Origin of the sequence: Exiguobacterium sp. UBA5002 (assembly GCF_002396765.1) — a bacterium.
Lineage (GTDB): Bacteria > Bacillota > Bacilli > Exiguobacteriales > Exiguobacteriaceae > Exiguobacterium_A.
Genome location: NZ_DGYQ01000026.1, coordinates 119,769 through 177,072, shown reverse-complemented (window position 1 = coordinate 177,072; position 57,304 = coordinate 119,769). Strand labels below are relative to the sequence as shown.

Sequence of the window (57,304 nt, the reverse complement as noted above, 5' to 3'; positions counted from 1 at the left end):
TGTTCCGTTCGTCGTAACGCGTTCGATTTCAGATAGCGCCAATGAAGAAGCGTCACTCTCGTTTGATGAATTCCTCGAGATTGCGTCAATCAATTCCGCTAAAATGGTCATGGAAGTCGTACGGACGTTAGCAGAATGAGGTATGGGGGAAGGGCAAGGGAGACCATGCTCTTCCTTTTTTCTTTGACAAAAGCATATTAACGCTTTATATTAGTACCAGATACTAATAACAAAAGGGGATGCCTTATGAAGATCGGGATTGTAGGATTAGGAACGTCTTTGCCGTCACGCCGCGTGACGAACGATGAATTAGCAACGACGCTCGATACGAGCGATGAATGGATTCGGACACGGACAGGAATCGGGGCACGACGAATTGCAGCCGATGATGTGGATGTAACAGACTTAGCGACAGAAGCGGCTCAGAAGGCACTCGATGATGCTGGATTGACAGTAGAGGACATCGGCTTGATCGTTGTCGGAACGGCAACAGGACGTGCGTTCCCTTCTACAGCCTGTATCGTTCAAGAGCGTCTTGGAGCACGAGGGGCGACCGCTTTTGATATCAGTGCGGCCTGTAGTGGATTCATCTTCGCATTACAAACAGCTGCAAGCATGTTATCAACAGTCGAAGGGAAACATGCACTTGTCATCGGTGCTGAAAAAATGTCGAGTATCGTTGACTGGTCAGACCGGTCGACAGCGATTTTATTCGGGGATGGTGCAGGGGCAGTCGTCATCGGACAAACTGAGCAAGAGGGATTAAATGCTTTTGAACTCGGAACAGACGGACGTGGAGCCCATCTGTTGTTTAAGGATATCGATGGACCAATCGAGATGAACGGTCGCGAAGTCTTTAAGTTCGCCGTTCGTAAATTACCGGAAATCGTTGAGAAGGTCATTCAAAAAGCAGACAGCACGCTTGAAGATGTCGATATCTTGATTCCGCATCAGGCGAACCTACGCATCATCGATGCAGCGTGCGAACGACTGCATATTCCGCAAGAAAAAGTCATCGTTACGATCGATGAGCATGCGAATACATCTGCTGCTTCGATCCCACTCGCACTCGAAGAAGCACGTAAGCAAGGTCGTCTGACACCAGGTACGAAACTTGTACTTGCTGGCTTCGGTGCCGGATTGACTTGGGGAGCAGCATACATTACTTGGACTAAAGGAGAGAACACATAAGATGATAAGAAAACGCGTTGTAGTCACAGGAATCGGAGCACTGACACCAATCGGGAACGATGCCAATACATTCTGGGAATCATTAAAAGAAGGAACGAACGGGATTCGACCGATGGAGCGTCTCGATATCGATGAATATCCAACAAAGGTCACTGGCGAATTGCAAAACTTCGACGTGACAGAATTCATCGAGGCGAAAGAAGCACGCAAGATGGACCGCTTCGTTCATTACTCACTTGTCGCAAGCATGGAAGCTGTAAAAGATGCTGGAATTGATATCAAGTCGATTGCTGAACGTGCAGGTGTCTGGATTGGATCAGGAATCGGTGGCGTGGAGACAATCGAGAAACAAGCGAAAATCTACTTTGAACGTGGACACCGTCGTGTCAGCCCGTTCTTCATTCCGATGATGATTCCGAACATGGCAAGCGGTCAGGTATCAATCTATACCGGAGCCAAGGGACCGAATAACTGTTCTGTCACAGCATGTGCTTCAGGAACGAATGCCATCGGGGAAGCACTTCGTGTCATCGAACGGGGCGATGCAGATGTCATGATCGCTGGTGGTGCGGAAGCGCCGATCACGAACTTAGCATTTGCTGGTTTTTGTGCCAACAAAGCGATGTCAACGAACCACGATCCTGAGACGGCAAGCCGTCCATTTGACGAAGGACGTGACGGATTCGTCATGGGAGAAGGAGCAGGAATCTTAATTCTTGAAGAATATGAGCATGCAGTAGCTCGTGGTGCGAAAATCTATGCAGAGGTCAGTGGGTATGGATTAACAGCTGATGCGTACCACATCACAGCTCCGGATCCAGACGGAGACGGTGGAGCACGCGCGATGGCGATGGCGATTCAAGATGCGGGCATCACTCCGGAGGCAGTCGGATACATCAATGCTCATGGAACGAGTACACCAATGAACGACATCCTTGAAACAAAAGCGATCCACAGTGTCTTCGGTGAACAAGCGAAACAACTCGTCGTCAACTCGACGAAATCGATGATCGGTCACTTACTTGGTGGAGCAGGTGGCGTCGAGGCAATTGCGACGATTAAATCATTACAAGAACAAACAGTTCACCCGACGATTCATCTCAAACAGCCGAGCGAAGGCTGTGATCTCGATTATGTGACAGAAGGTTCACGTCACGTCGAAATGACTTATGCGCTCAGCAACTCGCTTGGGTTCGGTGGACACAACGCATCACTCGTCTTCAAACGGTATGAAGCTTAAGCTCAAGCGACTCCCTTGAAACATCAAGGGGGTCGCTTTTTTGATGAAATTCTGATTCAATAGAGAAATGCGTGTTTGACGCAGAAAGGAGTCGTTTATGACTAACATCACAAGAAAAACATCAATCCTGATATTGATCTTATTTTTATTGATTGGTCTCAGTGGTACGCTCATATATCGTCTATCATCATCTCAAAAGACCAAAACAGATCAGGAGACCCAAGCAGTGAAGGTTGAATTAATTGAATCATCACTCCCGAAGACATCCGATATTGCGTTAGCGACAGATAGTCGTTCTCAGACACTGTTAGCACAACTGTATGAAGGATTATATGTCTTTACTTCTGGGACATCCGTCCGTCGAGGATTAGCACAGGATATGTCAGTCTCAAAGGATCGTCTGACGTATACGATTCAACTCAAACAAACGAAAAATGCGCAGGGTCAGCCGATCACGGCACAAGACTTTGTCGATAGTTTCCGACGTGTCGCAGCTAATAAAACGAATTCTCCTTATGGTTTTTTATTTGAAGTGTTTGAAAATGGACGTGCCGTCAATGACGGAAAAATGAAGCCAGAGTGTTTAGGTGTAAAGGCGAAAGGACGCAATCAACTTATCATCACGTTGAATCAGCCGGTTTCGAATCTAAAGGAATTACTTGCGATGTCCGTCTTCTATCCACAACCGGAATCAAAGAAGTGGGAAGAACTTGTTGGAAATGGTGCATTTACACTAGAAAAAATGTCGAAAAGCGGATATACGCTTAAGAAAAATGATCAGTATCATCAGCAAAACGTTGTTACAGTAGCGAAAATAGAAAGCCGTATCATTCCCGATCATCAGACGCAATGGAGTTCGTATAAGAAAAACAAGGCGGCTATCCTTCCATTACAAGAAAGTGTCGAAACACAAGGTGATCAGGTTTCACGACCGACCTATCAAAAAAAGCGGAGTGGTGTCTTTTATATCGCCTTTAATCAAAAAAATGACACGTTCCGCGATACGACACTCCGAAAACGAATTGCTTACGCCTTGATGGAAAAAGAATCGGTTCAACTTCCTTTAGGGTATGCAGGTATTCCGACGAATCGATTCGTCGTCACTGATACGAACGTATTGATGTCAAAATCCGTTCAAGAGAAACCTGAAAAATCACAAGAACACAGTAAACAACAAATTGAGATGCTTAATTTTGATGATCCACAAGCAAAACGGATTGGGGAACAACTCGAAACCTATCTTGAGAAACAAATACCTGAGATTGATATCGTTCTTAAACCAGTTGCGATTGAAGAGAAGATTGATAAAGAACAGTTAGCTCAGTATGCGATGACTTTGACTGGATGGATGCCAGATTATCCAGGACCGCTAGCCTATTTAAATCAATTCGTCTCAGACAATCCTTTAAATTCGGTGAATTATCAATCCAAGGTATACGACCAGACAGTTGAAAAAGCACGAAAAGAAAAAGAGATAAAACGAAAACAAGCACTCTATCATCAAGCCGAAAAACGGTTAATCCATCAGGATGCTGTCGTCGTTCCTTTGTATCAGACGACTGAGAAATTATATGTTTCTGATACGATTCAAGGAATTGAAGTACCGATTTATGGACCGGAATACCTACTCCGCTCGATGAAAATTTTAAAATAATCACTTAACTGGGACCATTATTTCTTAAGGTCCCAGTCTTTTTTTTGAAAAAATATTTAGAAAAATCGGATAAAAGGTTTGCAAAATTATCAGAACATTGTAAACTATTTGTAACGAAGGGTTTGATTCGAATATAGTAATTCTTTTTTTTTCGGTCAAAAACCTGACAGTATCATTTTTTTAGAAACCTAGGGGGGTCATCGTAACATGAAGAAGAAAAGCTTTGCTTTAGCTACATCGGTAGCACTCGTATCAAGTGCGTTCCTCGCAGCTTGTTCGACAACGGATTCAGGCGACAAATCGGGCGACACTGGTTCAGACAAAAAATCTAGTGATCAAACACTTAACTTGATCGAAGGTTCGGATATCCCGACACTTAACCCGACGACTTCTACAGATGCAGTTTCATTCAACGTGTTGAACAACACGATGGAAGGTCTTTACCGTCTTGATGACAAGCAGCAGCCAACACCAGGTATCGCTGAGAGTCATACAGTCTCAGATGACAAATTAACATACACGTTCAAATTACGTGATGCAAAATGGTCTGATGGTACACCACTTACGGCAAAAGATTTCGAATATGCATGGAAAGAAGTTCTAAATCCTGAAAACGCTTCACAGTATGCATACGTCTTCTACAATATCGAAGGTGCAGAAGAGTACAATACGAAAAAAGGCGATCGTGATGCTGTCGGTGTTAAAGCAGTCGATGACAAAACGCTCGAAGTTAAGTTAAAAGCACCTGCAGATTACTTCCTCGGACTCACTGGATTCGGACCATTCATGCCGAAATCAGAAGAACTCTCGAAGAAAATCGGGAAAGACTTCGGTTCGACTGCAGACAAGGCGCTCTACAACGGACCATTCAAGTTAACAGAATGGACACGTGAACAAGGCTGGAAAATGGTTAAAAACGATAACTACTGGGATAAAGATGCCGTCAAACTTAAAACGATCAACGTTAAGGTCGTTAAAGAGACAGCGACAGGTGTTAACCTTTACGAAAAAGGTGACATCGACCGTACAGGTCTAACTTCTGAGTTCGTTGCTCAGTACAAAGACAATAAAGAATTTAAAACAAAAGGTGAATCAACGATCTTCTACCTTAACCTCAACACAAAGGTAAAAGCGCTTGATAATGAAAAAATCCGTCGCGCCATCGATATGGGTTACAACAAAAAAGGAATCACGGATGTCATCCTTGCAAACGGATCACTTCCAGCAAACTACCTCGTACCAAAAGATTTCGCAAAAGATGCTGACGGAAAAGATTTCCGCGACAAGTATCCGGCATTCAACGAATACAATGCCGATGAAGCGAAAAAACTCTGGGAAGAGGGTCTCAAAGAAATCGGTCAAAAATCGGTTGATCTTGAGCTCTTGAACTACGATAGCGACGATGCTAAGAAAATCGGTGAGTTCTTGAAAGGGGAACTTGAGAAAAACCTTCCAGGTATGAAGGTTACGATCAAACAACAACCATTCAAAAACAAACTTGATCTTGAAAACAAAGGTGATTTCGAGTTCTCATTCGCTGGCTGGGGTCCTGACTACCAAGATCCAATGACGTTCCTCGATCTCTTCGTCACGGGCGGACCATACAACCGTGGTAAATGGTCGGACAAAGAGTACGATAAACTCATCAAAGATGCACAAACTCAAACAGATGCAACAAAACGTTGGTCTGAACTACAAGAAGCTGAGAAAATCCTTCTTGATTCAGCAGCAATCTCACCTGTTTATCAGCGTGGACGTGCATTCCTCGTTAAACCATACGTCAAAGGAGTCGTCGAGCATAACTTCGGCGCAGACTTCTCTTACAAATGGGCTTCAATCGAAGGAAAATAAGCAAAATAAAAACTACTTCCGATTTGATTCGGAAGTAGTTTTTTGTTTGGAAATATCAAAAAAGACCGGAGCATTCCGATCTCTTTTGGAGAAAATCTTATTTTTTTACTTTGGCACGCTTCCGCTGTAAGCCCATTGCCTTTTCGATTTTCGCGAGTTTTTTGGCAGCGACTGCTTCTGCGCGATCACGTCCAGCGTCAAGAATTTGATCGAGTTCTTCAGAATCAATCAATTCATAATAGCGCTGTTGAATCGGTTCGAGTTCCGCAATGATCGCTTCTGCGACATCTGCTTTGAATGTTCCATAATTCGAGCCCTCGTATTTTGCTTCAAGAGCTGGAATCGAGATACCAGCGAGTAGGGAATAGATCTCAAGTAAATTCGACACACCTGGTTTGTTTTCACGATCGAATTTTACGATGCCTTCTGAGTCTGTGACAGCTGATTTCACTTTTTTACGAATGACATCTGGTGCGTCAAGCATCGAGATGAAGCCTTTCGGATTTTGATCAGATTTTGACATCTTTTTATCTGGCGTCGTCAAACTCATGATCCGTGCACCTGATTCAGCAATGATCGGTTCTGGTAATGTGAACGTCTCATAATAGCGGCTATTAAATCGTTGGGCTAAATCGCGCGTTAACTCAATGTGTTGTTTTTGATCGTCACCGACCGGAACGAGTTCCGCGTCGTAGAGAAGGATATCAGCTGCCATGAGTGTTGGGTAGACGAACAACCCTGCTCCAATCCGCTCTTTTCCTTGTGATTTATCTTTATACTGTGTCATACGCTCGAGCTCACCCATCCCGGAGAGACACGTCAACATCCAGCCGAGTTGCGCATGGGCTTTGACTTCTGATTGAATGAAGATCGTTGATTTTTCTGGGTTCAGACCACTTGCGATATAAAGTGCAGCAAGGGCGCGTGTATTGTTCATCAGTTCGACACGATCGATATCGACCGTGATCGAGTGCAAGTCGACGACACAATAATACGCATCATGACCGTCCTGTAAGTTCACGAAGTGTTTCATCGCACCTAAGTAATTTCCGAGCGTCACTGTTCCTGTTGGTTTGATACCTGAGAAAATCGTTTTCATAATGAAATCCCTCCAAATAATAAAATCAAAATAAAAAACGCCCCTTGAAAATCAAGGGACGATTCATCGCGTTGCCACCCAAGTTGCTATTTACATAGCCGCTTCATTTGCTGTAATGGGCAAACCCATCTGACTCTACTTGATTCGAATCAGCCACTCGAAAGTCCATTCACGTAGGCATCACCTGTCCATTTCCAGCACCATGGACTCTCTGAAAGGGATGTACCTAAGTTACTACTCTTTGTCGTCGTGTTTTCTTGTTTGATTAGTTTGAGTTTACCATACCTGAGATAGAGCGTCACGTTGATTTCGTTTAAAAATAGGAGATGATCAGCGAGACGACGATGAAGATGACACCGCTTGAGACGTAGGGTTTCGTCCGTGCTGAAGCACGGCGTTGCTTTTTGCGAAGCACTTCTTCCTCCTCGTCTTCATCTTCGTAATAATCTCCATCAATCTCTCGCAACTTTGCTTCCCGCTGCTTTTTGAATCCAGCTGTCATGCCGCGGAAGAAGCCGTTAGCAGACATATTCGAGAAGAATCCTACTGCAACTAACAAGAATCCTGCTATGAATAAACCACCAGACAGATGATACAAGATGCTGTGAGTCGAATCCGTCATAGTTGCCCAAATCGTGTAAAGCAGAACAAGAATGACCGCAACGATGACCGGTCGGAAATACGTCGATCGCATGAAAATCCCCCTTTACGTACATAGATATTCTTAGTATACGAAACTTTTAACGCTGTTACGAATCGGTAACAAACGAATGATGCAAAATAGCAAATAGTGTGACTATTCACTTGACGTTAATGCTATTCTCACATAAAATCAATTTATCACTTCGTTTAAGTTTTTGAAACTAGGTCAATGCATTTTGGGGAATACATTGCAGTTTCGACGGGACGTTATTGATGTCATAGGCATTATGGCAACTTGGAAATTGAAAAGGAGATGACTTACCGATGAAGAAAAAAACAGTCGGTCTCGCTTTATCAGTCATGCTTGCAGGAAGCGCTGTGCTTGCTGGATGTTCGACAGGTGGCGGAGACAAAGATTCAGGTTCGACAGACGGCAAGAAAAATCTACGTTTAACGGACACTTCGGATATTACGACAGTGGACCCAGCGAAAGCTACGGATTCCGTCGCTTTCAACATGATCGGAAACACGATGGAAGGTCTTTATCGTTTAGACAAGGACGGAAAAGCGATTCCAGCACTTGCAGAAAAAACGGATATCTCAAGCGACAATTTGACGTATACGTTCACGCTTCGTGATTCGAAATGGTCAGACGGTTCACCCGTCAAAGCACAAGATTTTGAATTCGCGTGGAAACGTGCTGCTGATCCAAAAACAGGTTCTAGTTACTCATACATCTTTGACACGTTAAAAAACGGCGCTGATGTTACACAAGGTAAAAAGCCTGTTGATGAACTCGGTGTTAAAGCAATCGATGATAAAACGTTAGAAGTAAAACTCGAGCGTCCAGCTCCGTATTTCCTCTCACTGACATCGTTCGGTACGTATACACCGATCAGTGAAGACTTCTACAAGAAAAACGAAAAAGACTTCTCGCTCAAACCAGATAAATTGCTTTATAACGGGCCTTTCGTTTGGGAATCTTGGAAAACGGATTCAAAACGTGTCCTGAAGAAAAACGACAACTACTGGGATAAAGATGCTGTCAAACTCGACGAAGTCACGATCAGTGTCGTTAAAGATACGTCAACAGTCGCAAACTTGTATGATTCAAATGAAATTGATTACGCAGGTCTGACTTCAGAGCAAGTTGAAGCTTACAAATCGAAGCCTGAATTCAAGACAGCGCTTCGTTCTTCAATCGCTTATCTGAAGTTCAATAACGAAGATGCAACGATGAAAGATGTCAATGCACGTAAAGCAATCGCTCGTGCGATCGATCCAAAAGGTATCACGGATACGCTTCTTGCGAATGGTTCAATTCCAACAACAAGCTTCATTCCAAAAGACTTTGTCAAGGATGCATCAGGTAAAGACTACACGAGCGACATCAACTGGTTCGATCGTGACGCGAAAGAAGCAGCAGATCTTTGGAAAAAAGCAAATGGCGATAAGAAAACGACGATTGAATTGCTTTCGTTCGATAGTGAAGATGCGAAGAAAATCGGTGAGTACATGAAAGGTCAAATCGAGAAGAATCTTCCGAACGTCACTGTCTCAATTAAGCAACAGCCGTTCAAGAACAAACTCGATCTTGAAGCAAAAGGAGATTACCAAATCTCTTACTCACTTTGGGGTCCGGATTACCAAGATCCAATGTCTAACCTGTCCATCTTCGAATCAACGAACAGTCAAAATGACGTGAAGTACAAATCAGCTGCGTATGATAAATTATTAAACGCGGCAAACGACGAGTCAGATTTGACGAAGCGTTTAGATTTGTTCAAACAAGCTGAGGCACAATTGATTGAAAAAGATCAAGCCATCGCACCAATCTATCAAGCTGGTTCTGCATACTTGAGCCGTCCATCGGTTAAAGATTTTAACCGTCAATTGTTCGGAGCAGATTTCCAATACAAATATGTTGATGTGAAGTAATCGAGAACGGGAGCGTCCCTAAGTCAGTTCGGGTGCGCTCCTGTTTTATACTACTTTGAATGAACGGAAACTCATTTTTAGCGGAAATGTGAAATTTTCGTAAAAAAGTGGTTCTAATTACTTTGTTAGCAAAGTATAATGAAACCAAACGAAAAATTCTGACTATTGGACGACATTAAAAAAGCGTCTGATCGAACATCGAATCAAAGCACAATTAAAAAGAATTTTAAATTTTTATAACAAAATTCTTGAATGTTCCGACAATTGTGGGTCATACTGATTTTATTGATGTTTCGAAAAAACAGAAAATCTTTATAGGGGGTGCCATCTTATGGGCCGTTATTTAGCTCAACGCCTGGTTTACGGCGTATTGACGTTTTTACTCATCGCTTCGTTCACTTTCTTCCTGATGGATCTGCTACCAGGTTCACCATTCCAGAACCAGGAGAAACTTTCTCCTGAACAGTTGAATATCCTTCGGGATAAGTACAATTTGAATGATCCACTACCACAACGCTATGCAGCGTACATGGTTAACTTATTCCAAGGAGACCTTGGTGTATCGTTCAAATATGACAGCCGTCCAGTTACGGATTTAATTTCTGAACGAATTGGACCATCGGCTCAACTTGGAGTTCAAGCACTCGTACTTGGTGTACTCTTAGGTCTCGTACTTGGTGTAGTTGCTGCACTTCGTCACAACACAGTTGTCGACTACGGAGCAATGTTCATCTCGGTTCTCGGGATTTCAGTACCATCTTTCGTATTTGCCTCACTCCTTCAGTATTATGTCGGCGTGAAATGGGGCGCTTTGCCAGTAGCGTTCTGGGAAAGTCCGGCGCATACGATTCTACCAACGATTTCGTTGTCTCTTGGGGTCACCGCCTCGATTGCCCGATTCGTAAGGACGGAAATGCTTGAGGTTACAGGTCAGGATTACGTCACGTTAGCTAAAGCAAAAGGCCTAGATGGTCAATCAATCACTTGGAAACACATGGTTCGGAATGCATTGATTCCTGCTATTACGATTCTTGGACCTATGACTGCTGCATTGATCACAGGTACATTTGTCATCGAAAAAATCTTTGCTGTACCTGGACTTGGTGAGTTGTTCGTATCGTCAATCACACAAAATGACTATACAGTTATCATGGGTACGACGCTGTTCTTCTCGGCAATCTTCATTCTCATGATTTTAATCGTCGACTTGCTATACGGTGTCGTTGATCCACGGATTCGTTTGGGGGGTAGTAAATAATGGCTGAACAAAATTCAAATGCAAAAGCGGAACAGTTCGATTCATCGTTATTTCAACAAGTCGAGTTCAATGAACAAGCCGGTGAACGAATTGCCGGTAAAAGCTTAAACTTTTGGCAGGATGCTTGGATGCGCTTGCGTAAAAACAAAGCAGCGATCATTTCTCTTGTCTTGATCATCGTGATTGCCATCATGTCATTAGCGGGTCCTGCAATCTCTGGTAAAGATGCTTATACCCAAACAATCACTCAAGCTAAACTTCCACCTAAAGTAACAGGATTAGAGTGGGCTGGCTTTGATGGTATGGCAACACTTGGTGAGACACCAATCGATTTTTATAAACAAAAACAAGTAAAAGAAAATTATTGGTTTGGTACGGACCACCTTGGTCGTGATCTTTGGTCACGTGTCTGGGAAGGGACGAAAATTTCACTCTTCATCGGTTTGATGGCAGCGCTCATTGACGTTCTCGTCGGTGTCACATACGGTGGTATTTCAGCTTATTACGGCGGTCGTGTCGATAATATCATGCAACGGATCGCGGAAATCCTGACAGGGGTACCGAACTTAATCTTGATCATCCTCTTCATCTTGATTCTTGAACCAGGAATCACGACGATCATCCTCGCGATGACGATTACTGGTTGGATCGGGATGAGTCGACTTGTTCGTGGTCAAATCCTGAAACTAAAGAACCAAGAATTCGTTCTCGCAGCACGTACACTTGGTGCTTCTAGCGCACGTTTAGTCTTCAAGCATTTGATTCCAAATACCTTGGGTACAATCATCATCTCGCTCATGTTCACGATTCCTGGGGCAATCTTCTTCGAAGCTTTCCTAAGCTTCATCGGTCTTGGGCTTGCACCACCGCAACCGTCGCTTGGTACACTGATCAATGAAGGGTACAAAGAACTTAAGACGTTTCCTTTCTTGCTCGTCGTTCCATCGACAGTGCTCGTACTCCTCATGATCAGCTTCAACATGTTGGCAGATGGATTACGTGATGCGTTCGATCCACGTCTACGTCGCTAACAAATATTAGATTAGAGAGGAGCTCATCCAAAATGGAAACAATCTTGTCAGTCCGCGACCTGAACGTCGCTTTCCATACGTACGCCGGGACGGTACAAGCCGTCCGCGGAGTATCGTTCGATTTAAAAAAAGGTGAAACACTCGCAATCGTTGGTGAGTCCGGTTCTGGTAAATCGGTTACTTCAAAAGCCATCATGCGTCTGATTCCAAATCCGCCAGGTGAAATCACAAAAGGTGAGATCTTATTCGAAGGTCGCGATTTGGTTAAGCTTTCTGATAAAGAAATGCAAAAAGTACGCGGTCGTGATATCGCAATGATCTTCCAAGATCCAATGACATCACTTAATCCGACAATGACGATCTACAAACAGATTGCCGAAGGTTTAAAACGTCACCAAGGATTGACAGGTGATGCTGCTAAAAAACGTACGCTTGAATTACTGACGCTTGTAGGGATTCCAAACCCAGAAGCACGTCTGAAACAATATCCACACCAATTGTCTGGTGGGATGCGTCAACGGATCGTCATCGCAATCGCACTTGCTTGTAATCCGAAAGTCTTGATTGCCGATGAGCCGACGACAGCACTCGATGTTACGATTCAAGCGCAAATCCTTGAGTTATTGAAAGACATTCAACAAAAAACGGGTACAGCGATCATCTTCATTACGCACGATTTAGGCGTTGTAGCGAACATGGCCGATCGTGTAGCGGTCATGTATGCAGGTAAATTAATTGAGAAGGGTACAGTCGATGAGATTTTCTACGAGCCACGTCATCCATATACTTGGGGACTCCTTGGTTCAATGCCACGTCCATCGGATGACCGTTCACAAGATTTACCGGCGATTCCAGGAACACCACCTAACTTACTTCATCCACCAGTCGGTGACGCGTTTGCACCACGAAATAAATATGCAATGAAGATTGATTTTGAAAAAGAACCTCCTTTCTTCAAAATTACAGATACTCACGAAGCGGCGACATGGTTGCTCCACCCACAAGCACCGTATGTTGAGCCACCACTTGCAATTCGGGATCTGGCGTTGAAATACCGCCCAGATAGCGTATTCGCGAAATCGCTTCTGAAAGGCGGTCTGAAATAATGGAAAACCGTAATAAATTACTTGAAGTAAAAAACTTGAAGCAACACTTCAACATTGGACGCGGACGTGTCGTTAAAGCGGTTGATGGTTTATCATTCGATATCTATGAAGGCGAAGTACTTGGTCTTGTAGGTGAATCGGGTTGTGGTAAATCAACGACTGGTCGCTCAATCATCGGATTGTATGAGGCGACAGACGGCGAAGTCATGTTCAAAGGTGAAAACGTTCATGGTAAAAAGTCGCGTAAAGATAAACTGAAGTTCAACCGTGCTATGCAAATGATTTTCCAAGACCCTTATGCGTCACTTAACCCACGGATGACAGTCGGTGATATCATCGCTGAGGGAATTGATATTCATGGTCTAGCAAAGTCGAAAGACGAGCGGAATAACCGTGTGTACGATTTACTCGAAACAGTTGGTTTGACGAAAGAACATGCGAGCCGTTACCCACACGAGTTCTCAGGTGGTCAGCGTCAACGGATTGGAATCGCGCGTGCGCTTGCTGTAGAACCGGACTTCATCATCGCGGATGAGCCAATCTCGGCACTTGACGTATCGATTCAAGCGCAGGTCGTCAACTTGATGAAAAAACTGCAACGTGACCGTAGTTTGACTTACTTGTTCATCGCCCACGACTTATCGATGGTAAAATATATCTCGGATCGTATCGGCGTTATGTACCAAGGTCACCTCGTTGAACTATGTAGTGCGGATCGCTTATATGAGAATCCGGTCCATGCTTATACGAAATCGCTCTTGTCTGCGATTCCGCTTCCGGATCCAGAGCACGAGCGTACGCGTAAGCGGATCGTTTATGATCGTCCGACGAGTGGACCTGTTGGTAAATCAGATGAAGATTCAAGCATTCCACCACTTCGTGAAATCGAACCAGGTCATTTTGTTTCGATGACGGATGCAGAACTGGAAGCATATCAAGCGCAACTCGTATAATTGTTTAAAACAAAAGGCATTTCCACGTTGATCGTGGAAACGCCTTTTAATTTTCTGATGCAATTCGTGGAAGATGCGCGAAGCGATGAACGACAGAATCAATCGCATCAAGACGGCGCATGGCTTCATCAAAATCGATTTTTTCATAGTGATGTAGTCCGCCTGGTTGTTCTTCTAGCGTATCCGCATCGTGCACAAGTTGTTGAAGTGGTGTCCGATTGATTGCACCAGGTGGAAGATACGAATCCGTATGCAAGAGAACGGCAAGTGCGATTTCTTTGGCGCGTGCTGGTTCTTCACCAAGGCGAATCAAAAGTTTATGGGCGCGTTCAGCCCCTTTAATGGCATGAATATCATTTTGACGATAGAGATCATAGTTCCAAGTGCCATCGGTATACCATTCGTAATGCCCGATGTCATGGAGGAGTGCAGCTTTCGTAGCTGTATCCGCATCTAAACCTCGCTTCGTAGCGAGCGTCAGAGCGCGTTCAGCTACTGAAATCGCATGATTCAAGCCAGAACGGGATAAATATTTTTGAGCGATCGGATGATCGAGAATAGTGACGAGTGTTAATGACATGAATGAAAAACTCCTTCCTCAGCGTTGATATTTCTATACACTCTACAGAAAATTGAAAGAAATTGCAACTGTTTTTCATTACTCAATCGACAATCTCACATATTTAATTGCTTAAAGTAGGAATAGATTATTGATATACGTGGTATACTTACTAATGTAGAAGATGATTATTTTGCTTTCGTAGGTTGTTAGTTCTGTTTCGGACCGATTGGGGTGTCGGAATATGAAAGAACGTGACAAAAAGAAAAAGCTGAAGAAGCGCCTTTTGCGGGATATTTTAGAGAAAAAACTAAAAGAAATAAAACTTCCTAAAGCAAAAGAGACGATTTCTCAGCCATTTGATCACACGCCAGCTTGTTAAAGCCACGTGGTGGCTTTAACAAGCTTTTTTACGAAAAGTTCTTTCATCTTTATAAAAAAGCTAGGTTTTCTGCTTTATTAGATGTAAACTGTCAAGTAATAGAACCATCATCGATATCTATGTATTCACTTAGGTGTTGAATGATGTTAAATCAGGGGGAGGATGTTTTTCAATGGTAACACTCTATACTTCACCAAGTTGTACTTCTTGTCGGAAAGCACGCGCGTGGCTTGAAGAACATGAAATCCCGTTCGTAGAACGTAATATTTTTTCAGAACCATTATCGCTCGATGAAATCAAACAGATTCTTCGAATGACGGAAGATGGAACGGACGAGATTATCTCAACGCGTTCAAAAGTCTTCTCGAAACTCGATGTTTCCGTTGAAAACTTATCGTTGCAGCACCTATACGATTTAATTCAAGAATATCCTGGATTATTGCGTCGTCCGATTTTGATTGACGAAAAACGTCTTCAAGTAGGATATAACGAGGATGAAATCCGTCGATTCTTACCACGCAAGGTGCGTACATTCCAACTTTTGGAAGCACAGCGCCTTGTAAACGAGTAATTTTAAAAAGCACGCTGCCTCGTGAGCAGTGTGCTTTTTGTTACCGATAAAAAAGGTTAAAATAAAGATAACAAAGGAATAGAAATATATCCTTCGGATTCGAAAGTGTGAATCCAAGTCATGTCCTCGTTCGTATTCTAAATAAGGAACGAGAAGAAAGGAGTGGACAGATTGAAAATCGAACGCGTCAATGACAATACGGTCAAGTTCTTCATCACTTATACTGACATCGAACGCCGTGGTTTTGCCCGAGATGAGATTTGGTATAATCGGGAACGGGGAGAACAGTTATTCTGGCAGATGATGGACGAAGCGAATGAAAAAGAGTCCATCTCCTTCGAAGGTCCACTATGGATACAAGTGCAAGCTTTTGAAAAAGGTCTTGAAGTCACTGTAACGATCGCAAAAAATGCAGTCGATGGTGAACAAGTCGATGAAGACGAACTCGATTCACTTTTACGATCAGCGATGTCTGAGACAGAAGATAAAGATACAGAATTAAGCCAGGATGTCTTATTCGAAACGCATGATTTCGAGCATATCATTGCGCTTAGTCAATATGCGAATGCTCCTGTCTTCGCAGAACTTGAAACAGCGCTTTACCAAAAGGATGGACTTTATCTACTACATGTTCATTTCGAAGATGATGTGGATGTAGAAGCACAAGAAAATGTCATGAGTTTAATTGCTGAATATCTTCACTTTAGCGAACAAACGATTCATCCTGTCGCTGAATATGGAAAACAAATCATTGCTTCAGATGTCTTTGCCTTTATTCGGAAACACTTTCCGAACTAAAGGAACTAAAAGCGCGAGTAAAAGGAGGATCACGAATCGTGATACCTCCTTTTATTCTGACATTAAGTGAGGGTATAGCCACCGTCTACGATAAGGGCTTGCCCATTGATGTAACTCGCTTTATTCGAGAGTAAGAAACAAACGACTTCTGCGATTTCAGAAGGTTGTGCAGGTTCGCCACGAAGATGATGCTTCATCGCAAGATCAAACTTATCTTTCCCGCCATATAATGCGTGGCTCAGTGATGTGTCGACCGGTCCCGGACAAATGGCATTAAAACGATACTTGCCATGGAAGCGGGCAGCGTATGTCTTTGTCAGTGTCAATAAAGCGCTCTTAGACGATGCATAGGGTAAGAGCATGGCGGGAAACTTGACGTGACCGACAATGGCGCTATTATTGACGATAGAGGCACCTTTTGAGAAACGTTTCGTCGCGAGCTGGATAATTCGTTCGGGCGCATGATAGTTCACTTGGAATACTTCTTTTTGTTGATCGGAGACACGTTCAGGTGCAACGGGTTTCCCGAAAGTACCTGCATTGTTGAAAATCCCGTCGATTTCTGGGAAATCTTCTTGTGTTTCTTCAAAGAACGCATCGATTGCAGAGGAATCAGCTAAGTCGACAGGGAAGAAATATAAACGTCCTTCTCCGTTTGATTCAAGAGAGGATCCCTTTTCTTCATTGCGACCAATCGCAAGGACGGTATGTCCCTCCCGAATGAGTTGAAGGGAAGTTGCCTCACCAATTCCACTTGTTGCACCAGTGATGATATACGTACCCATTTAAACGCTTCCTTTCTGTCATCAGTTTAAATACGATTTGTACTACCTACATAAAAGGAGGGGGATTCATGCTACGACGTGTACAACTTCTCATGACCCTCATCTTGACCATCGGCTTGATTGCCTTTTTATCCTACTATTGGAGTGTCTATATGGTAGGTTGGCTGTCCATCGTCATCATCTTGGTCGTCATGAGCGTGTTCGTCATCATTCTACTCGAAAATCGAAACCCAGAACGAACGCTCGTCTGGGCACTCGTCATGATGGCATTGCCTGTCGTTGGCGTATTCGTGTATTTCACATTTGGTCAGAACTACCGTCGAAAACGAATGTTTCGACTGAAGGCAATGCTTGATGAAGAGTCTTACATTAAGTATCGTAACCAGTTTAAGGCAGGGGTACACCAATCAGTGTTCCAAGAAGGACATTATGGAAAAGTTGTGACACTTATCGATTCAATCAGTCGCCTTCCGATTTCGTATAATACACATACAAGAATCTTGACGAATGGTCAGGAAAAGTTTCCGATTCTTTTAGAAGAGATTCGTCAAGCACAGCATCATATTCATTTGGAGTACTATATCGTACGGGATGATCAACTTGCGCTTCAATTACAGGAAGCGTTGATTGAAAAGGCCGAGCAAGGAATCGAGGTCCGTTTTCTTTATGATGCCGTCGGATGTTTTTCGACGGGTAAGCATTATTTCAAGAAGATGCAGGCGGCTGGCGTTGAGGTTCGCGCGTTTTTCCCTGTCGTCTTACCGTTTATTTCGAGTAAATCGAACTACCGGAATCATCGGAAAATCGTCGTCATCGATGGAACGGTTGCATTTACAGGCGGAATCAACATTGGGGATGAGTATATCGGTCGCGATCAACATTTTGGTTTTTGGCGTGATACCCATCTTCTCGTAAGGGGAGAGGCTGTCTCTGAACTCCAACTGATTTTTCTCCAAGACTGGTATTACATGACAGGTGAACGGCTGTTTACACCGTTTTACATGGAGCCACTTGAGTACGTTGAAGAAGCAACAGGGGGTGTTCAAATCATTGCGAGCGGTCCTGATGAGCCACATGAGGCAATGAAATCACTTTACTTCGGGCTCATAACGGAAGCGCGTGAATCAGTCTATATTGCTTCTCCGTATTTGATACCGGATGAAGACCTGATGACAGCACTGAAGACAGCTGCTATGGCAGGGATTGATGTCCGTATTTTGCTACCGAGCTTTCCAGACCATAAAATCGTATTTTACGCGAGCCGTTCTTATTTTGATGACTTGCTACGAGCTGGTGTGAAAATTTACGAGTACAATAAGGGATTCATGCACTCGAAAGTCATCGTTGTGGACGACGCCATCGCAACGATTGGGACAGCGAACATGGATTTACGTAGTTTTCATTTGAATTTCGAAGTGAATGCTTTCTTATATGGAACGAACTCTGTCCATGAACTAACACGTGATTTTTATGAAGATTTTAGCCATTCGACACAAGTTGATGCTGATATGTTCCATCGGCGTCCATTACGACGTCGATTGATTGAATCGATTTCACGTTTATTCTCACCGTTACTCTAGAAAAAGGGGACGATTCAGATGTTTGAAGCCATTGATGCTTCTGGTAAACGCATCATGATTCACAGATTTCCCATCCATGAATTAAAAGCGATGTCCTTACGTTGTCCGTATTGCCTGAAGCCCTTGCGCGTCAGGCAAGGACGACGACCACATTTTGCACATATCTCAGCTTGTTCAGGAGAAAGTAGTGTGCATATGTCCTGGAAAAAGCGCATTGCCGATTCTTTAATAAACGCAGGTATCCAAGTCGAAATTGAATGGGTGACTGGAGAGAGACGTTTTGACCTGTGGATACCAGAACAGAAACTTGGAATTGAGATTCAACGTTCTCCGATGTCGGCAGAGGAATGGATTAGACGAGCCAGACTTGATGCGAAACAAGAACAAACGGTTCGGTGGATCGGATTTCATCCTTCACATGGTGTCACGTTGCGATTGCAGGGTTGGATGCGACAAGCATTTTTACAAAATGATTATTTGGATCTGATCGTCGAGAATCAAATCCGGAGATTTCGACATCCAGTTCCTTTTGCAAAACACCATGTCTATTGCACGGTTCAATCGCTCTCGTTATCTGATTTTCTCTCGACAGAGCCTTCATCATTTCCTCGGAAATTTTCAATCGCTCGATGGCAAGGGATCGTTCATCGCTATCAGCGACGTCCTTTTTATCCTTCATTACCTCCACGCATTCTCAAGACCCCACTGTATCAAGCAGGTCTCCATCTACAAAACCTTCCCTCTTTTGCCTTTCTTCCGATCACACGTCTATTATTTCTCCCCGTCCATCCCTTTGAATTTCAAATCGCAGTCTTTTTAAAGCTAAAAGGGAGATATACTTCAATCCATCTAGAACATGCCATAAATCAACTGCTTTACCAATTGAATCTATCGATTGAAAGAGATTTGATTGATGCTCTCGTCAGAGAATGGATGGAACGGATCGAGGAGTCGAATAAGCTGTTTTAGCAGGAGCACTTCGATTGTTTGTCGAAAAGAAAACAGGTATAACTGAATTAAAGGAGTGAGGGAAATGGCAGAAGTATTAACACGTCAAGATGTTGACGTTACAGAAACATGGAATCTAGAGTCAATTTACACAACGAACGAAGCGTGGGAAGAAGAATTCGAATCGGTGAAAGCAATGCTTCCATTACTCGTCGAGTATAAGGGTCGTCTTGGACAGAGTGCAGAAACGCTCTATGAAGGGTTACAGTTACGAGATGAAGTCTCAAGACGTCTTTATAAGCTTTATACATACGCGCATATGCGTTATGACGAAAATACAGCAGATAGTTTCTACCAAGCTATGAACGACCGTGCTCGAACACTCGCGTCGCAAATCGGAGCAACACTTGCTTTCATGACACCAGAACTATTAGCTGTACCTGAGTCAACGATTGAGACGTATCTTAATGAGAATCCAGATCTTGCGATGTATCGTCATGCATTTGATGAATTGAATCAAGAGCGTGAACACGTCCTGACGGAAGCGGAAGAAGCGATTCTTGCAAAGGCAGGAGAAGTACTCGGTCAATCCGGTACGACGTTCGGTATGTTGAACAATGCAGATCTGACATTCCCAAAAATCAAAGGGGAAGACGGAGAAGAGACAGAGTTGACACATGGTCGCTTCATCACATTCCTGGAATCATCTGATCGTTCGGTCCGTGAAGCCGCATTTAAAGCGATGTATGGAACATATGCGAAATACACGAATACGCTCGCTTCGACACTTGCTGGGTCAGTTAAGAAAGACAACTTCTATGCGGATGTCCGGAAGTTCCCATCGGCACGCGCAGCAGCGTTACACGGTAATGCGATTCCTGAGTCCGTCTATGATGGATTAGTTGAAGCGGTACATGAGCATTTACCATTACTCCATCGTTACGTCGCCCTACGTAAGCGAGTACTCGGACTCGATGAACTACACGTGTATGATATGTACACACCGCTCGTTTCTGAGGTGGAGATGAAAGTCTCTTACAAGGAAGCGAAACAATTGATGGTTGAAGGGCTCGCACCGCTCGGAGCAGAGTACAAGCATATCCTCGAAGAAGGGTTGTCTGAACGTTGGGTTGATGTCCGGGAGACGCGTGGTAAACGGAGTGGAGCTTACTCTTCTGGAGCTTATGATACACAGCCGTTCATTTTGATGAACTGGCAAGACAATATCAACAACCTCTTTACACTCGCACATGAATTCGGACATTCCGTCCATAGTTATTACACGCGGAAGTCTCAACCATATCCATACGGTGACTATTCAATCTTCGTCGCAGAAGTCGCTTCAACGACGAATGAAGCATTGTTGAACGACTATCTATTGAAGAAAGTGACGGATCGTAAAGAAAAACTCTATCTATTAAACAATCAACTCGAAACATTCCGCGGAACATTGTTCCGACAAACGATGTTCGCCGAGTTCGAACATGCAATTCATGATGCGGCTCGTCTTGGACAATCGCTGACACCGGAATTCTTAACGTCAACGTATTATGCGTTGAATCAAAAATACTTCGGAGACGAAATTGTATTAGATGAAGAAATCGGTCTAGAATGGGCTCGGATTCCACACTTCTATTACAATTATTATGTCTATCAGTATGCAACGGGCATTTCTGCTGCCGCTGCTTTGACGGATCAGATTCTAGAAGAAGGACAACCTGCTGTAGAGCGATACATTAACAATTTCTTAAAAGCGGGATCAAGTGATTATCCAATCGAAGTTTTAAAAGCTGCGGGTGTCGATATGACAACAAAAGCGCCAGTTGAAGCAGCATTGCGTCAATTTGAACGTGTCCTAGATGAATTTGAAGCTTTGTTAGCAGAGTGACATCTTTGTGACAAAGTGAACAAAGAGTGGAAAAGAGGCGTAGTCCACGATATACTTATATTGTGAAGAGGGTCACATTCCCCAGTCGATTCTCTTTTTCCCCCATCCAGTGGTCAAAAGAAAAAGTCCTTCTCGTCAGGAGGGACTTTTTCTTTTGTCTATGATTGAACACAAAAAGGACAGTTCAGCACGCTGAACTGTCCTTTTTATTGTTTTTATCATGCGTGTGCCGAATCTTTTAAGTGACGCCATACTTTTCCATCACAGTACGATAGAGAAGCACATTTTTGTTGCAAGACCAGTTTTTTTAATTCGTGTTCAATCTGGGATTCAGGAGCGTCATAAATAAAGGCGATTTCAGCCGTTGTTGCTGTTTCATACCGTCTCAAGAATTGTTCGAGTGGTGGCTTCGGTTGTTTTTCGATCGTATGATCTAGCAATTCACTTAAGATCGAGACATACACCAAATACTCATAAGGTCCTTCTGCTTTGATCGCTTCTTCGTCTCCGACGAAAGCGAGTGTTGGAAGAATCCGAACATCCCATTCGGTGACTAGTTCAGTTTCTTTCTCGAGCATTTGCTGAATCGTATCCGACGAGACATCACGATGGAACTCATCTAAATCCAAACCATACTCCGTTAATGCTTCTGCTAGCCGCATCAATGATGGCCGACTATAAGCACTTTCTCCTTCGACGTTATGAAGCATTCGAAGGCGTCGCATGAATCGCATACCAAACGTTTTTCCTTGAAGCTCAATTGCTTTTAGAATGACGAGTGGTGACATGTCGCATGCGGATCGTGATGGAGCACATGGAATCGTTGCAATCGTCCGAAGACGGAACAGATGACCATATTCTAGTTCTAACTTCTTGAGAACGGGTATCAACCGTAAACCATCCGTTTGTGTCACATCTAGAAAATGATAGATTTCCAGAGGTTTCGTCGGTTGTTGAATCGATGGTTCGTCCAATGAACAATAAGATCCGTTACATTGTGCGTGTTCCATCCGTTCACCCCTTCCTGTTGTTATCGTTACCCTATTTTAGCAACGAAAAAAAAGAAAGAGCAAAGGTTTTGCTTGTTCATTCTTACACGAAAAATCAAGAAAGCGCTTTACGTTCCATGAAGCGGACGATTTTATTTTTTGTTTTGCGCTGTGGAATGTCGTGTTCTGAAAGAATTCGCTCGAAATCCTTTTGCCCTTGTTCGAAGTTACTGACCTCAAACTCTAACTCATAATCGGTGTGTCCGAGATAGCGACTTTTATCAAGGACAAGCAATCCTTCCGGGAGCGCGGTTTCGATTCGTTCTGTCTCTAATCGACCTAAATGCTCTAAAGATCCCTGTAAATCAAATGACTTTAGCTGTTCGTTCATCTCTTCGGAATGAATTAGACCGTATTTGAATAGATCTTCTGCTTCAGTTGATGATAACGTGACATGCGTTTCAAGCAATCCCTCCTCATGGGGTTGCTTTAAAGTCAGTACGAGTCCTTGTTTTTTCTCACGAATCCGTAAAGCAGCACCTTTTTTTCGAAGTTCAAAATCAGGCGTATCAAAATAATCGTTTGCTTGCCAAATGGGTTGTTTAGCTGACGCATAATGGGTAAATAACGATAGATATTCTTGTTCAGACAATAAGTTCTTAAATTCGATTTCCAATTCTTGTCTAATCGGAATCACGCCTTTCTAGTTGAATGTCTGAAAATATGATAACATGAATGAGGTAGGAACTGGCAGTGAACCAATACTATTCGATTAAAAGTGGTGACAAATCAGATGACAAAAGAAAATTGGGATTTATTTCTTGCACCGTATCAAATCGCGGTCGATGAGTTGAAAGTTAAGCTAAAAGCGATTCGTAAACAATTTCAGCAACGGGGAGAACATTCACCGATTGAATTTGTCACAGGACGGGTCAAACCTGTAAAGAGCATTCTTCAAAAAGCGGAACGAAAAGCAATTGCGCGTGAGTCATTAGAACAAGACATGCAGGATATCGCCGGATTACGCATCATGTGTCAATTCGTCGATGATATCATTCATGTCCTTGAGCTGTTACGCTCGCGCGGAGATTTTAAAATCGTCGAAGAACGGAACTACATTACGCAAAAAAAGGATAGTGGCTATCGATCGTATCACGTCATCATTGCCTATCCGGTACAGACGATCGAAGGTGAAGTTCCGACGTTAGTCGAGATTCAAATTCGAACGCTTGCGATGAATTTCTGGGCAACGATTGAACACTCGTTGAATTATAAGTACCAAGGAAATATTCCGGAAGAGACGCGTGAGCGTCTGCGTCGTGCAGCAGAGGCAGCATTTTTGCTTGATGCGGAGATGAGCCAGCTGAAAGTAGAAATCCAAGACGCACAACTCGTCTTTCAACGCGACGCTAAGGCGTCTGAACGATTAAAAGAGTAGGGGGATGACCATGCGTTTTGCAATCACGGCTCGTGATGATGAGCGATCTCATGCGCTTAAACAGCAACTCGAGCAGGCATTGACGGATCGGGGATGTATTCTTGATGTCAGCCAACCGGAAATCGTCGTCTCGATCGGTGGAGACGGAACGATGTTACAGGCGTTTCATTCGTATCTCGATCAAGTAGAGACAATTACGCTTGTTGGGATTCATACGGGGCATCTTGGTTTTTATGCGGATTGGCGCCCTGAAGAAATGGATGAACTGATTGATCATATCGCGAAGCAGGATTTAGCGACGGTTCAATACCCGTTGCTTGAACTCTCGATTGATTATGCGGACGGTTCACACAACCAACTGCTTGCCTTGAATGAATGTACGATTAAAAGTTTTAATCAGACGCTCGTTTGTGATTTATCGATTCGAGGCGACTACTTCGAGACATTCCGAGGTGATGGACTGTGTGTATCGACACCGTCTGGTTCGACAGCGTACAATAAGGCACTCGGCGGAGCGATCGTTCACCCGGCGCTCGAAGCAATTCAAATTACAGAGATGGCTTCCATCAACAATCGTGTCTACCGGACGATCGGCTCACCGATGTTGCTACCGAAACATCATGATGTCGAAATTCGTCCCGTCAATCCGATTGATTTTCAGATGACCTATGACCACTATGCTTCGATCATTCATCAAAACGTGACATCGATTCGGTGCCGGGTCTCTGATAAAAAAGTGAAATTTGCTCGTTTTCGTTCTTTCCCGTTCTGGCAACGGGTGCGGGAATCTTTCCTGGCAGACGAAAGACGTTAAAGTAAAGGAAATGGAAACATGAATGGATTTCAGCTACAACAGATGGTGACTGACATCGAGGATGGCTGGCGTGTCAGTCATTTTTGTACGACCCGCTTAGGGATTTCGCGGAAAATGTTAGTATCGATTAAAAATCATGGGGATATTACGCGTAATGGTCAGCATGTTAACGTCCACGACGTCTTACACGCGGGTGATCATGTCCATGTCTTCTTCCCGGAAGAGACACCAGCACCGGATATGGTGGCGACAGAAGGGGAACTTGATATTTTGTTTGAAGATGATTGGTTGCTCGTCGTCAATAAACCGCCGGGCATGGCATCGATTCCGTCTCGACTGCATCCGGAACGCTCATTATCGAACTATGTCCTTGGTTATTACCGAAAACAAGGAATTCCGTATGCGATCCATATCGTTAATCGGCTCGATCGTGATACGAGTGGTCTTGTCTTGTTCGCGAAACACGGGCTTGCCCATCACCGGATGAGTCTCATGCAACGATCCAATGAATTAGAACGACATTATTTAGCGTATGCACCCGGAAACGTACCGGTACAAACAATTGATCAACCGATTGGTCAAACCGATCATTCCTTCATGGAACGGATGGTACGACCAGATGGTCAACGAGCCATCACACATATCTTAAATAGCCGTCTAGTTCGAGCCTTTGACCAAGAAATCTCATTACTCGATATCCGACTAGAGACAGGTCGGACACACCAAATTCGTGTCCACCTTGCTTTTCTTGGGCATCCTTTGATTGGCGATACGATGTATCAAGGGAACCCGTTACTCCCGCGTCAGGCGCTTCATAGTGCGTCAGCAACGTTCCTTCATCCTGCGACGGGAGAACAGGTTCGTTTTGAAGCACCACTTCCTGAGGATCTCCGACTGGAATGATAAAGTGCACAAATAAAAGGCAATGGACTTGGTCCACTGCCTTTTATTTGTGTTTAGTCTTCATCGAACATGGAAATCCGAGATTGAGAGGCGATTGCCATGATCAATCCTAGACCGACGAGGTTTACGATCATCGTTGATCCACCATAACTGATGAACGGTAGGGGAAGGCCTGTGATCGGTAAGACACCAATCGTCATCCCGATGTTTTGGAAAATTTGGAACGTAAACATCGCGACGTATCCTGTCACGATATAGGTACCAAATGGATCCGCTGTCTCGAGAGCAATCTGAATCAACCGATAGACGAACAGGAACAATACGATCAAGACGATGGCAGCCCCGATGAAACCGTAGTGAGAGGCAATCGTCGTAAAGATGAAGTCTGTATGCAATTCCGGAACGAACACTTGCAGTTTCCCGTATCCAACGCCGAACATTTGCCCTGAACCTGTAGCGTTGATTGCTTGGACGAGCTGGTACGACAGATCATCCGCATATTCGAACGGTTGCAACCAAGCCATGATCCGGTTCATCGCGTGACCTGGGAAAAAGGTTGCGAGTAAATCATTTTGGAAAAAGAACAGGTAAAAGAAGATGATGACGGCTCCTGCGAACAGACCGAACATCGTCAAAAGCCATTTCCAGTTTAGTCCGGATAACAACATCGCACATGCTAAGATGACGCATAGAATCAAACCGATCCCTAAATCGGGCTGAATGATGATAAGACCGAGCGGCAAGGCTGTAACCGCGACTAACTTGATAAGTAACAAGAGATCTCTTTCATGTTGAACATAACGCGCATTGTGCTCGGTAATGACGGCAGCGAGCGTCACGATCAAAAAGAACTTCATGAACTCAGCCGGCTGAACCGTACCGATAACCGGGAATTGATACCAACCGTATGCCCCTTTGATTTCAGTGACGATTGGTGTACCACGGAAAATGACAAGACCGATTAACGATACGATACCTGCTCCATATAAAAACCAGTGGAATCGCTTCAACTGTTCATAATCGATGAAAATGACGACGGATAACGCCATGAAGCCGATGACATACCATTGAATTTGTTTGGCAGAGAAGTTGATGGCACTGATCGCACCTTTAAGCGAAGGTTGTGCTGTATAGATGGCGATGATACTGATGACCATCAGACAGGCGAGTAAAAAAAGCAACGTATGATCATAACGTTGTGTAAATGATTTGAATCGATTCATTTCATCCCTACTTTCTATCACTTTCTATATTACCGTAATTTATCAAATCCGCAATATCAAGAGCGATGGTTGACAGAAGCGTTACGTTTTTGTAACCTGAAGATAGGTTTTATTACCAGGTACTAATTCAAGGGGGACTTTATCATGAATATTTATCCTTCACTCGAAGGCAAGACGTACGTCGTCATGGGCGTCATCAACCAACGTTCGATTGCATGGGGCATCGCACGTGCGCTCGACGCTGCTGGAGCAAGCCTGGCATTTACATATGTCGGAGAACGTTTCAAGGCACCACTTGAAAAATTAGGACAAGAATTATCACGACCGGCTTCTTATTATACGTGTGATGTCACGAGTGATGAAGAGATCGAACAGGTCTTCCAAACAATCCATGCAGATCACGGTAAAATTTCAGGAATCGCTCACTCGATCGCATTCGCGGATAAAGAAGCGCTTCGTGGTGAGTTTTCAGGTGTAACGCGTGAACAGTTCGCGCAAGCACTTGATATCTCTGCCTACAGCTTAACAGCAGTCGTCAAAGCGGCGAAAGATTTCTTTACGGAAGATGCATCCGTCATCACGTTGACGTACCTCGGTGGTGAGAAGATGGTTCCGAACTACAACGTCATGGGTGTTGCGAAAGCCGCATTAGATGCAAGCGTTCGTTATCTCGCTGCTGAATACGGTCAGCAAGGCGTTCGTGTCAATGCGATCTCAGCTGGTCCAATTCGGACAGTATCCGCAAAAGGTGTCGGCGATTTCAATTCGATTCTTGATAGCATCGAAGAACGTGCGCCACTTCATCGTAACGTGACGACAGAACAAATTGGTCAAAGTGGACTGTTCTTGCTTTCACAAATGTCGAGTGGGGTGACAGGAGAAATCCTTCACGTCGATAGTGGATTCCACATTCTTTAATAGATAACAGATTGAACCAAGCTTTCCTGAGAAGGGGGCTTGGTTTTTTTTGTGCTGGATCGGGGAAGTGTCAAATATGAACATGTTGAAGGAGAGAGGAAGTGCAGAGGATGAACGCAATCGATTTTACAGTCGTACAATATGTCAATCGTCAAGTACGTGTCGATCCACAGCTAAAGACTGAACCAGTCGCTCGAGTTCAACCGATACGCCCAACTGACCCTTACCGCGAACACGAAGCGGACGACTTTTTAGAAGAACAGGCAAATGCATACGGTGTATTACCAGAACTAAAACTTCCCGGTCGAAGCTTCGACCGGGAAGTTTAATCATTCATTGACCTGTGAAGCGGAATGTCTCATAGACACTCCAAGCACCGTTCTCCAGTTCATACAATAAAGCCATTTTCGTGACGTCCTCTTGGAAACGGATATCTTCCATCTTGAGACGTTCTAGTACATCGAACAGTTCGACATCCGACAGTTCTTGACCGATTGTGATGTGTGGCAAGAAATCGTATTTCGGCTTATGTTCGAGTGGTCCCGTATGCAAAGCGCGATGTAATTGTTCTAACTCATCCGTAGGCATTACTTTAAGGAACAAGACATTGTTCGTCGGATGGAACGAACGAGCTCCTTGGATGTGCAAATTGACAGGCTTCGTTTCGGACGCGATTCGATTCAACTCCGTCACGATGTGGTCTAATTCTGTCTCATCGACTTCCATCCGCTCCCGTAGCGTGATATGAGGTGTGATCAGTGCATACTTCGAGTCATATCTCTTTCGGTATGAATTTGCAAAATCTTGAACGCGTTTCGATGGAAACAATACAACCCCGATGTTCATCGAAAATCCCCTACTTTCCCCTGAAATGATAACGCTTTACAAAATAATCATGACGGATTCTGGCGTCGATGTCAAAGAAGTTTGAGAGGAGCTTCAGAATCCGTGTATACTAATGAAGTACTTTGTTGGAGAGGTGGATATAGTCATGAAGAAAACACATTCAAAAGAGGTCAAACAGGCAGCTATCGATAAGTTACACGAACGAGGGGTGACGATTCATGCAATCGCTGAGATCGTGTACCAAATGCAGGCCCCATACACAGTGGATCTGACAATTGAAACATGTGTCAGTTCAGTGGAACGTGTTCTTGAAAAACGTGAATTACAACATGCGATTCTCGTCGGAGCAGAACTAGATATCTTGGCGGAAAAAGGGTTATTATCAGAACCCCTCCTGTCCATCATCCAAAGCGATGAAGGGCTATTTGGCGTAGATGAGACGATTGCGATTGGTGCCGTCAACACGTATGGTTCGATTGCGGTTACGACGTTCGGCTATTTGGATAAAGCAAAGGTCGGTATTATCAAAGAACTCGATACGAAGCTTGGGGACGGAAAAGTCAACACGTTCATGGATGATATCGTCGCGGCCATCGCAGCAAACGCATCCGGACGACTAGCGCATCGCTTGCGAGATAAGGAAGACTATTCCGCAGAAGAATTAGAAGAACGTAAGGGGACATACTGATGCGGGGTGCGAGAGCGGCGTGGATAGGTGCATCCATTGCTGTCGTCTTGTTCGTGATCATCGCTGTCTCCATTCGGATGACAGGCTATTTTTTATTTGATGCCCAATTATCGTCATACATGTCGCAACACGTCCCAGGGGATTACGTTTCTTGGTTTACTCAACTCGGATCAGGTCCAGGGGCGATGACGATGACGGTGTTACTTGGTATACTGAGTTATGTATTGTGGCGAGATCGTATCGCAAGCATCTGGTATGTGATCATGGCAATATCAGTAGGTGTATTGAATCAAGTCGTTAAATTCGCTTTCGTCCGAGAGCGCCCCTCGTTAAATGAATTGGTTGGTGGCGTAGGATACAGTTTTCCGAGTGGTCACTCAGCGATGGCTTTTGCCGTATATGCTGGATTTCTCGTCGTTGCGTTTCGTCATCTTAAAACAGGTGGGAAGGTACTTGTATCGATCGTGACGATTGGTTTATTTCTCGCCATGGGAGCTTCTCGAATCATTTTAAACGTTCACTATTTCTCAGATGTAATCGGTGGATATTGTTTTGCTGCGATTCTTTTATGTAGCTCCTATGCATTCATCGTCTCCCGTAGAAAAAAAGGAGTGGCTTGATGTTACTGTTAGATGTTGATCATAGTTTATTATTTGATGAAGAGACGATGCGCTCCATCGACAAGCCGACGTTGCTTGTCGAGCGAGTCGCTGGGCGACCTCGTTTCATGACGATGCGAGCGCATCTCAGATTAAAACGGTTAGTATCGATTAACGGTGTTGTTCCGGTGACGAAACGAACGATGGAAGAGTACCAGCAGTTGGAACTCTTTCAAATCGATGCGCCACCTAAGTGGGCAATCATTGACGATGGAAAGATTTTGCTTAAAGAAGGAAAAGTTGATCGTCGATATGAAAATTGGCTTCGTCAATTCAATAAGGAGACATCACTTGATTCCATCCTTGAGTATCTCATCGAAATGGAACAAGTTTCGATTGATGTATATCCTTCTGAGACGTTATCCAGTGTAATCACGCTTCCGCATGAACCGATTCAACGGACGACGGACGAAGCCGTATTATTAGAAGAACTATTTCGTAAGTATGAAACGACATGAAAAAACCGGACGGTCTCAAGCAGACCGTTCGGTTTTCATCGTTTCGTGCAAGATATCAAGTTGTTGGTAAAGGAATCTCATCGAACCAGTACACACCGACCGTCTCAGCGCCAGCATGCGCCAAGATGGAAGGACCAAATTGGGTAATGCGTACTTGAAGCTCCGGATGTTCTGTAGAAATCAAGCGCCATAATTCTTCAGCAGCGGCATGAGCGAGCGTATGACTGACATAAAGCGTCCGATCATATACACCATGAGCACTGACTTTTGATGAAATTTCACTGACCATTTCTTTAAAAGCTTTTTTGATGGAACGGACTTTTTTAAATGGGACAAGTCGTCCTTCCTCATTAAATTGAGCGATTGGTTTAATATTGAGCATGTTTGCTAGTAAAAATTGACTTCCTGAGACACGTCCGCTCCGTCGCATCGTCTCCATATTTCCGATGATCAGATAAAAATGCGATTTGTGTTTGAATGTCTCAAGCGTAGACATGACTTCATCTGGACCTTTACCAGCAGCAACGAGTCGTTGTGCGATCCGGACAAGTTCTTGCTGATTCGCAGCACCTGTATACGAATCAATCGCGTATAAGGGGAAACCGACGGCTTCAGCTGCAGCGACAGAACTCGAATATGTGCCGCTCAGTCCACTCGTGATATGAATCGCATACCCATAATCATAACCATCTTCAAGCAATTGTTCATACAAGGTTACGAAATCACCGAACGATGGTTGAGAAGTCGTCGGTGAAGCGTGGGAATCTTCTCGCATTTTTTGATCAAGCTGTTCAATCGAGATATCGACATACTCCCGGTAAGACTCTCCGTTTAAGATGAGTAAAGTCGGTATCACATGGACTCCGATTTTTTCAGCCTCTCCTGGCTCAAAAAAAGCCATGCTGTCGGTAATCCAAGCAATCTTATCCATGTATATGACGCCTCCATTAATAGAACCATTTTGTTCATCATACCATAGCGATGAAAGTGGAATCACTAGCTAGCGCGTTTTTGTGTGATAGAAGCACTGGAAACGTGTCCAAACCATGAACTGATACCGAAGGCGATGAGTGTTGGGAATAACCATTCTAAACTTTGATCCACTAAAGGCAAGGATTGATAGAACGTTTTAAGATTTCCCGGGAAAAGCGAAAGTTGATTTAACGCACTACAGAATGAGAAGAAAATCGTTACACCAAGAGTTGATTGATAAACAACCGACTTACGACGGAACAGATGACGCATGAATGTCAAAGCGATCAAGACGATGACGATTGGATAAAGGAACATCAATACCGGAACAGCGATAGATAACAATGTCTGCAATCCGACGATGGATACCGTAAGACCAAGAGCAGTCGTGAAGATACTTGCCGCTTTTAAAGATACACGGTTGGAAATCGTCATCATATATTCTGCAAATGCGGTGACGAGACCAACTGATGTCGTCAAACATGCAAGCAAGATCGCAAGACCAAGTACAGCTAAACCGATTGAGCCGAAGGCAGTATTTGCATAATGCTGAAGAAGTGCTGGACCATCAACTTTTCCGATGGCGGCAAATGTGTTACGTCCGATCATTCCAAGTCCGACATAGACGAGAGTCAAAGCAGTGGCAGCGATGATTCCGGCACGAGTGACGACTTTAAATAGTGCTTTTCGTTCATGAACGCCTCGGCTTTTCAATGTATGCAGTACGACGACACCAAATACCAAGGCACCGAGTGCATCAAGTGTTAAGTATCCTTGAAGGAAACCTTGAATGAATGCCTGTCCAGTCGTCTCATACGCTTCGTTTGGTGAAGAGACACTCGAAAGTGGCGAAATGATGCTACTGATGCTTAATGCTGCAAGAGCAATCAGTAATAATGGTGTGATGAAACGCCCGATGATCTCAAGTAATCTTCCTGGTCGTAGTACAAGATAAAGTGTGGCAAGGAAAAAGAGACTCGATGAGATGATCAACGTCATTTGTGAGGGAGCACCAAGGAATGGTACGACTCCGAGCTCATATGTGACAACCGATGTTCGCGGAATCCCGAAAAAGGGACCGATCGCAACATAGAGCGCAAACGTCAAGGCAGCACCTACAAAACGAGGGAGTGGTGCAGCAAGTGTTTTGATGCCACCTCCGATAGAGGCAACTGCAAGTAAGCCGAGCAAAGGAAGACCGACACCCGTTACGATAAAACCAAGGATGGCAGGAAGGAACTGTGAACCCGCAAGCGCACCGAGTTCCGGTGGGAAGATCAGGTTACCCGCACCGAAAAATAAAGCAAAAATCATAAATCCTAGAGCAAATGTATCTTTTGTCTTAAACATGTGTTGTCCTCCATTCATCCTAATTTCATAAAAAAAAGCCTCATCCACTAAATTTGTGGATAGGCGTCGTTTGCTCAGACGCCTTGTCGAAATGACGAAAAGGGCCTGGATCTTCATTTTCTCAAACGAGAAATGAATCTTCAGTCCCTACTCTTAATCACAATCAGTCGTTCTTGGATGAGCGTTGCGTGTGTCATGTTTAAAACCTCCTGTTTGAATTTTTCTAAGGATAACATGAAGAAATTAATAAAACAATATTTTCTGAAAATTCACCGCCGAATTTTTGAAAACAAATAACGTCTTGAGGAGAGATAAGGGTCTCTACTCAAGACGTTTTACGTTACACATCAGCTCGTTGCAATCGAGCGCGTTTTTTTGTGGCGTTTCAATTTATGGAGGAGCCAAGCGTGAACGACCTCACAGGATTGACGTGGTAACGTCAGTTCAACAAGCGATTCCTGCTGTTGCCCTTTAATGATGAAAAGTCCATTTTCTTCATCGACAGGGGCGATGGTCATTGAACTCGCCTCATTCAGCGACAATTTCACTTCACCGAGTGTCGCATCCTTTAATTTCAGGATGTTCCCATTTGTCGCAAATTTCGTGAATGAGCCAATTCCGTTCACTTTTAACTGATCCATATTGAATTCCTCCTTCTGTTGATTCCAGTACTGTCCCTATAAAAAACCGGGTCTAACTTCTATCTTGAAAAGGTTATCCTCATTATAGCGAAGTCTTCACCAGATGCTAGTCTTATTTTGTGTGAAAATTCGAAAAATTTTTTAACAATATTGTCATATGGATAGGAACACCTGTTAAGAGGGAATCATCATGTGAAATTCAAATAGAACAAAAGCATCCTTCTCTAAAAGAAAAAGATGCTAAAGGTCATTCTAACTCAAAACTCCATTTTTTTTTGCGACAAACAAGCGTTCCTCGTCGAAGGATCGATTCTTTCTCCGCTTCAAAATCTTCATGTAATACGCTCATATCTTCGTAGCGTCCTGCTACATATACGGGAATCGTGATGTTTCTTGAGAAAACAGACCGTTTTGCACTTTCGAAATCAATCACTACCCCTTCTTTGAGGAGGTGGCGAATATGAATCATGATTTCAGCTGTTAAGGCGATCGAGGCGACAGATCGTGCATGCTGACGAAATTTCCGTTGCACGAGGTCAGAGATGAGTTGTTCTACCCGTGACCAATCCTTCAAGTAAACAGAAGCATGAAGCCCATCGTGTTCGCTAAAATAGACCAGTTCATTCTCGATCGAGTCAAGGAAAGGAAGCGGTGTCCCTCGTTTCATATGCATTAAAAATAATAATTCCGCGATTTCGACATCCGTCAATACATCGAGCGAATGGGAAGATCGAATATCAATAGCAGTCAAAGGATGACGCTGGACATCCGTTGATTGTGAAAACTGTTCGATCTCATGCGCTTCGATGTAATGAAGCATCGTTCGAAACGATTGTTTCGTCTGTTTGAAATCACTTCCTGAAATGAGTAAAGGACGTTTCAAATCGACGGCTGCAGCGAAATCAGAGAAATGTACTCCTGACATCGTTAATCGTTGATTTTCCTCGTCCTCATATAAGTAAAGTAACGCACTCGACATACCACTTCGCTTCCTTTCCATGACTAACTACTTCATAATTTAATAGTAGCAAAACTTCGAATTGCCTGAAAGGATATTTACTTCTGAAAACGGGCATACTACATAGAGAAGCATAAAGAGAGGTGATGGAGCATGTGGGGCTTGCGAAAGCCTTTCCCGGAATTGCGGACCGAGCGCTTCATATTACGTGAGCTCGAAAACCGTGACGCACGCGAATTGTTTAAAATCCTATCGGACGATAAAGTCATGTACTATTACGGATCAGATCCACTCGTGACGGTCTATGAAGCTAAAAATGTCATCAGTTACTTTAAAGAACAGTTCACGCAAGGTAAAGCGATTCGCTGGGCAATTGCTGATGCACAAACGAATCAATTGATCGGGACGATCGGTTTTCATAACTGGCTGTCTCAATACCATCGGGCTGAAATTGGTTTTGAAGTTAGTCAAGATTATTGGCAACGTGGTGTCGCTTCGGAAGCGGCAAGAGCTGTTCTGACATATGGCTTTGAAGAATTTGCTCTCCATCGAATCAGCGCCCTCGTCGCACCTGAAAACCTCGCTTCTAACGCATTGGTTCAAAAATTAGGATTCAAAGCAGAAGGATTACTAGAAGATTATGCATACAGTCATGGTCGTTTCATGGATTTGACGATGTACCGTATGCTCGCATCTGAATGGAAGGGATGAGGTAGTCAATGGAAAAACAAACACTCGTACTCCTGCATGGATTTACAGGAGGAACAGATTATTTTAATCGGGTAGAGGCAAATTTACGACATTCCTTTGATGTATTACCACTAAGTTTACCGGGGCATGAGGGACTCGATGTTGGTCCGGATACGATTGAAGGCTTTGCAGAATGGGTCATGCATGAACTTGATCGACGTGGTATCGACAAGCCGATCATCATCGGACATTCCTTTGGTGGATACATCACAGCTGCAATTGTTGAAGGGTACGCGGATCAAATTAGTGGATACGGTCTTGTGTATTCGACAGCTAAAGCAGATGATGAACAAGCGAAACAAAAACGAAATCAAAACATCACACGCGTTGAAGAAGTCGGTGTCAGAGAATTCGTCAATGGTCTTGTTCCATCCTTATTCGCTGAAGGGGCAGATGAGTTCGCTGTCGCTGAAGCACTTGAGATCGGATACATGATGACGGTCGAAGGAGCCATTCGTGCGCTCTCTGCGATGCGAGATCGGCGAGATATGACGAAGGTCTTGACGAGAGCAAGCGTGAAGGGTCTCATCATTCATGGCACGAAAGATCAACTGATTTCAGAGGAAAGTGCATTTGCACCAAAGAATGATCATCTCATACATCGGTCAACAGACAGTGGACACATGGGGATGCTTGAGACACCGGATGCTTTCGTTGCAATCATCGAAGAAGCATTCAAGTAAGTTTTTGCCCTACGGTCACGTCTGTAGGGCATTTGCTTTGCATTTCAGATTAGATATCTGAAATGATAGAAGTGGAGGGGATACACATGAAAATCGTAGCGATTGAACCAACACCAAGTCCAAATAACATGAAAGTCATCGTTGATGAGGTCTTTTCGGAAAAGGGGCAGACATTTGAGCATGCCTTTGGCGCACCGGAACACATTCAGCGATTACTTGAAATACCTGGCGTTAAGTTCGTTTATCAGGTCAGTGACTTTTTATCGATCGAGCGTTATCCAAAATATGATTGGCGCTCGCTTGTCATCGATATACGACGTGCGTTCGGTGAAACGTTAAATGACGTTGAACAACACGAGACAGATGCTGAGTATGAGCCTGTCCATCTATTCGTGCAGTTCATTTTAGGCGTACCAATGCAAATCAAAGGTGTGAAAGGATTAGAAGAAAAACGAGAAGGGCTGTCGGAACGTTTCCGAGAAGCAGCGCTATTCGTCCAACCATTCGTTCAGAATGTCATTAGCGATCGACGCTGGGTGGAACAAGCACCTCGATACGGAGACCTTGACGAAAGTTTGCGTGAAGTAGCGAATGAGATTGAGATTGCATATCCAGTCGAACGTATCGAACGTCTCAAGTCGCTCGCAGCAGGAGAAGATATTACGTTTAGCGGTCAAGCGATTCAATCATCCGATTGGAAAGAACGATTCGCGGCGCTCGATGAACTACCTGTTGAGATGGAGTGGGTTCCAGCTTATGCTCGCCTGTTACAGGATGAGAAGATGCAAATTCGGCGTCAAGCGATTGTAAAGCTTGGGATGTTCGAAGATCACCGAGAAGAACTGTTAGAGTATTTGACGAGTGCACTGCATGATCCGTCAGGGATCGTTCGCCGGACAGCAGGCGATACGATTTCAGATTGGGCGATGCCAGAAGCTGAACCAATGATGATGGAAGCGTTAGCGGATAAAAATAAATTAGTACGCTGGCGAGCTGCTCGCTTCCTGTTTGATGTCGGAACGGAACAGTCGATTCCAAGACTGCGTGAAGCAATCCGAGACCGGGAATATGAAGTGGCTCTACAAGCCGAACTCGCATTAACGCGGATCGAGAGTGGGGAAGAAGCACTAGGAACGGTTTGGCAGCAAATGAATCGAATGATAGATGAAAGTTCATAAGAACTTAAAAAATAATTGCTTAAGAGAATCATTCGACAAAATGAGTCACCAATTGTCTAGGTATATTTTCCCTGTTGTCTAAAAACGCTGGTAAAATAATCAAAATTATGTTGTCATCTTTTTGAAATCGAAATGAAATGTGTTGGAAATGCTTATTAAAACGCTTGCATCTAACAACTAAATCAAGCATTCCAAAATATCCCTGATGAAATTGAAATATTGTTTTGAAATGAAATGTCGAATGACAATTTTCTTCTTTTTCCTGCCCTTTGGTACAGTTAATCTACAATAACGAATTCGAATCATGTAGGTCATCTCTTGGCTGGGCATTATGAATGAGAAAAGGGGAGAATCGGGGATATGTTACTTTTCGCTGAAACAGATTTAGCAGTAGGATACAAGGAACGGACAAAAACAGGGGTATATGTAACGATCGAAACAATCGACAGTCGTACGATCACATTAGTCGCACCAGCAAACGCGGCAGAAGATATTTGTGACGAACTGTTTGCGACAGGATTAGAGCAATTGTTTTCATTCAAGATGAATCCATCGACTTTACCTGTGGCATAAGCGGATAAACGTGCGAGAGAGGAGAATCCTCTCTCGCTTTTTTTTTGTGATAAAATTAATAAAGATAAAAGGAGGGATGAGATGAAACGTCTCGTTTTCATTCTGCTACTGCTTACTGTTTGTTTAGCAGGTTGCCAAGAAAAGAAACAACAGGCAACAACCACGAACGAACCGATTCAAATCGCAGTCAAAACGACAAAGCAGGACGACATGATGCAATTAGACATTTCTTTAACGAATCCAAATGATCACAGTGTGAACGTGACGTATCCTTCCTCACAACGTTTTCAGGCTCAATTGATTGATGCGAAACAACACGTAACGTATGATTTTGAGAAAGAGCAAGTATTCACGCAAGCGATTGAAAAGGATACGTTCACGAAACGTGAAACGAAACAGTATACGGTTGAATTACCGATCTCCTCTTTAGGTGATAGCACGGAAGTTCGCGTATCGACAATCCGTCAATTCAAGGGAGCAAGTGCAAAACAAACGACGGATCAACAAATGATTGATTCAAAATGACGATCAACACAATGTGAAGGAGTGAAGCGATTCATGCAAAAAGAAATCATCCAAGTAACAGGAGTAAAGCCTGCCATTGACCCAGCACAAGAAGTAAACGAGCGGGTAGCCTTCTTGAAAGCGTATCTCAAGCATACAGGAGCAAAAGGATTCGTATTGGGCATCTCAGGGGGACAAGATTCTTCGCTCGCAGGTCGTCTGTGCCAACTGGCAGTTGAAGAGTTGCGAAAAGAAGAGGGGAAAGATGTCGCATTTTATGCGGTCCGCTTGCCTTACGGGGAACAACAAGATGAAGCAGACGCACAGACAGCCTTGACGTTCATTCAACCGGATCATTCGCTTCGTGTGAACATTAAACCAGCGGTCGAAGCATCGATGCAGGCGTTCAAAGAAGCGACAGGTGCAGAACTTTCCGACTTTAGTAAAGGAAATACGAAAGCGCGAGAGCGAATGAAAAGTCAATATGATTTAGCCGCTCATTATGGCTGTTTAGTCGTTGGAACGGATCATGCAGCTGAATTCGTGACGGGATTCTACACGAAACATGGTGATGGTGCATGTGATTTGACGCCATTGACGGGACTGAACAAACGGCAAGGGAAACAACTGTTACGTTACTTGAACGCACCAGAAGTCTTGATTGAAAAAATTCCGACAGCAGATCTTGAAGAAAATCGTCCGGCATTACCAGACGAAGTGGCACTTGGAATGACATACGAAGAAATTGATGATTATTTGGAAGGAAAGACGATTTCAGAAGCAAGTCAAGAAAAGTTAGAGACGCAGTATAAACGTGTTGGGCATAAGCATCATATGCCGGTCTCACCACTCGATGAATGGTGGAAAGCATAATCCAAAATAAGGAGGCGTGATTTCAAGATTGAAATCACGCCTTTTTTCATGTTCTTCGATTCTTCTTCAATTGTTATGGGAAAAGAAGAGAAACGATGATTGAGGAGGCGAGAGTATGACGATTGGGATTATAGGTGGAGGGTTATCCGGCTTGACGGCAGCTGCATTATTCGCAAAACAAGGAACGCCGGTCATGCTTTGGGATGCGGGATTACTTGGAGGACGTGCCACCTCTCAAACCGTAAAAGGATTTACGTTTAATTACGGTGCTCATGCGATTTATGGACGCGATCAATCGATTCTTCGCAAACTAACGAAACAGCTCGGTATCGAAGTGACGTGGCTGGATTTCTCAGCGAGTCGTGCGAAATATGAGTTTTCAGGTCATTTGACGGCAGTTCCTGCGAATGCCTGGGGATTATTGAAAACAGAAGTCATCGAAGGAACGAACAAAGTACGTTTCACATGGGAAATCATTAAAACGATTTTACGAGTCGAACGAGGGGATCCGCAACAATCGATCGGGCAGTGGTTAAAATCAGAACGAGTCGATGAACAAGTGGCACAGTTGATGCTTGATTTGGCATCAACGAACTTTTTTACGGCAGAACCCGAAAAAATTCCGTCAGACGTCTATTTCGAGTATTATCAAAAACTTTTTCGGACGCGCAAGCCTGTCTCATACATCGAAGGAGGATGGCAAGGGTTAGTACAGGAGTTGGAACGGATCATTCTAGAGAACCGCGGAGAGATTCTGAAAAAAACAAAAATAACAGCAGTCGAATCGACTACGACAGGATTCTTAGTACGTGATCGAAAGAAACAAGAATGGAACGTCGAACGGATCATCTTTGCCGTACCACCGCGTGAAATCTTAAAAATGGCAACCCCAACTGCCATTCAACGATTTGTTACACCGTATGCAAATCATGAACCGGTAGAAGTATTCGTGTATGATCTTGGACTTCATCCGTATATCCAAACACCGTATTCATACATCTACGACCGTTCGCATCGAGCGTTCATCACGGATTTATCACATTATGATGCAAGTCTTGCACCGAAGGATGGTCAAGTCCTTCAAGCAATCGCCTATCTTGAACACGATCGACTTGAGGATCCTGATTATATTGGACATGTCCGAACAGGAATCGAACAGATGCTTGACGTTCATTTTACAGATTGGAGACAACGTATCGTCGCAGAACGAACGATCAAACGAGCAGTCGTACAAGAAATCAAATGGAAAATGGGGCAAACGCCGCTTGCGACTCACATTCCGGATCATGCAGGTGTCGCTTTCGTCGGGGACTGGTGTGAAGGTACGGGACAACTCTCAGAGCTTGCGTTCTCAAGTGCCGTGAGCATCTTCAATCGATGGACTTGATGTCAAACGACAAAAAAGAGAAGTCGAATCGACTTCTCTTTTTTGTATCTTACGCTTCATTGTTCGAACGTGCTGGATAGAATGCTAGAACCAAGAGTAATGTAAAGGCAATGAGACTCATCATCGGAATCGTCAAGAAACCAAAATAGTTGACCCATTTGATGAGACAGCCACTCGTACATAACGCTTCGCCATCGGGTAAGCGTTCAAGGATGACGTGGTACAAGGCGACACCAAAGCCGGCAAGCACATACAGGCGAACGAAGAGCGGATCGATCGTTTTTGACCGGAATAGCGAGATGAGCAAATAAAAGGCTGTCGTATACATGAATAGTCGTTGCCACCAACAGAGAGGGCAGGGAATGAATCCGCGAATTTCACTGAAATAGAGACTGCCAAGCGTTGCAATCGTTGAGATGATGAACATAAAATGATAGCGTGTCATATGTATCGTCCTTTCTAACGTGTTAAACTAATGCCATCTTATATCATGAGGAGTCGAATCTCACATTGCAAGTGTCGGAAATGGAAATGTTGATCACCTTATCGGAAGAGTTGAATATGAGGCGCGCTGCTGAACGATTATTCGTCTCGCAACCTGCGCTTAGTCAACGTCTCGTTGCGATTGAAAGACGCTGGGGAACAAAATTATTCATTCGTTCATCGCGTGGGTTAAGCATCACACCACAAGGAGAAAAAGTAATCGGTCTCGCAAAAGAGATGAATCGGAAAGAACTTGAGTTAAAAAGTGAATTGACAGCAGAAGAGGGTGCCGTTTATGGGACGCTTCGGATTGCCGTCGCTTCCATCATGGGGCAATATTGGCTCCCGCGTGTCTTGAAACGATTCGTTGAGCGTTATCCGCATGTCCGTGTTCAGCTTGTCACGGGATGGTCCAGTGAGATGATGCGTCATATGTTAGAGGAACATTTTCATATCGGAATCATTCGTGGAAACCCGGACTGGAAAGGTGTCAAAGAACGTCTTTTCTCGGATCCGCTCTATTTAGTCGATAGTGAGTTGACGTCAATCGAACAGTTACGCTTGACGGATCGACCATTCATCCAGTTCAAGAGTGATTCAACGTACTATCAAGAAATTTTAGAATGGTGGCAAGATCGGTTCGCAAGTCCGCCATCTCGGACGCTGGTCGTCGATCAAATCGAGACATGTAAGCAGATGGCTCTACATGGAATTGGGTTTGCGATTTTACCCGAATCGACGATCCAACAATCAAATGAAGTCATGCAGCTTCCGTTAAAAACATCATCTGGAAAGATATTAAAGCGAGATACATGGATTTTGTCTACGGAATCGATGCTTGAACTAAAACAAGTTCAAGCATTTTGGGATATCGTAAAAGAAGAAGGAGGAAGTCAGTCAGATGGAATACGCCATTGAAATGCGGCGCGCGCTTCATAAAATACCAGAACCAGGGTTCAAGGAATTTAAGACGCAAGCTTTTATATTGGAACAAATTCGTGCTTATCCACCAGATCGTGTCACGTATGACACGTTTGAAACAGGTGTTTTCGTTCGAGTGAAAGGATTGACTGGAAATCGGACGATTGGTTACCGGGCAGACATTGATGGGTTACCAATTGAAGAAGCGACAGGTCTTCCGTTTTGCTCGGAACATCCAGGCTTCATGCATGCCTGCGGTCACGATATGCACACGTCGATTGCGTTAGGGTTGATGAAACGAATCATTGAATTGCCGGTCATGGATGATGTCGTCTTTTTATTCCAACCAGCGGAAGAAGGTCCGGGCGGGGCTGAACCAATGATTAAAAGTCCGTTGTTTGAAAAATATCGTCCAAGTGAGATGTATGGTCTTCATGTTGCACCGGAATATCCAGTCGGTACGATTGCGAGCCGTCCCGGCGTCTTGTTCGCGAGTGCTCGAGAAGTTCATATCACGATTTATGGTCAAAGTGGTCACGCGGCATTTCCTCATTTGACGATTGATACGGTCGTCGCGCAAGCAGCCTTGATCATGCAACTGCAAACAATCGTCAGCCGATCCATCAATCCGATGAACTGTAGCGTCATCACAATCGGAAAGGTCGATGCTGGGATTCGAGAAAACGTCATCGCTGGTAGAGCTGTTCTTGACGGTACGATGCGCGCACTCAATGGAGAAGACATGGAAAAATTGGAACGACGCGTTCGTGACATCATCCGGGGAATTGAAGCTTCCTTCGGCGTCAAGATTGATCTGCAATTCGGAAATCGTTATTACGAAGTCGTCAATGATCGACAAATCGTTGATAAATTTTCATCATTCGTCAAGATGAATGCGAATTACATTGAATGTGATGCGGCAATGACAGGAGAAGACTTTGGATTCATGTTGAAGGAAATTCCAGGAATGATGTTTTGGCTCGGAGTCGACAATCCGACATCTGGTCTTCATCAACCAACCTTGAATCCAGATGAATCCGCGATTCCATTTGTGATTGATTTACTTGACCATTATTTCCGAGAGTATGTTTAAAAGTTTTTATGAAATAATAAAGGATATAAAGCTTTCCCTTTCGAATTCAGGAATGGGAAAGTTTTTAATATATGTAGGAATAAGAGTTTTCGAACATTTTGTGAAAAAAATCACGTGTATATGTGAACAATTTGTTACATCAAACATTATAAACAGACACAAAGGGTTATGTTCTCTATGATACGGTTATAGACCATATAGAGAAGTATGTTTTAGGAAGAGGGGGCTAAATACATGTTCAATGATCCCGTAGTGCTCAGTCGATTGTTGACAGGGCTCACACTAGCGTTTCATATTATTTTCGCGACGATTGGTGTCGGAGTACCGCTCATGGTACTGGCAGCTGAATTCATCGGTCTGAAACGCAAAGATCCAGATTATATCTTATTAGCAAGACGGTGGACGCGTGGATACGTCGTTACCGTAGCGGTCGGTGTCGTAACAGGGACGGCAATCGGCTTGCAACTATCATTACTTTGGCCGTCACTCATGCAAGTAGCGGGTCAAACAATTGCTCTGCCACTATTTATGGAGACGTTCGCGTTCTTCTTTGAAGCGATTTTCCTTGGTATTTACTTGTATACGTGGGACCGGTTCAAAAATCCGTGGTTGCACTGGTTGATTGGGATTCCAGTCGTCATTGGTGCGACAGCATCAGCGTTCTTCATCACGACAGTCAACTCCTTCATGAACTCACCAGAAGGATTTAAGATCGTCAATGGTACGTTGACGCAAATCGAACCATTAAAAGCAATGTTTAATACAGCGACACCGACGAAGGCGACACACGTCATCGTTTCAGCTTACTTGACTGTTGCCTTTATCTTGGCAGCAATCGCGGCGTTCCATTTGCTTCGCAAAAAGACACTCTCAGCAGCGGAAACAGCGTATCATAAAAAAGCACTTCGCTTAACGGTTATGGCTGGATTGATTTTTGCCTTCTCGACTGCACTTGTCGGGGACTTTTCAGGGAAATACTTGGCGAAATATCAGCCAGAGAAACTCGCGGCTGCTGAATGGCATTTTGAAACGACAAGTGAAGCAGAATTGATTTTTGGTGGGATACTTGATCAGCAAGAAGACGGCAGTTATGAAATCAAAGGAGCCGTCAAAATCCCATATGCGCTCTCAATTCTTGCAGGTGGGGCTCCGAATACGGAAGTCATCGGTTTAAACGAATTCGCAAAAGAAGATCAAGCACCACTGATCGTCCACTATTTCTTTGATATCATGGTATCGATTGGGATGTACTTGACTGCTATCTCTGCTTTGTTCATCTTGGCATTCCGATTGAAAAAATTGAATCCATATAATAAGTGGATTTTACGAGGGGTGTTCATCGGTGGTCCGTTAGCGATGATTTCAATCGAAGCGGGATGGATGTACGCTGAGATTGGTCGTCAACCTTGGACGCTTTACGGTATCATGCGAACAGCGGACGCGGCGACGACTTCAACAGCGGTTGGTCCGATGCTCATTTTATTCAGTGCATTGTACTTGTTGCTTGGCACGATTTGTACGGTCGTCTTATTACGGATGTTTAAGAAAAACACGGTTGGAAAAGAACTTCAAGAACTTGCTGAAAACCACCATGCACGCGGTGAAGCAATGTTCGTGGATGATAACAAGTAAGGAGGGAACGATTTGGACGTTCAAACACTAGGGATCACGGTCCTTTGGACTTTCCTGTACGGATATCTCATCGTTGCCTCAATTGACTTCGGTGCTGGATTTTACGCCTTTTATTCAAAATATACGAAGCGGGATCATCTGACGAATCGATTGATTCTTCGTTACCTCTCTCCTGTTTGGGAGGTAACGAATGTCTTCTTCGTATTCTTCTTCGTAGGACTAGTTGGGTTCTTCCCAGACTCCGCTTACTATTTCGGTACGGCACTACTCGTACCAGCGTCAATTGTTCTTGTCTTGATTGCGATTCGTGGTAGTTTTTATGCGTTCGCCAATTATGGATCAAATGACAGCATGTTCTACACATTTTTATATGGAGCGACAGGGTTGCTGATTCCTGCTGCGATGTCGACGACATTGACGATCAGTCAAGGTGGTTTCATCCGCAAAACGAATGATACAGTTGAGTTTTTAGGAACGAAATTATTTTCGAACTTTTACTCGTGGACGGTCGTAGCGCTCGCTATCGTATCTGTCTTATACATCAGCGCGATGTTCCTCTTATTCTACGCGGATAAAGCGAAAGATGAGGGAGCTACGCCGCTTATTCGGAAATGGGCACTCTTCTGGAGTGGACCAACAATCCTCGTCTGTGCGCTCGTCTTCTTTGGACTGAAGAACCAAGCAGCATGGCATTATGAAAATATCCTAAACGGCAACTGGTGGTGGTTCGCTGCTAGTTTCTTATTTTTCCTCATTGCCGTGACACTCGTCTATATGAAGAAAAACTATAGCATCGCGTTCGTCGCGGTCATGCTACAATATGCAGTCGCGTGGTTTGGTTACGGATATACACACTTGCCGTATATCTTGTATCCATATATCGATATCAACAAAGCAGTCGTAAACGAAACGATGGCTTCCGCACTCGTCGTCGTTTTCATCTTCGGACTTTTACTCTTAATTCCGGCGTTGTATTTGATTTTACGGCTCTTCTTGTTCGATAACGATTATGTACGTGGAAAATCATCAAAATAATGAATGGATAAACGCCTCTGCGATTCGCAGAGGCGTTTATAGTATTTTTAAATTGAATCGGGTACACTACTAAGGAAGAGCGATTGTGAAGGAGAGTTGTGAAAATGAATGGAGAGTTTGCAGTAATCGGACTAGGGCGTTTTGGTGGCTCGATTGTCCGCGAATTATCGAAAAACGGCTATGATGTCTTGGCAATTGATTCCGATGAGGAACGTGTCAACGAATTCATGGGGATTGCGACACATTCTGTCATTGCCGATACGACCGATGAGAACGTTTTAAAAAGTTTGGGGATTCGAAACTTTGATCATGTCATCGTCGCTATTGGGGAGAACATTCAAGCGTCTATCTTGACGACGTTGATCTTAAAAGAGCTTGGTGTACAATCGATCACCGTCAAAGCAACGAATGATTACCATGAAAAAGTATTGCGAAAAATCGGAGCGGATTTCATCGTTCACCCTGAGCGGGATATGGGGGTTCGGATTGCGAACGGATTGATGAGTTCGAATATCCTTGATTACTTAGACTTATCACAAGAATTTTCAATCGTTGAGATTAAAGTCAGTGATCAGATGGCAAAACAAACCTTAATTGATCTCGACTTACGAAGTAAATATGGAGCAAACGTTGTCGCCATCAAACGGGGTGAAAATGTCATGATCTCCTTGCAGGCAGATGAAGTCATTGAAAAAGGCGATTATCTCGTCGTCATTGGTGAGAATGAAGATCTTGATCGCTTAGAACGCGCGATTCATAAAGTAAAGAATTAAAAAAGCTGAGGCATGCCTCAGCTTTACATCTATCTATTAGATGAGTTGGAATTCTTTAAGTCCATGTGCGATACCGTCTTCAAGAATAGGTTTCGTGACATAATCGGCAGCAGCTTTCGTTTCCGGAAGTCCGTTGCCCATCGCAATACCGGTTCCAACGTAGCGGAGCATCTCTAAATCGTTTAAAGCATCACCGAATGCAAAGGTATCTTCGCGGCGAATATTCGTCAATTTCAGGAATTGTTTGATCCCTTCTGCTTTCGAGGAACCGACATTGATGACATCCATTGCGTGTGGGTGCCAACGAATGAAATCGAATGCGTCATACCGTTTAACATAATCCGCTTCTTCTTCGGCCGTACAGTAGACGAGCGTTTGGAAAACATCATGCGATAAGAACGCTTCTTCATCGTGAATTGGTAGCGGCATGTCGAGATCGCCGAGCGAATCAACGACATGAAAATCATTTGATTTCGTCGTGAAGCCTTTTGCTTCACCGAGATAGACGAGTGTATGTCCGTTTTCTTTTGCTTGTTGCGTCAGGTGTGTCAAATCGGCTTTAGGTTGTGGACGTTTGTAGATGATTTCATTTTGATGAACGACGATTTGCCCGTTATAGCCGATAATCGTATCGATGTTGAGCAATTCACGGATTCCAGACAACATCGCAGGTCCGCGTCCAGTTGCAAGGGCTACATAGACACCATTTTCTTGAAGCTTACGAATTGCCTGTTTTGTTGATTCCGGAACAAAATGACCATCATGCAATAAGGTTCCGTCGATATCGAAAAAGACGACTTTCTGATTTGCCATGGTTTCACCTTCTCTTTTTAATTGGTCGAAATGACCTGTTCATGTGAAAGTATAGCATAACCAAAAGCGAGTTGCCGGAAGGGAACATGCCGAATAAGGATGAAAAATAGTCCATGTATCGTGTATACTGTACTAAGGACAAAAAACAATGTACTGATAAGGAGTTGCTAGGCATGATTTTTAAAGTATTTTACCAACCGCTTCGTTCGGAAGCACCTGTTCGTGAACGGACAGAAACAATGTATGTAGAAGGGGAAAGCATTCGTGACGTGCGATCAACGATTGACCACCTCAAAGATATCAACATCGAGTTCATCCGCGAAGTCAGCGGAGAATTTTTGACATACGAACAACAACATCCTGATTTCAAGGTTGCGACGTTCGAATGAAGTTCGTCAAAAACCATCAAGCCGCCGTTTTCGCACTCGGTGGACTAGGGGAAATCGGGAAGAACACGTATGTCGTTCAATTCCAAGATGAGATCATCGTCATTGACGCGGGTGTCATGTTCCCAGAAGATGAATTACTCGGAATCGACTATGTCATTCCAGATTACACGTACTTGATCAAGAACAAGGATAAGGTCAAAGGCGTCTTCATCACACACGGTCATGAAGATCACATTGGCGGTCTGCCATTCTTGCTCAAACAAGTGAACTTACCGATTTACGCTGGGAAGATTGCGATGGGTCTCATCAAGGTGAAGTTAGAAGAACATGGTTTGCTTCGCAACGCGGAACTGCATGAGATCGATGAGGATTCGGTCATCAAGTTCCGGAAGACAAGCATCTCGTTCTTCCGTACGACACACTCGATTCCAAACTCGTTCGGTGTCGTCGTCAAAACGCCACAAGGGAACATCGTGCATACAGGGGACTTCAAGTTCGATTTCACGCCAGTTGGAGAACCGGCTGATCTAGCTAAAATGGCTGAACTCGGTAAGGAAGGCGTATTGTGTCTTCTATCGGACTCAACGAACGCAGAAGTGGAAGGGTTTACGATGAGTGAACGTGTCGTTGGGGAAACGATCTCAGACATCTTCCGTAAAGCGGAAGGACGGATCATCTTCGCGACGTTTGCGTCGAACATCTATCGTCTGCAACAAGTCGTCAATGCTTCTGTAGAAGCAGGACGGAAAATCGTCGTCTTCGGACGTAGCATGGACAAGGTCATGATGATTGGTCAAGAACTTGATTTCATCAAAGCGCCGAAGGGTACGATCATCGAGCCGAACGAGATGAAACGTTATAAATCAAATGAGTTGACGATCCTTTGTACCGGTTCACAAGGAGAACCGATGGCTGCACTTAGCCGTATCGCAAACGGAACACATCGTCAAATCTCGATCATTCCGGATGATCTCGTCATCTTCTCTTCGTCACCAATCCCAGGAAACGTCGTTTCTGTCGGAAAGACGATCAATCAGCTATATAAAGCTGGTGCAGATGTCATGTACGGTAAACTAAATGATATTCATACATCAGGTCATGGTAGTCAACAAGAGCAGTTGCTCATGTTACGTCTATTGAATCCGAAATACTTCATGCCGATTCACGGGGAATACCGGATGCTGAAGAAGCATATGTCGCTTGCGATGGATGCTGGTGTACCGGAAGAGAACTGCTTCGTCATGGATAACGGTGAAGTATTAGCGCTAGATGCGAATGCAGCCGCTATCACTGGGAAGATTCAAGCGAATGCCGTTTATGTCGATGGAAAAGGAATCGGAGACATCGGAAACATCGTCTTACGCGATCGCCGTATTCTCTCAGAAGAGGGACTCGTCGTCGTCGTCGTGACGCTTGACTCGAAGACGAATCGTCTCGTCTCTGGACCGGACATCATCTCGCGTGGTTTCGTCTACATGCGTGAGTCGGGTAATTTGATTAAAGATGCTGAACGTCTACTCAAGCGTTCGCTTGATCAATCGCTTGCGAACCGTAATACGAAATGGACGGACATCAAACAAGTCATCAATGATACGCTCACACCGTATTTAACAGAAAAAACACAACGTCATCCAATGGTCATGCCGATCATCATGGAAGTCTGATTCAAAAAAATCCTCGTCTCCGAAACGGAAACGAGGATTTTTGCATTACGTGGCAGGACCGTATTCCTTGAACGGTTCTTTTTTATCAATCCGATCATAGAACATGACGCCATCTAGATGGTCGTATTCATGCTGGCAGACGATTGCTTTCATCCCTTTTAAACGTAATTTTATAGGATTTCCGTTATGATCGATGCCAGTTAGGGTAATACGCATATAGCGCGGTACATGTCCTTCGACTTCACGATCGACGGACAGACATCCTTCGCCGCCCGTTAAATAGGTCTGCTCAACGGAATGACTGATGATTTTTGGATTATAGATACCAAATTCCAGCAAATCATCACCATCCGGTAAGCGGATCGCGAACATGCGCTTGTTGACACCGATTTGTGGTGCTGCAAGTCCAATGCCGCTTCGTAAGTCATATTTCTTCGCAATTTCATCATCTTGACTGTTGGCGAGGAACTCGCGCATGAGTCGCATCGTTTCCTTATCCTCATCGCTGAGAGGGAAGGTCACTTCTACTGATCGTTCGTGAAGAGCAGGAACGTCTTCGCGTACGATTTCATTCATGGTGATCATGAACAACACTCCTTTCGTCTACAAAAAGTATAGCATAGGAAAGTGGGGAATGATGACAACTAACACAGTAGGAAAATATCGAATGATACAGAAGATGGAATATTCTAGTTTTGTGATTGAATTCACAATGTGAAACGCGAAAAAAATAAAACATTTCCTTTGATTTTAAGGTGTTACAGATTTATACTTGTAACGTAATGAACAAGACACTATAACGTGTCGATTCATGATAATACAGTTTACTCAACTGAATAGGTACACAGACACATGTTCAAAGGATAGTCACACGGGACTTCGTTTTTTGGACACTATTGTCATGTGGGCAAATCAGTCAGAGGAATATTTCGCTGAACGCAGTGAAAGGATGAGGTGAAAAGATGAACGTAAACATGTTTAAAAACGTGGAAGAAAACTTTGAAACGTTCCGCATTCTTGACGAGAAAGGTGAAGTCGTCAATAAAGACGCTATGCCAGACCTCTCGGATGAAGAGCTTACGGAATTAATGCGCCGTCTCGTATACACACGTATCTGGGACCAACGTGCAATCTCACTTAACCGTCAAGGACGTCTTGGTTTCTACGCTCCAGTAGCTGGACAAGAAGCGTCAATGATCGGTACGCAATTCGCTTTGGATAAAGATGACTGGATTCTTCCTGGATACCGTGATATTCCACAAATGGTCTTCCATGGCTTCCCACTTTACAAAGCATTCTTGTTCTCACGTGGTCACATCACAGGTGGTAAGATCCCTGAAGGTGTTAACGTCTTAATGCCACAAATCATCATCGGTGCGCAGATCGTTCAAGCGGCTGGTGTTGCTCTCGGTCTTAAGAAAAGCGGTAAAGAACAAGTCGCAATCACTTACACAGGTGATGGTGGTTCTTCACAAGGTGACTTCTATGAAGGTATGAACTTCGCTGGAGCTTTCAAAGCACCTGCAATCTTCGTCGTTCAAAACAACCGTTTCGCAATCTCGACACCTGTCGAAAAACAATCTATGGCGAAAACAATCGCTCAAAAAGCTGTCGCTGCTGGTATCAATGGTATCCAAGTCGACGGTATGGACGTTCTTGCTGTATACGCAGCTACGAAACAAGCGCGTGTTGAAGCACTCAACGGTGTTCCGACATTGATCGAAACATTGACTTACCGTTACGGACCACACACACTCGCTGGTGATGATCCAACACGTTACCGTACAAAAGACATGGATGATGAGTATCAAGCACAAGATCCACTCGTCCGTTTCCGTGCTTTCATGGAAGCAAAAGGTCTTTGGAACGAAGATAAAGAGAACGAAGTCATCGAGCAAGCTAAAGCTGACGTTAAGGAAGCACTTGCACAAGCTGACAAAGAACCAAAACAAAAAGTTACAGATTTCATCAACGTGATGGCTGAGAAGCTTCCACAAAACCTGCAAGAGCAGCTTGATGAGTATACAGCAAAGGAGTCGAAATAACCCATGGCACAAATGACGATGATCCAAGCGATCACTGACGCAATGCGCGTCGAGATGAAACGCGACGAACAAGTTCTCTTGTTCGGTGAAGACGTCGGTAAAAACGGTGGGGTATTCCGTGCGACAGAAGGTCTTCAAGATGAGCTCGGCGAAGACCGCGTCTTCGATACACCACTTGCAGAATCAGGTATTGGTGGTCTTGCTGTCGGATTCAGTCTGACAGGATTCCGTCCAATCATGGAAATCCAATTCTTCGGATTCGTATTCGAAGTATTCGATTCAGTCGCAGCACAACTTGCGCGTCTACGTTACCGTTCAGGCGGCACATACAATGCACCTGTTACAATCCGTTCACCATTCGGTGGCGGTGTTAAAACACCGGAACTTCACGCAGATAACCTCGAAGGACTCATGGCTCAGTCACCAGGACTTAAAGTTGTCATTCCTTCAACACCTTACGATGCAAAAGGTCTTTTGATCGCGTCAATCCGCGACAACGACCCAGTCGTATTCCTCGAGCACATGAAACTCTACCGTTCATTCCGCGGTGAAGTGCCAGAGGGCGATTACACGATCGAACTCGGAAAAGCTGATGTTAAACGTGAAGGTACAGACGTAACAATCGTCACTTACGGTGCGATGGTACACGCTTCACTTAAAGCAGCTGAAGAGCTCGAAAAAGAAAACATCAGCGTCGAAATCATCGACTTGATGACAATCAGCCCAATCGACATCGATACGATTCTTGCTTCTGTCAAGAAAACAAACCGTGTCGTCGTCGTTCAAGAAGCACAAAAACAAGCGGGTATCGCTGCAATGGTTGCAACTGAAATCCAAGAACGTGCAATCCTTGACCTCGAAGCGCCAATTCTTCGTGTTGCTGCTCCAGATACAATCTTCCCATTCGCACAAGGTGAAGACGTCTGGATCCCAGATCACAAAGATATCGTTGAGAAAGTCAAAACTGTCTACAATTTCTAAGAGCATTTCGGAAAATAAGGAGAGGGGTCCATTCTCTCCTTGCTTCCGTTTTTACAGATAACAATCGACTAGAAGAGTGAACTAAAAGGAGGCATATTCAAATGGGTTTATTTGAATTCAAATTGCCGGATATCGGTGAGGGTATTCATGAAGGTGAAATCGTAAAGTGGTTCGTAAAAGCGGGCGACACTGTCAAGGAAGACGACGTTCTTCTTGAAGTACAAAACGATAAAGCAGTCGTTGAAATCCCATCACCAGTTGATGGTACTGTTAAAGAAGTTAAAGTTGACGAAGGTGTCGTAGCTGTTGTTGGCGACGTCCTCATCACTTTCGAAGTCGAAGGCGAAGGTTCTGCTCCTTCTGAAGAAGCAGAGCAACCAAAAGCTGAAGACAACGCGAAAGACGTTCAAGATACGGATCAAAAAGTGGAAGACAAACCAAACGAGGTTCAAATCCATAAATCAGAACGCGTCATCGCGATGCCATCTGTCCGTAAATATGCACGTGAAAAAGGTGTCGACATCCGTGAAGTCCAAGGTTCTGGAGACAACGGTCGTGTCGTCAAAGAAGACATTGATGCATTCGCAAACGGTGGTCAAACTTCTGAAGCACCAGCAACAGAAGAAAAAGCACCAGCTGCAGCTGCTTCTGCACCAAAAACAGAAGTTAAGCCATACGTTGCTGCTCAACCTGAACTTGAAACACGCGAGAAAATCAAAGGAATCCGTAAAGCGATTTCGAAAGCAATGGTTAACTCGAAACATACAGCTCCACACGTAACACTCATGGACGAAGTCGATGTTACGAACCTCGTAGCACTCCGTAAAAACTTCAAAGAAGTTGCGGCTGCTCAAGGTACGAAATTGACTTACCTTCCGTTCGTCGTAAAAGCATTGACTGCTGCTGCTAAAAAATACCCAGCAATCAACGCATCAATCGACGATGTAAACGAAGAAATCGTCTACAAAAACTACTTCAACATCGGTATCGCTGCAGATACAGACAACGGTCTTGTCGTACCAGTCGTTAAAGATGCAGATCGTAAATCGATCTTCTCACTCGCTGACGACATCAACGATCTTGCTGGTAAAGCACGCGAAGGTAAACTTTCTGGCGAAGAGATGAAAGGTGGATCAATCACGATCACTAACATCGGTTCTGCTGGCGGTCAGTGGTTCACACCAGTCATCAACCACCCAGAAGTTGCAATCCTCGGTATCGGTCGTATCGCTGAAAAAGCAGTCGTCAAAAACGGCGAAATCGTTGCTGCACCAGTTCTTGCACTTTCATTCAGCTTCGACCACCGTCTCATCGATGGTGCAACTGCACAAAACGCGCTTAACTTAGTTAAACGCCTATTGAACGACCCACAACTTCTCATCATGGAGGGATAAGCAATGGTAGTAGGTGAATTCGCACAAGAAACAGATTTACTCGTAATCGGGGCTGGCCCTGGTGGTTACGTTGCTGCAATCCGCGGCGCGCAACTCGGTATGAAAGTAACAATCGTTGAACGTGAAAACGTCGGCGGTGTTTGCTTAAACGTTGGATGTATCCCATCAAAAGCCTTGATCACTGCAGGACATAACTTCCAGCATGCTAAAGGTGCAAGCGATATGGGGATCACTTCTGAGAATGCAACTGTCGATTTCTCGAAAGTTCAATCTTGGAAACAATCTGTCGTCAACAAATTGACTGGCGGCGTTAGTGGTCTTCTTAAAGGGAACAAAGTCGAGACTGTCGTTGGGGAAGCTTACTTCCAATCAGAAGATACAGTCCGTATCATCAACGAAGATTCTTCGACTCCTTACAAATTCAAGAAATGTATCATCGCGACAGGTTCGACTCCAATCGAACTTCCAGCTTTCAAATGGTCAAAACGCGTCCTTTCTTCAACAGGCGCATTGAACCTTCCTGAAATCCCGAAAAAACTCATCGTCATCGGTGGCGGATACATCGGGATGGAGCTTGGTACAGCGTATGCGAACTTCGATACAGAAGTCGTCATTCTTGAAGGAACAAAAGACATCCTTTCTGGTTTCGAGCCTGCTATGACGCAAGTCGTTAAGAAAAAGCTCAAACAAAAAGGTAACATCACAATCCACAACGAAGCACTTGCTCAAAGTGTAGAAGAGTCGGAAGATGGCGTTAAAGTAACATTCGAAGTCAACGGTGAAGCACAAACAGTTGAAGCGGACTACGTCCTCGTTACTGTCGGTCGTCGTCCGAACACTGGTGATCTTGGTCTTGAAATGGCAGAAGTCAAAGTCAGCGACCGTGGTCTTGTCGAAATCGACGATCAGTGCCGTACTTCAAACGAAAACATCTACGCAATCGGTGATATCGTTCCAGGACCACCACTTGCACACAAAGCTTCATTCGAAGCTAAAATTGCTGCTGAAGCAGCTGCAGGACACCCTGCATACCTCGACTACAGCGCGATTCCAGCGGTCGTCTTCACAGATCCAGAACTCGCTACAGTCGGTTACACGGAAGCACAAGCGAAAGAAGAAGGACTCGATTACATCGCGTCTAAATTCCCTTACGCTGCGAATGGTCGTGCACTTGCACTCAACGAGCCAGACGGCTTCTTGAAAATGATCACTCGTAAATCAGATGGTCTCTTGATCGGCGCGCAAATCGCTGGTACAGGCGCATCTGATATGATCGCTGAAATGGGACTCGCAATCGAGTCTGGTATGACAGCTGAAGATATCGCACTCACAATCCATGCACACCCATCACTCGGTGAAATCGCAATGGAAACTGCTGAAGTTGCAATCGGTAGCCCAATCCACATCATTAAATAATATCGAAACACCTCATACACGGGGAGCCGATCGTGTATGAGGTGTTTTTTTGTTTGGTCTTGATACAAAAAAGGAAAAGAAAAAGTAAAAATCGGAGAGGGTGGACGCACATGGAATCCGTGACTACCTTAGAGGAGCTGTATTACGTATCGGAAATGGATAAGGTTCGTTTTGTCGGCTGGACGACTGCACTCGCCCGCTATGATTTTGCTGTCGTCTGTACGGGACAATTCTTCGGGAAAGTACTCGTCGTCAGTTTAACCGGTGGTCAGTCAGCGTTACTCGATCAACAGGATGTGTTGAATGGAGAGGTCTTAATTCGTACATTTGCGATTGAACGAGAGGATGTCGCAGTAATCGGTGAAGCACTCGCAGCATTCATTCCTTGTTCACCAAACGATGAATACGGCGAATGAAATGACAAAAAAAGCAGTAATCCTCATTGAATAAGGATTACTGCTTTATCTTGTCTTCACCGAATCGCATTCGATTGTTGAATGACTTTGATCGTCTCAAGCGAATGATCTTCAAGACCTTGAACCGGAAGACCGGCTTCGATGTTTTCTTTAATATAGGCAAGGTTGTCTGCCGTGATCATTTCGCCTGGGATGAAGATAGGAATACCAGGTGGATATACCATCATGAATTCAGCTGAAATCCGCCCGACCGCATCGACCAACGGAATCGTCTCTGTCTCTTCATAGAATGCATCACGAGGACTGAGAGCGAGCGCTGGGATGTCTGGAAGAACAATCGAATGATCAGTCGTCTCGGCGCCATTATTTTGATAACGTGCGACAAGTAACGACATCGCATGTAGAAAGGCATCAATCGTCTCTTCTGAGTCGCCAGACGTGATGATGACGAGAATGTTGTTCAAATCAGAAAGTTCAACTTCGATCCGATGTTCTTCACGTAAGAACTCTTCGACGAGGTGACCAGAAATGCCAAGTCCTTTGACGGAAACAAGCACTTTCGTTGGATCAAAGGCGAACGTCGCACTCGAATGCAGATCGGATTCACCGAAAACAGCGAGATAAGGAAGCTTCGCTAATCCAAAGCGCATCCGTGTCGCAAGTTCAAGTGCCCGACGATTCATCGCTTCACCGTTGATCGCAAGATGACGCCGAGCGCAGTCAAGAGAAGCGAGCAACAGGTAAGATGTCGATGTCGTCGTCAACATCGAGAGCACTGCTTGAACTTTATCTGGAGAGACAAGTCCGCGACGAACGTTCAGGACAGAGCTTCCTGTAAGTGAGCCACCGAGTTTATGCACGCTGGTTGCGGCAAGATCAGCTCCTGCTTGCATCGCTGACAGCGGCATATCTTCGTGGAAGGCGATATGGACGCCGTGTGCTTCGTCGACGAGTACCGGAATACCTTTACTATGGGAAAGCTTGACGATGCTCTCTAAGTCACCAGCAACGCCGAAATAGGTCGGATTGATGACGAGAACGGCTTTTGTATCGGGATGAAGTGCAAGGGCACGTTCTACCGCGCTTGGTGTGATACCGTGTGCGATTCCGAATGTCTCATCGAATTCAGGGTGAATGAAAATCGGATGCGCACCAGAAAGAACGATAGCTGACATCACCGATTTATGCACGTTCCGAGGAACGAGAATTTTATCATCAGGTCCGACGACACTCATGATCATCGCCATGATGGCCGTTGAAGTTCCTTGTACGGAAAAGAACGTTTCGTCGGCATGGAAGGCTTGAGCTGCCAATTGATGAGCTTCCTTAATGATTGCCTTTGGATGGTGGAGATCATCAAGGGGAGCGATATTGATTAAATCGATATCGAGCGCATTCTGACCGATGAACGATCGAAAGGCTGGATCCATTCCTTGACCATTTTTATGACCGGGAATATGAAATTGAATTGGTTGACGTTTCGCATGCGCGAGTAGCGCATCGAATAAAGGTGTATCGAGCTGTGTTAAGCTTTTTGTTTGCACCAGATTTCCCCCCTTAAAACCGAATAAAAATACAATCAAACAAGCTAACTATAACAAGTTTTCGGACGGTTGCAACTGTTTTATGCTTCTTTTCCGTGTAAAATAGAAAAGTGCAGAAAGGAAGTGGGAATGATGGCATTGAATTATCCGCTCAATTCCGATTGGTCGACTGAAGAAATCGTGAAAGTCATCGACTTCTTTAATTTAGTCGAGCAAGCGTATGAGACAGGTGTTGAACGACAACGGTTGCTTGAAGCGTATCGTGAATTCAAGCAAATCGTCACCTCGAAATCCGAGGAAAAACAGTGGGATCAGTTTTATATGGAAGAGACCGGTTGCTCGAGTTATCGGACGATGCAACAAGCGAAACGTCAGGAAGAACCGATTGTTCGTATGAAGAAATAATTGGATCATGAAGATAAGACT

General features: G+C 44.3%; 60 protein-coding genes and 1 other annotated feature (1 of these 61 running past the window's edge). Of the genes, 44 read left to right on the top strand and 16 right to left on the bottom strand.

Features of this window, described 5'->3' with window-relative positions; all coding sequences use genetic code 11:
* The 5 genes from mtnN to B4C70_RS08080 all read left to right on the top strand — a co-directional run.
* Positions 1–139 carry the 3' end of a 5'-methylthioadenosine/S-adenosylhomocysteine nucleosidase gene (mtnN, locus tag B4C70_RS08100; protein WP_023468903.1) on the top strand. Its footprint begins 560 nt before the window's first position, so 139 of the gene's 699 nt are visible here — the last part of the coding sequence; its start codon lies off the left edge, out of view; it ends in the stop codon at positions 137–139.
* A 107-nt stretch (positions 140–246) separates the two neighbouring features.
* Entirely contained in the window at positions 247–1,191 is a 945-nt protein-coding gene (locus B4C70_RS08095; protein WP_290778294.1) for a beta-ketoacyl-ACP synthase III, read from the top strand.
* Position 1,192: 1 nt separating this feature from the next.
* Entirely contained in the window at positions 1,193–2,431 is a 1,239-nt protein-coding gene (gene fabF / locus B4C70_RS08090) for a beta-ketoacyl-ACP synthase II (protein WP_290778291.1), read from the top strand.
* 226 nt (positions 2,432–2,657) lie between these two features.
* Positions 2,658–4,085 (top strand): peptide ABC transporter substrate-binding protein, encoded by a 1,428-nt coding sequence (locus tag B4C70_RS08085; protein WP_290778288.1) that lies wholly within the window; start codon positions 2,658–2,660, stop codon positions 4,083–4,085.
* Between the two features lie 207 nt (positions 4,086–4,292).
* Positions 4,293–5,936 (top strand): peptide ABC transporter substrate-binding protein, encoded by a 1,644-nt coding sequence (locus B4C70_RS08080; protein ID WP_290754925.1) that lies wholly within the window; start codon positions 4,293–4,295, stop codon positions 5,934–5,936.
* A gap of 97 nt (positions 5,937–6,033) precedes the next feature.
* Here the strand turns inward: B4C70_RS08080 and trpS are convergent, their stop codons facing one another.
* The gene (trpS, locus tag B4C70_RS08075) at positions 6,034–7,035 is read right to left on the bottom strand and encodes a tryptophan--tRNA ligase (protein WP_290778285.1); all 1,002 of its coding nucleotides are present in this window, start codon (positions 7,033–7,035) and stop codon (positions 6,034–6,036) included.
* Positions 7,036–7,086: 51 nt separating this feature from the next.
* Positions 7,087–7,292, bottom strand: a binding site (T-box leader).
* Positions 7,293–7,348: 56 nt separating this feature from the next.
* Positions 7,349–7,729, bottom strand: coding sequence for a DUF3899 domain-containing protein (locus B4C70_RS08070; protein WP_214853136.1), 381 nt, complete (start codon positions 7,727–7,729; stop codon positions 7,349–7,351).
* 272 nt (positions 7,730–8,001) lie between these two features.
* On the opposite strand from B4C70_RS08070, the gene B4C70_RS08065 reads away from it, so the two are divergent.
* The 5 genes from B4C70_RS08065 to B4C70_RS08045 all read left to right on the top strand — a co-directional run bounded on the left by B4C70_RS08065 (position 8,002) and on the right by B4C70_RS08045 (position 13,963).
* On the top strand, positions 8,002–9,615 hold the full coding sequence (locus B4C70_RS08065; protein WP_214853139.1) for a peptide ABC transporter substrate-binding protein: 1,614 nt from the start codon (positions 8,002–8,004) through the stop codon (positions 9,613–9,615).
* Between the two features lie 331 nt (positions 9,616–9,946).
* Positions 9,947–10,873 carry an oligopeptide ABC transporter permease gene (opp3b, locus tag B4C70_RS08060; protein WP_035406592.1) on the top strand — a complete coding sequence of 309 codons (927 nt, stop codon included), beginning with the start codon at positions 9,947–9,949 and terminating at the stop codon, positions 10,871–10,873.
* Positions 10,873–11,904 (top strand): oligopeptide ABC transporter permease, encoded by a 1,032-nt coding sequence (opp3C, locus tag B4C70_RS08055; RefSeq protein ID WP_035406596.1) that lies wholly within the window; start codon positions 10,873–10,875, stop codon positions 11,902–11,904. Before opp3b ends, opp3C begins: the two co-directional genes overlap by 1 nt.
* 32 nt (positions 11,905–11,936) lie before the next feature.
* Positions 11,937–13,010 carry an ABC transporter ATP-binding protein gene (locus B4C70_RS08050; RefSeq protein WP_035406599.1) on the top strand — a complete coding sequence of 358 codons (1,074 nt, stop codon included), beginning with the start codon at positions 11,937–11,939 and terminating at the stop codon, positions 13,008–13,010.
* Positions 13,010–13,963 carry an ABC transporter ATP-binding protein gene (locus B4C70_RS08045; RefSeq protein ID WP_035406602.1) on the top strand — a complete coding sequence of 318 codons (954 nt, stop codon included), beginning with the start codon at positions 13,010–13,012 and terminating at the stop codon, positions 13,961–13,963. Before B4C70_RS08050 ends, B4C70_RS08045 begins: the two co-directional genes overlap by 1 nt.
* Positions 13,964–14,009: 46 nt before the next feature.
* Here B4C70_RS08045 and B4C70_RS08040 read toward each other — a convergent pair whose 3' ends face one another.
* The gene (locus tag B4C70_RS08040) at positions 14,010–14,543 is read right to left on the bottom strand and encodes an HD domain-containing protein (protein WP_035406605.1); all 534 of its coding nucleotides are present in this window, start codon (positions 14,541–14,543) and stop codon (positions 14,010–14,012) included.
* Positions 14,544–14,766: 223 nt separating this feature from the next.
* Between B4C70_RS08040 and B4C70_RS08035 the strand changes: the two genes are divergently transcribed.
* The 3 genes from B4C70_RS08035 (at position 14,767) to mecA (ending at position 16,273) form a co-directional block, all read left to right on the top strand.
* Positions 14,767–14,904, top strand: a complete 138-nt coding sequence (locus B4C70_RS08035) for a hypothetical protein (protein WP_290778280.1) — start codon at positions 14,767–14,769, stop codon at positions 14,902–14,904.
* A gap of 172 nt (positions 14,905–15,076) precedes the next feature.
* On the top strand, positions 15,077–15,475 hold the full coding sequence (gene spxA / locus B4C70_RS08030; RefSeq protein WP_012370920.1) for a transcriptional regulator SpxA: 399 nt from the start codon (positions 15,077–15,079) through the stop codon (positions 15,473–15,475).
* Positions 15,476–15,646: 171 nt separating this feature from the next.
* Positions 15,647–16,273 (top strand): adaptor protein MecA, encoded by a 627-nt coding sequence (mecA, locus tag B4C70_RS08025; RefSeq protein ID WP_214853154.1) that lies wholly within the window; start codon positions 15,647–15,649, stop codon positions 16,271–16,273.
* Positions 16,274–16,335: 62 nt separating this feature from the next.
* On the opposite strand, the gene B4C70_RS08020 is transcribed toward mecA, so the two are convergent.
* A complete protein-coding gene (locus tag B4C70_RS08020) occupies positions 16,336–17,058 on the bottom strand; it encodes an SDR family NAD(P)-dependent oxidoreductase (protein WP_290778277.1) in 723 nt (240 codons plus the stop codon).
* 68 nt (positions 17,059–17,126) lie between these two features.
* Between B4C70_RS08020 and cls the strand changes: the two genes are divergently transcribed.
* The 3 genes from cls to pepF all read left to right on the top strand — a co-directional run bounded on the left by cls (position 17,127) and on the right by pepF (position 21,474).
* Positions 17,127–18,638 carry a cardiolipin synthase gene (gene cls, locus B4C70_RS08015; protein WP_290778274.1) on the top strand — a complete coding sequence of 504 codons (1,512 nt, stop codon included), beginning with the start codon at positions 17,127–17,129 and terminating at the stop codon, positions 18,636–18,638.
* Between the two features lie 18 nt (positions 18,639–18,656).
* Positions 18,657–19,607 (top strand): competence protein CoiA family protein, encoded by a 951-nt coding sequence (locus tag B4C70_RS08010; protein WP_290778272.1) that lies wholly within the window; start codon positions 18,657–18,659, stop codon positions 19,605–19,607.
* Between the two features lie 64 nt (positions 19,608–19,671).
* Positions 19,672–21,474, top strand: a complete 1,803-nt coding sequence (pepF, locus tag B4C70_RS08005; protein ID WP_290778269.1) for an oligoendopeptidase F — start codon at positions 19,672–19,674, stop codon at positions 21,472–21,474.
* 218 nt (positions 21,475–21,692) lie between these two features.
* Here the strand turns inward: pepF and B4C70_RS08000 are convergent, their stop codons facing one another.
* Together B4C70_RS08000 and B4C70_RS07995 are read right to left on the bottom strand one after the other, a co-directional pair.
* Entirely contained in the window at positions 21,693–22,484 is a 792-nt protein-coding gene (locus B4C70_RS08000) for a DsbA family protein (protein ID WP_050677567.1), read from the bottom strand.
* 94 nt (positions 22,485–22,578) lie between these two features.
* Entirely contained in the window at positions 22,579–23,160 is a 582-nt protein-coding gene (locus tag B4C70_RS07995; protein ID WP_290778264.1) for a CYTH domain-containing protein, read from the bottom strand.
* Positions 23,161–23,256: 96 nt separating this feature from the next.
* Here B4C70_RS07995 and B4C70_RS07990 point away from each other — a divergent pair, with 96 nt between their 5' ends.
* From B4C70_RS07990 to B4C70_RS07980, 3 genes are read left to right on the top strand one after another with little or no spacing between them, the layout of a single operon-like run.
* Entirely contained in the window at positions 23,257–23,901 is a 645-nt protein-coding gene (locus B4C70_RS07990) for a GTP pyrophosphokinase (protein ID WP_035396676.1), read from the top strand.
* Positions 23,902–23,911: 10 nt separating this feature from the next.
* Positions 23,912–24,715, top strand: a complete 804-nt coding sequence (locus tag B4C70_RS07985; protein ID WP_023468882.1) for an NAD kinase — start codon at positions 23,912–23,914, stop codon at positions 24,713–24,715.
* An 18-nt stretch (positions 24,716–24,733) separates the two neighbouring features.
* The gene (locus B4C70_RS07980; protein WP_214858071.1) at positions 24,734–25,618 is read left to right on the top strand and encodes an RluA family pseudouridine synthase; all 885 of its coding nucleotides are present in this window, start codon (positions 24,734–24,736) and stop codon (positions 25,616–25,618) included.
* A gap of 53 nt (positions 25,619–25,671) precedes the next feature.
* Here B4C70_RS07980 and B4C70_RS07975 read toward each other — a convergent pair whose 3' ends face one another.
* Positions 25,672–26,841 (bottom strand): FtsW/RodA/SpoVE family cell cycle protein, encoded by a 1,170-nt coding sequence (locus B4C70_RS07975; protein WP_029342211.1) that lies wholly within the window; start codon positions 26,839–26,841, stop codon positions 25,672–25,674.
* 144 nt (positions 26,842–26,985) lie between these two features.
* On the opposite strand from B4C70_RS07975, the gene fabI reads away from it, so the two are divergent.
* Together fabI and B4C70_RS07965 are read left to right on the top strand one after the other, a co-directional pair.
* Positions 26,986–27,759, top strand: coding sequence for an enoyl-ACP reductase FabI (gene fabI, locus B4C70_RS07970; RefSeq protein WP_029342212.1), 774 nt, complete (start codon positions 26,986–26,988; stop codon positions 27,757–27,759).
* A 110-nt stretch (positions 27,760–27,869) separates the two neighbouring features.
* Positions 27,870–28,088: a hypothetical protein gene (locus tag B4C70_RS07965; RefSeq protein WP_023468878.1), complete on the top strand. Its 219-nt coding sequence runs from the start codon at positions 27,870–27,872 to the stop codon at positions 28,086–28,088.
* A gap of 4 nt (positions 28,089–28,092) precedes the next feature.
* Here the strand turns inward: B4C70_RS07965 and B4C70_RS07960 are convergent, their stop codons facing one another.
* Entirely contained in the window at positions 28,093–28,605 is a 513-nt protein-coding gene (locus tag B4C70_RS07960; protein ID WP_023468877.1) for a YjcG family protein, read from the bottom strand.
* Positions 28,606–28,750: 145 nt separating this feature from the next.
* On the opposite strand from B4C70_RS07960, the gene B4C70_RS07955 reads away from it, so the two are divergent.
* Genes B4C70_RS07955 through B4C70_RS07945 form a run of 3 tightly spaced genes read left to right on the top strand, consistent with a single transcriptional unit; the run spans position 28,751 to position 30,410 of the window.
* Positions 28,751–29,293, top strand: coding sequence for a phosphatidylglycerophosphatase A family protein (locus B4C70_RS07955; RefSeq protein ID WP_034786059.1), 543 nt, complete (start codon positions 28,751–28,753; stop codon positions 29,291–29,293).
* Entirely contained in the window at positions 29,293–29,913 is a 621-nt protein-coding gene (locus tag B4C70_RS07950; protein WP_133207554.1) for a phosphatase PAP2 family protein, read from the top strand. Before B4C70_RS07955 ends, B4C70_RS07950 begins: the two co-directional genes overlap by 1 nt.
* The gene (locus B4C70_RS07945; protein WP_290778255.1) at positions 29,913–30,410 is read left to right on the top strand and encodes a hypothetical protein; all 498 of its coding nucleotides are present in this window, start codon (positions 29,913–29,915) and stop codon (positions 30,408–30,410) included. The genes B4C70_RS07950 and B4C70_RS07945 overlap by 1 nt, the downstream gene beginning before the upstream one ends.
* 55 nt (positions 30,411–30,465) lie before the next feature.
* On the opposite strand, the gene B4C70_RS07940 is transcribed toward B4C70_RS07945, so the two are convergent.
* The 4 genes from B4C70_RS07940 to B4C70_RS07925 all read right to left on the bottom strand — a co-directional run bounded on the left by B4C70_RS07940 (position 30,466) and on the right by B4C70_RS07925 (position 34,352).
* A complete protein-coding gene (locus B4C70_RS07940; protein WP_290778252.1) occupies positions 30,466–31,341 on the bottom strand; it encodes a DegV family protein in 876 nt (291 codons plus the stop codon).
* A gap of 65 nt (positions 31,342–31,406) precedes the next feature.
* A complete protein-coding gene (gene brnQ / locus B4C70_RS07935) occupies positions 31,407–32,732 on the bottom strand; it encodes a branched-chain amino acid transport system II carrier protein (RefSeq protein ID WP_290778249.1) in 1,326 nt (441 codons plus the stop codon).
* Between the two features lie 347 nt (positions 32,733–33,079).
* The gene (locus B4C70_RS07930) at positions 33,080–33,373 is read right to left on the bottom strand and encodes a hypothetical protein (RefSeq protein ID WP_050677561.1); all 294 of its coding nucleotides are present in this window, start codon (positions 33,371–33,373) and stop codon (positions 33,080–33,082) included.
* Between the two features lie 247 nt (positions 33,374–33,620).
* On the bottom strand, positions 33,621–34,352 hold the full coding sequence (locus B4C70_RS07925; protein ID WP_290778246.1) for a hypothetical protein: 732 nt from the start codon (positions 34,350–34,352) through the stop codon (positions 33,621–33,623).
* Positions 34,353–34,484: 132 nt separating this feature from the next.
* Here B4C70_RS07925 and B4C70_RS07920 point away from each other — a divergent pair, with 132 nt between their 5' ends.
* The 7 genes from B4C70_RS07920 (at position 34,485) to B4C70_RS07890 (ending at position 40,279) form a co-directional block, all read left to right on the top strand.
* Positions 34,485–35,042 (top strand): GNAT family N-acetyltransferase, encoded by a 558-nt coding sequence (locus tag B4C70_RS07920; RefSeq protein WP_023468869.1) that lies wholly within the window; start codon positions 34,485–34,487, stop codon positions 35,040–35,042.
* A gap of 8 nt (positions 35,043–35,050) precedes the next feature.
* A complete protein-coding gene (locus tag B4C70_RS07915) occupies positions 35,051–35,764 on the top strand; it encodes an alpha/beta fold hydrolase (protein WP_290778243.1) in 714 nt (237 codons plus the stop codon).
* An 86-nt stretch (positions 35,765–35,850) separates the two neighbouring features.
* Positions 35,851–36,942, top strand: a complete 1,092-nt coding sequence (locus B4C70_RS07910; RefSeq protein WP_050677558.1) for a conserved virulence factor C family protein — start codon at positions 35,851–35,853, stop codon at positions 36,940–36,942.
* 360 nt (positions 36,943–37,302) lie between these two features.
* Complete coding sequence (locus B4C70_RS07905; RefSeq protein WP_023468866.1) at positions 37,303–37,515, top strand: hypothetical protein; 213 nt, start codon at positions 37,303–37,305, stop codon at positions 37,513–37,515.
* An 81-nt stretch (positions 37,516–37,596) separates the two neighbouring features.
* A complete protein-coding gene (locus B4C70_RS07900) occupies positions 37,597–38,040 on the top strand; it encodes a BsuPI-related putative proteinase inhibitor (protein ID WP_050677557.1) in 444 nt (147 codons plus the stop codon).
* 33 nt (positions 38,041–38,073) lie between these two features.
* Positions 38,074–38,892: an ammonia-dependent NAD(+) synthetase gene (nadE, locus tag B4C70_RS07895; RefSeq protein ID WP_290778238.1), complete on the top strand. Its 819-nt coding sequence runs from the start codon at positions 38,074–38,076 to the stop codon at positions 38,890–38,892.
* Between the two features lie 115 nt (positions 38,893–39,007).
* On the top strand, positions 39,008–40,279 hold the full coding sequence (locus tag B4C70_RS07890) for an FAD-dependent oxidoreductase (RefSeq protein WP_290778235.1): 1,272 nt from the start codon (positions 39,008–39,010) through the stop codon (positions 40,277–40,279).
* A gap of 49 nt (positions 40,280–40,328) precedes the next feature.
* On the opposite strand, the gene B4C70_RS07885 is transcribed toward B4C70_RS07890, so the two are convergent.
* A complete protein-coding gene (locus B4C70_RS07885) occupies positions 40,329–40,724 on the bottom strand; it encodes a disulfide bond formation protein B (protein ID WP_029342185.1) in 396 nt (131 codons plus the stop codon).
* 65 nt (positions 40,725–40,789) lie between these two features.
* On the opposite strand from B4C70_RS07885, the gene B4C70_RS07880 reads away from it, so the two are divergent.
* The 5 genes from B4C70_RS07880 (at position 40,790) to B4C70_RS07860 (ending at position 46,216) form a co-directional block, all read left to right on the top strand.
* Complete coding sequence (locus tag B4C70_RS07880; RefSeq protein ID WP_290778232.1) at positions 40,790–41,680, top strand: LysR family transcriptional regulator; 891 nt, start codon at positions 40,790–40,792, stop codon at positions 41,678–41,680.
* Positions 41,664–42,776 carry an N-acetyldiaminopimelate deacetylase gene (locus B4C70_RS07875; protein ID WP_133207547.1) on the top strand — a complete coding sequence of 371 codons (1,113 nt, stop codon included), beginning with the start codon at positions 41,664–41,666 and terminating at the stop codon, positions 42,774–42,776. Before B4C70_RS07880 ends, B4C70_RS07875 begins: the two co-directional genes overlap by 17 nt.
* Positions 42,777–43,010: 234 nt before the next feature.
* Entirely contained in the window at positions 43,011–44,408 is a 1,398-nt protein-coding gene (locus B4C70_RS07870) for a cytochrome ubiquinol oxidase subunit I (protein WP_290778227.1), read from the top strand.
* A 12-nt stretch (positions 44,409–44,420) separates the two neighbouring features.
* Positions 44,421–45,443, top strand: a complete 1,023-nt coding sequence (locus tag B4C70_RS07865) for a cytochrome d ubiquinol oxidase subunit II (protein ID WP_290778223.1) — start codon at positions 44,421–44,423, stop codon at positions 45,441–45,443.
* Positions 45,444–45,547: 104 nt separating this feature from the next.
* Entirely contained in the window at positions 45,548–46,216 is a 669-nt protein-coding gene (locus tag B4C70_RS07860; RefSeq protein ID WP_214854655.1) for a potassium channel family protein, read from the top strand.
* A 36-nt stretch (positions 46,217–46,252) separates the two neighbouring features.
* Here the strand turns inward: B4C70_RS07860 and B4C70_RS07855 are convergent, their stop codons facing one another.
* Complete coding sequence (locus B4C70_RS07855) at positions 46,253–47,029, bottom strand: Cof-type HAD-IIB family hydrolase (protein WP_290778218.1); 777 nt, start codon at positions 47,027–47,029, stop codon at positions 46,253–46,255.
* Between the two features lie 173 nt (positions 47,030–47,202).
* On the opposite strand from B4C70_RS07855, the gene B4C70_RS07850 reads away from it, so the two are divergent.
* Both B4C70_RS07850 and rnjA read left to right on the top strand, forming a co-directional pair.
* Positions 47,203–47,418: a DNA-dependent RNA polymerase subunit epsilon gene (locus tag B4C70_RS07850; protein ID WP_023468855.1), complete on the top strand. Its 216-nt coding sequence runs from the start codon at positions 47,203–47,205 to the stop codon at positions 47,416–47,418.
* Positions 47,415–49,082, top strand: coding sequence for a ribonuclease J1 (gene rnjA, locus B4C70_RS07845; RefSeq protein ID WP_035396693.1), 1,668 nt, complete (start codon positions 47,415–47,417; stop codon positions 49,080–49,082). Before B4C70_RS07850 ends, rnjA begins: the two co-directional genes overlap by 4 nt.
* A gap of 45 nt (positions 49,083–49,127) precedes the next feature.
* Here the strand turns inward: rnjA and def are convergent, their stop codons facing one another.
* Positions 49,128–49,667, bottom strand: coding sequence for a peptide deformylase (gene def, locus B4C70_RS07840; protein ID WP_029342180.1), 540 nt, complete (start codon positions 49,665–49,667; stop codon positions 49,128–49,130).
* Between the two features lie 377 nt (positions 49,668–50,044).
* On the opposite strand from def, the gene pdhA reads away from it, so the two are divergent.
* The 5 genes from pdhA to B4C70_RS07815 all read left to right on the top strand — a co-directional run bounded on the left by pdhA (position 50,045) and on the right by B4C70_RS07815 (position 55,334).
* Positions 50,045–51,127 (top strand): pyruvate dehydrogenase (acetyl-transferring) E1 component subunit alpha, encoded by a 1,083-nt coding sequence (pdhA, locus tag B4C70_RS07835; protein WP_023468852.1) that lies wholly within the window; start codon positions 50,045–50,047, stop codon positions 51,125–51,127.
* 3 nt (positions 51,128–51,130) lie between these two features.
* Positions 51,131–52,108 (top strand): alpha-ketoacid dehydrogenase subunit beta, encoded by a 978-nt coding sequence (locus B4C70_RS07830; RefSeq protein WP_035406692.1) that lies wholly within the window; start codon positions 51,131–51,133, stop codon positions 52,106–52,108.
* A gap of 101 nt (positions 52,109–52,209) precedes the next feature.
* A complete protein-coding gene (locus tag B4C70_RS07825; protein ID WP_023468850.1) occupies positions 52,210–53,502 on the top strand; it encodes a dihydrolipoamide acetyltransferase family protein in 1,293 nt (430 codons plus the stop codon).
* Between the two features lie 3 nt (positions 53,503–53,505).
* Positions 53,506–54,918 carry a dihydrolipoyl dehydrogenase gene (gene lpdA, locus B4C70_RS07820; RefSeq protein ID WP_064299598.1) on the top strand — a complete coding sequence of 471 codons (1,413 nt, stop codon included), beginning with the start codon at positions 53,506–53,508 and terminating at the stop codon, positions 54,916–54,918.
* A gap of 110 nt (positions 54,919–55,028) precedes the next feature.
* Complete coding sequence (locus B4C70_RS07815; RefSeq protein WP_214858064.1) at positions 55,029–55,334, top strand: SAV0927 family protein; 306 nt, start codon at positions 55,029–55,031, stop codon at positions 55,332–55,334.
* 56 nt (positions 55,335–55,390) lie between these two features.
* Here B4C70_RS07815 and B4C70_RS07810 read toward each other — a convergent pair whose 3' ends face one another.
* Positions 55,391–56,878 carry an aminotransferase class I/II-fold pyridoxal phosphate-dependent enzyme gene (locus B4C70_RS07810; RefSeq protein WP_035406702.1) on the bottom strand — a complete coding sequence of 496 codons (1,488 nt, stop codon included), beginning with the start codon at positions 56,876–56,878 and terminating at the stop codon, positions 55,391–55,393.
* 132 nt (positions 56,879–57,010) lie between these two features.
* On the opposite strand from B4C70_RS07810, the gene B4C70_RS07805 reads away from it, so the two are divergent.
* A complete protein-coding gene (locus tag B4C70_RS07805; protein ID WP_023468846.1) occupies positions 57,011–57,283 on the top strand; it encodes a UPF0223 family protein in 273 nt (90 codons plus the stop codon).
* Positions 57,284–57,304: the final 21 nt, after the last annotated feature.

What these genes read in the sequence shown, in the direction of transcription:
- pdhA (WP_023468852.1), top strand. Translation starts at nt 50,045, where the DNA reads ATGAACGTAAACATGTTTAAAAACGTGGAAGAAAACTTTGAAACGTTC.
- B4C70_RS07905 (WP_023468866.1), top strand. Translation starts at nt 37,303, where the DNA reads ATGTTACTTTTCGCTGAAACAGATTTAGCAGTAGGATACAAGGAACGG.
- B4C70_RS07870 (WP_290778227.1), top strand. Translation starts at nt 43,011, where the DNA reads ATGTTCAATGATCCCGTAGTGCTCAGTCGATTGTTGACAGGGCTCACA.
- B4C70_RS08040 (WP_035406605.1), bottom strand. Translation starts at nt 14,543, where the DNA reads ATGTCATTAACACTCGTCACTATTCTCGATCATCCGATCGCTCAAAAA.
- B4C70_RS07990 (WP_035396676.1), top strand. Translation starts at nt 23,257, where the DNA reads ATGACAAAAGAAAATTGGGATTTATTTCTTGCACCGTATCAAATCGCG.
- B4C70_RS07945 (WP_290778255.1), top strand. Translation starts at nt 29,913, where the DNA reads ATGTTACTGTTAGATGTTGATCATAGTTTATTATTTGATGAAGAGACG.
- B4C70_RS07850 (WP_023468855.1), top strand. Translation starts at nt 47,203, where the DNA reads ATGATTTTTAAAGTATTTTACCAACCGCTTCGTTCGGAAGCACCTGTT.
- lpdA (WP_064299598.1), top strand. Translation starts at nt 53,506, where the DNA reads ATGGTAGTAGGTGAATTCGCACAAGAAACAGATTTACTCGTAATCGGG.
- B4C70_RS07885 (WP_029342185.1), bottom strand. Translation starts at nt 40,724, where the DNA reads ATGACACGCTATCATTTTATGTTCATCATCTCAACGATTGCAACGCTT.
- B4C70_RS07975 (WP_029342211.1), bottom strand. Translation starts at nt 26,841, where the DNA reads ATGAATCGATTCAAATCATTTACACAACGTTATGATCATACGTTGCTT.
- B4C70_RS07925 (WP_290778246.1), bottom strand. Translation starts at nt 34,352, where the DNA reads ATGTCGAGTGCGTTACTTTACTTATATGAGGACGAGGAAAATCAACGA.
- fabI (WP_029342212.1), top strand. Translation starts at nt 26,986, where the DNA reads ATGAATATTTATCCTTCACTCGAAGGCAAGACGTACGTCGTCATGGGC.
- B4C70_RS08000 (WP_050677567.1), bottom strand. Translation starts at nt 22,484, where the DNA reads ATGGAACACGCACAATGTAACGGATCTTATTGTTCATTGGACGAACCA.
- B4C70_RS07955 (WP_034786059.1), top strand. Translation starts at nt 28,751, where the DNA reads ATGAAGAAAACACATTCAAAAGAGGTCAAACAGGCAGCTATCGATAAG.
- nadE (WP_290778238.1), top strand. Translation starts at nt 38,074, where the DNA reads ATGCAAAAAGAAATCATCCAAGTAACAGGAGTAAAGCCTGCCATTGAC.
- B4C70_RS07830 (WP_035406692.1), top strand. Translation starts at nt 51,131, where the DNA reads ATGGCACAAATGACGATGATCCAAGCGATCACTGACGCAATGCGCGTC.
- B4C70_RS07930 (WP_050677561.1), bottom strand. Translation starts at nt 33,373, where the DNA reads ATGGATCAGTTAAAAGTGAACGGAATTGGCTCATTCACGAAATTTGCG.
- cls (WP_290778274.1), top strand. Translation starts at nt 17,127, where the DNA reads ATGCTACGACGTGTACAACTTCTCATGACCCTCATCTTGACCATCGGC.
- B4C70_RS07900 (WP_050677557.1), top strand. Translation starts at nt 37,597, where the DNA reads ATGAAACGTCTCGTTTTCATTCTGCTACTGCTTACTGTTTGTTTAGCA.
- B4C70_RS08065 (WP_214853139.1), top strand. Translation starts at nt 8,002, where the DNA reads ATGAAGAAAAAAACAGTCGGTCTCGCTTTATCAGTCATGCTTGCAGGA.
- B4C70_RS07940 (WP_290778252.1), bottom strand. Translation starts at nt 31,341, where the DNA reads ATGGATAAGATTGCTTGGATTACCGACAGCATGGCTTTTTTTGAGCCA.
- spxA (WP_012370920.1), top strand. Translation starts at nt 15,077, where the DNA reads ATGGTAACACTCTATACTTCACCAAGTTGTACTTCTTGTCGGAAAGCA.
- B4C70_RS08095 (WP_290778294.1), top strand. Translation starts at nt 247, where the DNA reads ATGAAGATCGGGATTGTAGGATTAGGAACGTCTTTGCCGTCACGCCGC.
- trpS (WP_290778285.1), bottom strand. Translation starts at nt 7,035, where the DNA reads ATGAAAACGATTTTCTCAGGTATCAAACCAACAGGAACAGTGACGCTC.
- B4C70_RS07910 (WP_050677558.1), top strand. Translation starts at nt 35,851, where the DNA reads ATGAAAATCGTAGCGATTGAACCAACACCAAGTCCAAATAACATGAAA.
- B4C70_RS07890 (WP_290778235.1), top strand. Translation starts at nt 39,008, where the DNA reads ATGACGATTGGGATTATAGGTGGAGGGTTATCCGGCTTGACGGCAGCT.
- B4C70_RS08080 (WP_290754925.1), top strand. Translation starts at nt 4,293, where the DNA reads ATGAAGAAGAAAAGCTTTGCTTTAGCTACATCGGTAGCACTCGTATCA.
- opp3C (WP_035406596.1), top strand. Translation starts at nt 10,873, where the DNA reads ATGGCTGAACAAAATTCAAATGCAAAAGCGGAACAGTTCGATTCATCG.
- B4C70_RS07920 (WP_023468869.1), top strand. Translation starts at nt 34,485, where the DNA reads ATGTGGGGCTTGCGAAAGCCTTTCCCGGAATTGCGGACCGAGCGCTTC.
- B4C70_RS07985 (WP_023468882.1), top strand. Translation starts at nt 23,912, where the DNA reads ATGCGTTTTGCAATCACGGCTCGTGATGATGAGCGATCTCATGCGCTT.
- B4C70_RS07855 (WP_290778218.1), bottom strand. Translation starts at nt 47,029, where the DNA reads ATGGCAAATCAGAAAGTCGTCTTTTTCGATATCGACGGAACCTTATTG.
- B4C70_RS07805 (WP_023468846.1), top strand. Translation starts at nt 57,011, where the DNA reads ATGGCATTGAATTATCCGCTCAATTCCGATTGGTCGACTGAAGAAATC.
- B4C70_RS07825 (WP_023468850.1), top strand. Translation starts at nt 52,210, where the DNA reads ATGGGTTTATTTGAATTCAAATTGCCGGATATCGGTGAGGGTATTCAT.
- def (WP_029342180.1), bottom strand. Translation starts at nt 49,667, where the DNA reads ATGATCACCATGAATGAAATCGTACGCGAAGACGTTCCTGCTCTTCAC.
- B4C70_RS07965 (WP_023468878.1), top strand. Translation starts at nt 27,870, where the DNA reads ATGAACGCAATCGATTTTACAGTCGTACAATATGTCAATCGTCAAGTA.
- B4C70_RS07950 (WP_133207554.1), top strand. Translation starts at nt 29,293, where the DNA reads ATGCGGGGTGCGAGAGCGGCGTGGATAGGTGCATCCATTGCTGTCGTC.
- B4C70_RS07875 (WP_133207547.1), top strand. Translation starts at nt 41,664, where the DNA reads ATGGAATACGCCATTGAAATGCGGCGCGCGCTTCATAAAATACCAGAA.
- opp3b (WP_035406592.1), top strand. Translation starts at nt 9,947, where the DNA reads ATGGGCCGTTATTTAGCTCAACGCCTGGTTTACGGCGTATTGACGTTT.
- B4C70_RS08010 (WP_290778272.1), top strand. Translation starts at nt 18,657, where the DNA reads ATGTTTGAAGCCATTGATGCTTCTGGTAAACGCATCATGATTCACAGA.
- pepF (WP_290778269.1), top strand. Translation starts at nt 19,672, where the DNA reads ATGGCAGAAGTATTAACACGTCAAGATGTTGACGTTACAGAAACATGG.
- B4C70_RS08035 (WP_290778280.1), top strand. Translation starts at nt 14,767, where the DNA reads ATGAAAGAACGTGACAAAAAGAAAAAGCTGAAGAAGCGCCTTTTGCGG.
- B4C70_RS08045 (WP_035406602.1), top strand. Translation starts at nt 13,010, where the DNA reads ATGGAAAACCGTAATAAATTACTTGAAGTAAAAAACTTGAAGCAACAC.
- B4C70_RS07815 (WP_214858064.1), top strand. Translation starts at nt 55,029, where the DNA reads ATGGAATCCGTGACTACCTTAGAGGAGCTGTATTACGTATCGGAAATG.
- rnjA (WP_035396693.1), top strand. Translation starts at nt 47,415, where the DNA reads ATGAAGTTCGTCAAAAACCATCAAGCCGCCGTTTTCGCACTCGGTGGA.
- brnQ (WP_290778249.1), bottom strand. Translation starts at nt 32,732, where the DNA reads ATGTTTAAGACAAAAGATACATTTGCTCTAGGATTTATGATTTTTGCT.
- B4C70_RS07960 (WP_023468877.1), bottom strand. Translation starts at nt 28,605, where the DNA reads ATGAACATCGGGGTTGTATTGTTTCCATCGAAACGCGTTCAAGATTTT.
- B4C70_RS07915 (WP_290778243.1), top strand. Translation starts at nt 35,051, where the DNA reads ATGGAAAAACAAACACTCGTACTCCTGCATGGATTTACAGGAGGAACA.
- fabF (WP_290778291.1), top strand. Translation starts at nt 1,193, where the DNA reads ATGATAAGAAAACGCGTTGTAGTCACAGGAATCGGAGCACTGACACCA.
- B4C70_RS08050 (WP_035406599.1), top strand. Translation starts at nt 11,937, where the DNA reads ATGGAAACAATCTTGTCAGTCCGCGACCTGAACGTCGCTTTCCATACG.
- B4C70_RS07980 (WP_214858071.1), top strand. Translation starts at nt 24,734, where the DNA reads ATGAATGGATTTCAGCTACAACAGATGGTGACTGACATCGAGGATGGC.
- B4C70_RS08020 (WP_290778277.1), bottom strand. Translation starts at nt 17,058, where the DNA reads ATGGGTACGTATATCATCACTGGTGCAACAAGTGGAATTGGTGAGGCA.
- B4C70_RS08070 (WP_214853136.1), bottom strand. Translation starts at nt 7,729, where the DNA reads ATGCGATCGACGTATTTCCGACCGGTCATCGTTGCGGTCATTCTTGTT.
- B4C70_RS07860 (WP_214854655.1), top strand. Translation starts at nt 45,548, where the DNA reads ATGAATGGAGAGTTTGCAGTAATCGGACTAGGGCGTTTTGGTGGCTCG.